The organism is Jiella avicenniae (assembly GCF_021390325.1).
Lineage (GTDB): Bacteria > Pseudomonadota > Alphaproteobacteria > Rhizobiales > Rhizobiaceae > Jiella > Jiella avicenniae.
The window spans coordinates 224,262-271,282 of record NZ_JAJUWU010000008.1 but is presented as its reverse complement, the minus strand read 5'-3'; the positions used below and the strand labels follow the sequence as shown (position 1 = coordinate 271,282).

Annotated in this window: 52 protein-coding genes, 1 tRNA gene and 1 pseudogene (1 of these 54 only partly in view); 29 read left to right on the top strand and 25 right to left on the bottom strand. The window is 67.2% G+C overall.

Annotated elements, in window-relative coordinates:
* The first annotated feature begins 190 nt into the window (after positions 1-190).
* The 7 genes from LZD57_RS10285 to LZD57_RS10255 all read left to right on the top strand — a co-directional run bounded on the left by LZD57_RS10285 (position 191) and on the right by LZD57_RS10255 (position 8,041).
* Positions 191-1,237 (top strand): NAD-dependent epimerase/dehydratase family protein, encoded by a 1,047-nt coding sequence (locus LZD57_RS10285; RefSeq protein WP_233719515.1) that lies wholly within the window; start codon positions 191-193, stop codon positions 1,235-1,237.
* A gap of 231 nt (positions 1,238-1,468) precedes the next feature.
* Positions 1,469-1,621, top strand: coding sequence for a hypothetical protein (locus LZD57_RS10280; RefSeq protein WP_233719514.1), 153 nt, complete (start codon positions 1,469-1,471; stop codon positions 1,619-1,621).
* A gap of 109 nt (positions 1,622-1,730) precedes the next feature.
* Positions 1,731-3,305, top strand: coding sequence for a DegQ family serine endoprotease (locus tag LZD57_RS10275; protein ID WP_233719513.1), 1,575 nt, complete (start codon positions 1,731-1,733; stop codon positions 3,303-3,305).
* 1 nt (position 3,306) lies between these two features.
* A complete protein-coding gene (locus tag LZD57_RS10270) occupies positions 3,307-4,692 on the top strand; it encodes a replication-associated recombination protein A (protein WP_233719512.1) in 1,386 nt (461 codons plus the stop codon).
* 271 nt (positions 4,693-4,963) lie between these two features.
* The gene (locus LZD57_RS10265) at positions 4,964-6,580 is read left to right on the top strand and encodes a BCCT family transporter (protein WP_233719511.1); all 1,617 of its coding nucleotides are present in this window, start codon (positions 4,964-4,966) and stop codon (positions 6,578-6,580) included.
* A gap of 86 nt (positions 6,581-6,666) precedes the next feature.
* Complete coding sequence (crcB, locus tag LZD57_RS10260; RefSeq protein WP_233719510.1) at positions 6,667-7,044, top strand: fluoride efflux transporter CrcB; 378 nt, start codon at positions 6,667-6,669, stop codon at positions 7,042-7,044.
* A 31-nt stretch (positions 7,045-7,075) separates the two neighbouring features.
* Positions 7,076-8,041 carry an NAD-dependent epimerase/dehydratase family protein gene (locus LZD57_RS10255; RefSeq protein ID WP_233719509.1) on the top strand — a complete coding sequence of 322 codons (966 nt, stop codon included), beginning with the start codon at positions 7,076-7,078 and terminating at the stop codon, positions 8,039-8,041.
* A gap of 83 nt (positions 8,042-8,124) precedes the next feature.
* Here the strand turns inward: LZD57_RS10255 and LZD57_RS10250 are convergent, their stop codons facing one another.
* Both LZD57_RS10250 and LZD57_RS10245 read right to left on the bottom strand, forming a co-directional pair.
* On the bottom strand, positions 8,125-8,391 hold the full coding sequence (locus tag LZD57_RS10250; protein WP_233719508.1) for a CopG family antitoxin: 267 nt from the start codon (positions 8,389-8,391) through the stop codon (positions 8,125-8,127).
* Complete coding sequence (locus LZD57_RS10245; protein ID WP_233719507.1) at positions 8,345-8,689, bottom strand: BrnT family toxin; 345 nt, start codon at positions 8,687-8,689, stop codon at positions 8,345-8,347. Before LZD57_RS10245 ends, LZD57_RS10250 begins: the two co-directional genes overlap by 47 nt.
* Positions 8,690-8,873: 184 nt before the next feature.
* Between LZD57_RS10245 and LZD57_RS10240 the strand changes: the two genes are divergently transcribed.
* The 4 genes from LZD57_RS10240 (at position 8,874) to LZD57_RS10225 (ending at position 12,152) form a co-directional block, all read left to right on the top strand.
* The gene (locus tag LZD57_RS10240) at positions 8,874-9,860 is read left to right on the top strand and encodes an RluA family pseudouridine synthase (protein ID WP_233719506.1); all 987 of its coding nucleotides are present in this window, start codon (positions 8,874-8,876) and stop codon (positions 9,858-9,860) included.
* A gap of 10 nt (positions 9,861-9,870) precedes the next feature.
* A complete protein-coding gene (locus LZD57_RS10235) occupies positions 9,871-10,536 on the top strand; it encodes an HAD-IA family hydrolase (protein WP_233719505.1) in 666 nt (221 codons plus the stop codon).
* A 73-nt stretch (positions 10,537-10,609) separates the two neighbouring features.
* On the top strand, positions 10,610-11,347 hold the full coding sequence (locus tag LZD57_RS10230; RefSeq protein WP_233719504.1) for an ATP12 family chaperone protein: 738 nt from the start codon (positions 10,610-10,612) through the stop codon (positions 11,345-11,347).
* A gap of 211 nt (positions 11,348-11,558) precedes the next feature.
* Positions 11,559-12,152 (top strand): hypothetical protein, encoded by a 594-nt coding sequence (locus LZD57_RS10225; RefSeq protein ID WP_233719503.1) that lies wholly within the window; start codon positions 11,559-11,561, stop codon positions 12,150-12,152.
* 16 nt (positions 12,153-12,168) lie between these two features.
* Here the strand turns inward: LZD57_RS10225 and LZD57_RS10220 are convergent, their stop codons facing one another.
* From LZD57_RS10220 to LZD57_RS10205, 4 genes are all read right to left on the bottom strand, one after another.
* Positions 12,169-13,140 carry a sensor domain-containing diguanylate cyclase gene (locus LZD57_RS10220; RefSeq protein ID WP_233719502.1) on the bottom strand — a complete coding sequence of 324 codons (972 nt, stop codon included), beginning with the start codon at positions 13,138-13,140 and terminating at the stop codon, positions 12,169-12,171.
* 121 nt (positions 13,141-13,261) lie between these two features.
* Positions 13,262-14,044: a molybdopterin-dependent oxidoreductase gene (locus tag LZD57_RS10215; RefSeq protein WP_233719501.1), complete on the bottom strand. Its 783-nt coding sequence runs from the start codon at positions 14,042-14,044 to the stop codon at positions 13,262-13,264.
* Positions 14,041-14,889, bottom strand: coding sequence for a cytochrome b/b6 domain-containing protein (locus LZD57_RS10210; protein ID WP_233719500.1), 849 nt, complete (start codon positions 14,887-14,889; stop codon positions 14,041-14,043). The genes LZD57_RS10215 and LZD57_RS10210 overlap by 4 nt, the downstream gene beginning before the upstream one ends.
* 104 nt (positions 14,890-14,993) lie before the next feature.
* Positions 14,994-15,455: a YaiI/YqxD family protein gene (locus LZD57_RS10205; protein ID WP_233719499.1), complete on the bottom strand. Its 462-nt coding sequence runs from the start codon at positions 15,453-15,455 to the stop codon at positions 14,994-14,996.
* A 168-nt stretch (positions 15,456-15,623) separates the two neighbouring features.
* Here LZD57_RS10205 and LZD57_RS10200 point away from each other — a divergent pair, with 168 nt between their 5' ends.
* On the top strand, positions 15,624-15,902 hold the full coding sequence (locus LZD57_RS10200; RefSeq protein WP_233719498.1) for an acylphosphatase: 279 nt from the start codon (positions 15,624-15,626) through the stop codon (positions 15,900-15,902).
* 248 nt (positions 15,903-16,150) lie between these two features.
* Here the strand turns inward: LZD57_RS10200 and LZD57_RS10195 are convergent, their stop codons facing one another.
* Both LZD57_RS10195 and lipB read right to left on the bottom strand, forming a co-directional pair.
* Entirely contained in the window at positions 16,151-16,489 is a 339-nt protein-coding gene (locus LZD57_RS10195; RefSeq protein WP_233719497.1) for a hypothetical protein, read from the bottom strand.
* 15 nt (positions 16,490-16,504) lie between these two features.
* A complete protein-coding gene (gene lipB / locus LZD57_RS10190; RefSeq protein ID WP_233719496.1) occupies positions 16,505-17,287 on the bottom strand; it encodes a lipoyl(octanoyl) transferase LipB in 783 nt (260 codons plus the stop codon).
* A gap of 323 nt (positions 17,288-17,610) precedes the next feature.
* On the opposite strand from lipB, the gene LZD57_RS10185 reads away from it, so the two are divergent.
* Positions 17,611-17,695, top strand: a tRNA-Leu gene (locus LZD57_RS10185).
* Between the two features lie 240 nt (positions 17,696-17,935).
* Here the strand turns inward: LZD57_RS10185 and LZD57_RS10180 are convergent.
* Positions 17,936-18,196, bottom strand: coding sequence for a DUF2312 domain-containing protein (locus LZD57_RS10180; RefSeq protein ID WP_233719495.1), 261 nt, complete (start codon positions 18,194-18,196; stop codon positions 17,936-17,938).
* Positions 18,197-18,377: 181 nt separating this feature from the next.
* Positions 18,378-18,686 (bottom strand): DUF1244 domain-containing protein, encoded by a 309-nt coding sequence (locus LZD57_RS10175; protein WP_233719494.1) that lies wholly within the window; start codon positions 18,684-18,686, stop codon positions 18,378-18,380.
* Between the two features lie 205 nt (positions 18,687-18,891).
* Between LZD57_RS10175 and LZD57_RS10170 the strand changes: the two genes are divergently transcribed.
* The 3 genes from LZD57_RS10170 (at position 18,892) to pyk (ending at position 21,888) form a co-directional block, all read left to right on the top strand.
* A complete protein-coding gene (locus LZD57_RS10170; protein WP_233719493.1) occupies positions 18,892-19,920 on the top strand; it encodes a DMT family transporter in 1,029 nt (342 codons plus the stop codon).
* Positions 19,921-19,981: 61 nt separating this feature from the next.
* Positions 19,982-20,455 carry a DUF1036 domain-containing protein gene (locus tag LZD57_RS10165; RefSeq protein ID WP_420844785.1) on the top strand — a complete coding sequence of 158 codons (474 nt, stop codon included), beginning with the start codon at positions 19,982-19,984 and terminating at the stop codon, positions 20,453-20,455.
* Positions 20,452-21,888, top strand: a complete 1,437-nt coding sequence (gene pyk, locus LZD57_RS10160) for a pyruvate kinase (protein ID WP_233719492.1) — start codon at positions 20,452-20,454, stop codon at positions 21,886-21,888. The genes LZD57_RS10165 and pyk overlap by 4 nt, the downstream gene beginning before the upstream one ends.
* Before the next feature lie 375 nt (positions 21,889-22,263).
* Here the strand turns inward: pyk and proX are convergent, their stop codons facing one another.
* The 9 genes from proX to LZD57_RS10115 form a co-directional block, all read right to left on the bottom strand.
* Positions 22,264-23,307: a glycine betaine/L-proline ABC transporter substrate-binding protein ProX gene (gene proX, locus LZD57_RS10155; RefSeq protein WP_233719491.1), complete on the bottom strand. Its 1,044-nt coding sequence runs from the start codon at positions 23,305-23,307 to the stop codon at positions 22,264-22,266.
* Positions 23,308-23,413: 106 nt separating this feature from the next.
* Positions 23,414-24,709 (bottom strand): glycine betaine/L-proline ABC transporter permease ProW, encoded by a 1,296-nt coding sequence (gene proW / locus LZD57_RS10150; RefSeq protein ID WP_255699887.1) that lies wholly within the window; start codon positions 24,707-24,709, stop codon positions 23,414-23,416.
* Positions 24,702-25,907, bottom strand: a complete 1,206-nt coding sequence (gene proV / locus LZD57_RS10145; RefSeq protein ID WP_233719490.1) for a glycine betaine/L-proline ABC transporter ATP-binding protein ProV — start codon at positions 25,905-25,907, stop codon at positions 24,702-24,704. Before proV ends, proW begins: the two co-directional genes overlap by 8 nt.
* 241 nt (positions 25,908-26,148) lie before the next feature.
* Positions 26,149-26,613 carry a hypothetical protein gene (locus LZD57_RS10140; protein ID WP_233719489.1) on the bottom strand — a complete coding sequence of 155 codons (465 nt, stop codon included), beginning with the start codon at positions 26,611-26,613 and terminating at the stop codon, positions 26,149-26,151.
* A gap of 325 nt (positions 26,614-26,938) precedes the next feature.
* Positions 26,939-27,739, bottom strand: coding sequence for a tetratricopeptide repeat protein (locus tag LZD57_RS10135; protein ID WP_233719488.1), 801 nt, complete (start codon positions 27,737-27,739; stop codon positions 26,939-26,941).
* 128 nt (positions 27,740-27,867) lie between these two features.
* On the bottom strand, positions 27,868-27,993 hold the full coding sequence (gene ykgO / locus LZD57_RS10130; protein ID WP_084411784.1) for a type B 50S ribosomal protein L36: 126 nt from the start codon (positions 27,991-27,993) through the stop codon (positions 27,868-27,870).
* A 146-nt stretch (positions 27,994-28,139) separates the two neighbouring features.
* Positions 28,140-29,219, bottom strand: a complete 1,080-nt coding sequence (locus LZD57_RS10125; protein ID WP_233719533.1) for a 5-(carboxyamino)imidazole ribonucleotide synthase — start codon at positions 29,217-29,219, stop codon at positions 28,140-28,142.
* A 5-nt stretch (positions 29,220-29,224) separates the two neighbouring features.
* On the bottom strand, positions 29,225-29,719 hold the full coding sequence (gene purE / locus LZD57_RS10120; RefSeq protein ID WP_233719487.1) for a 5-(carboxyamino)imidazole ribonucleotide mutase: 495 nt from the start codon (positions 29,717-29,719) through the stop codon (positions 29,225-29,227).
* Between the two features lie 2 nt (positions 29,720-29,721).
* Positions 29,722-29,925 (bottom strand): YdcH family protein, encoded by a 204-nt coding sequence (locus tag LZD57_RS10115; protein WP_233719486.1) that lies wholly within the window; start codon positions 29,923-29,925, stop codon positions 29,722-29,724.
* A 214-nt stretch (positions 29,926-30,139) separates the two neighbouring features.
* On the opposite strand from LZD57_RS10115, the gene LZD57_RS10110 reads away from it, so the two are divergent.
* Positions 30,140-30,316, top strand: coding sequence for a DUF465 domain-containing protein (locus tag LZD57_RS10110; RefSeq protein WP_233719485.1), 177 nt, complete (start codon positions 30,140-30,142; stop codon positions 30,314-30,316).
* A gap of 130 nt (positions 30,317-30,446) precedes the next feature.
* Here LZD57_RS10110 and LZD57_RS10105 read toward each other — a convergent pair whose 3' ends face one another.
* Positions 30,447-32,081, bottom strand: coding sequence for an acyl-CoA synthetase (locus LZD57_RS10105; protein ID WP_233719484.1), 1,635 nt, complete (start codon positions 32,079-32,081; stop codon positions 30,447-30,449).
* Between the two features lie 59 nt (positions 32,082-32,140).
* The gene (locus tag LZD57_RS10100; RefSeq protein ID WP_233719483.1) at positions 32,141-32,896 is read right to left on the bottom strand and encodes a sulfite exporter TauE/SafE family protein; all 756 of its coding nucleotides are present in this window, start codon (positions 32,894-32,896) and stop codon (positions 32,141-32,143) included.
* A 303-nt stretch (positions 32,897-33,199) separates the two neighbouring features.
* Between LZD57_RS10100 and LZD57_RS10095 the strand changes: the two genes are divergently transcribed.
* The 10 genes and pseudogenes from LZD57_RS10095 to LZD57_RS10050 all read left to right on the top strand — a co-directional run bounded on the left by LZD57_RS10095 (position 33,200) and on the right by LZD57_RS10050 (position 41,651).
* Positions 33,200-33,853 carry a thiamine phosphate synthase gene (locus LZD57_RS10095; protein ID WP_233719482.1) on the top strand — a complete coding sequence of 218 codons (654 nt, stop codon included), beginning with the start codon at positions 33,200-33,202 and terminating at the stop codon, positions 33,851-33,853.
* On the top strand, positions 33,853-34,977 hold the full coding sequence (locus LZD57_RS10090; protein WP_233719481.1) for a tetratricopeptide repeat protein: 1,125 nt from the start codon (positions 33,853-33,855) through the stop codon (positions 34,975-34,977). The genes LZD57_RS10095 and LZD57_RS10090 overlap by 1 nt, the downstream gene beginning before the upstream one ends.
* A 207-nt stretch (positions 34,978-35,184) precedes the next feature.
* Positions 35,185-35,748, top strand: coding sequence for an elongation factor P (gene efp / locus LZD57_RS10085; RefSeq protein WP_233719480.1), 564 nt, complete (start codon positions 35,185-35,187; stop codon positions 35,746-35,748).
* A 70-nt stretch (positions 35,749-35,818) separates the two neighbouring features.
* Positions 35,819-36,661: an inositol monophosphatase family protein gene (locus tag LZD57_RS10080; protein ID WP_233719479.1), complete on the top strand. Its 843-nt coding sequence runs from the start codon at positions 35,819-35,821 to the stop codon at positions 36,659-36,661.
* Positions 36,662-36,900: 239 nt separating this feature from the next.
* Complete coding sequence (locus LZD57_RS10075; protein WP_233719532.1) at positions 36,901-37,992, top strand: MotA/TolQ/ExbB proton channel family protein; 1,092 nt, start codon at positions 36,901-36,903, stop codon at positions 37,990-37,992.
* Between the two features lie 4 nt (positions 37,993-37,996).
* Entirely contained in the window at positions 37,997-39,025 is a 1,029-nt protein-coding gene (locus tag LZD57_RS10070; RefSeq protein ID WP_233719478.1) for a peptidoglycan -binding protein, read from the top strand.
* Between the two features lie 22 nt (positions 39,026-39,047).
* Positions 39,048-39,269, top strand: a pseudogene (locus LZD57_RS23990) (c-type cytochrome); the annotation flags it as partial.
* Between the two features lie 73 nt (positions 39,270-39,342).
* Positions 39,343-40,008, top strand: coding sequence for a helix-turn-helix transcriptional regulator (locus LZD57_RS10060; protein WP_255699885.1), 666 nt, complete (start codon positions 39,343-39,345; stop codon positions 40,006-40,008).
* A gap of 87 nt (positions 40,009-40,095) precedes the next feature.
* The gene (locus LZD57_RS10055) at positions 40,096-40,485 is read left to right on the top strand and encodes a VOC family protein (protein ID WP_233719476.1); all 390 of its coding nucleotides are present in this window, start codon (positions 40,096-40,098) and stop codon (positions 40,483-40,485) included.
* A gap of 176 nt (positions 40,486-40,661) precedes the next feature.
* Positions 40,662-41,651 carry an MBL fold metallo-hydrolase gene (locus tag LZD57_RS10050; protein ID WP_233719475.1) on the top strand — a complete coding sequence of 330 codons (990 nt, stop codon included), beginning with the start codon at positions 40,662-40,664 and terminating at the stop codon, positions 41,649-41,651.
* 105 nt (positions 41,652-41,756) lie between these two features.
* Here LZD57_RS10050 and LZD57_RS10045 read toward each other — a convergent pair whose 3' ends face one another.
* The 3 genes from LZD57_RS10045 to LZD57_RS10035 all read right to left on the bottom strand — a co-directional run bounded on the left by LZD57_RS10045 (position 41,757) and on the right by LZD57_RS10035 (position 45,199).
* Positions 41,757-42,167: a DUF7282 domain-containing protein gene (locus LZD57_RS10045; RefSeq protein ID WP_233719474.1), complete on the bottom strand. Its 411-nt coding sequence runs from the start codon at positions 42,165-42,167 to the stop codon at positions 41,757-41,759.
* A gap of 296 nt (positions 42,168-42,463) precedes the next feature.
* A complete protein-coding gene (locus LZD57_RS10040; protein WP_233719473.1) occupies positions 42,464-43,354 on the bottom strand; it encodes a serine hydrolase domain-containing protein in 891 nt (296 codons plus the stop codon).
* Positions 43,355-43,393: 39 nt separating this feature from the next.
* Complete coding sequence (locus LZD57_RS10035; RefSeq protein WP_233719472.1) at positions 43,394-45,199, bottom strand: ABC transporter transmembrane domain-containing protein; 1,806 nt, start codon at positions 45,197-45,199, stop codon at positions 43,394-43,396.
* 211 nt (positions 45,200-45,410) lie between these two features.
* On the opposite strand from LZD57_RS10035, the gene rpmE reads away from it, so the two are divergent.
* Positions 45,411-45,632, top strand: a complete 222-nt coding sequence (gene rpmE / locus LZD57_RS10030) for a 50S ribosomal protein L31 (protein WP_233719471.1) — start codon at positions 45,411-45,413, stop codon at positions 45,630-45,632.
* 113 nt (positions 45,633-45,745) lie between these two features.
* Here the strand turns inward: rpmE and LZD57_RS10025 are convergent, their stop codons facing one another.
* The gene (locus LZD57_RS10025) at positions 45,746-46,645 is read right to left on the bottom strand and encodes a DMT family transporter (RefSeq protein ID WP_233719470.1); all 900 of its coding nucleotides are present in this window, start codon (positions 46,643-46,645) and stop codon (positions 45,746-45,748) included.
* Between the two features lie 331 nt (positions 46,646-46,976).
* On the opposite strand from LZD57_RS10025, the gene LZD57_RS10020 reads away from it, so the two are divergent.
* Positions 46,977-47,021: the 5' portion of an adenylosuccinate synthase gene (locus tag LZD57_RS10020; protein ID WP_233719469.1), read on the top strand. 1,248 nt of this gene lie beyond the right edge of the window; the window shows 45 of its 1,293 coding nt (coding positions 1-45); the start codon lies at positions 46,977-46,979; its stop codon lies beyond the right edge, outside the window.

Here is a 47,021-nt window from a genome sequence, read left to right as displayed (position 1 = left end):
TCACGGCTGGGAGGAAAAACGCCCGACCAGACCTACTTCAACCAGCCGCTTCTCGCAGCAGCGTAAACCCGGCAGACGATCCACTTATCAAGCCGCCGAGGCTGTTCAGACAAACCAAGCCACTTCTGCCCCCGTCCTATTTTGAGATAGCACATCCATTGAAGCAGGTTGGGCAGGGAGCTGCGAGATCATGGCAGACGAGCGTATCCTCCTGACCGGCGCGTCGGGCTTCATCGCCAAGCATGTCGCGCTGCAGCTGCTCGAAGCTGGCTATCGCGTGCGCGGGACGGTGCGGACCGAGGAGAAGGGTGAAGCGCTTCGTCAAACGCTTGCCGCCAACGAGGCCGACGTCTCCCGACTCGAGATCGCCCTGGCCGATCTCATGGGCGAAGCGGGTTGGGACGCCGCGGCGGCCGGTTGCGACAGGGTCTGCCACATGGCCTCGCCCCTGCCGCTCCGACAGCCGCGCGACCGCCAGGCGCTGGTGCCGGCCGCCAAGGGAGGAGCGCTGCGGGTGGTCGCGGCGGCGGCCAAAGCGGGCGCCCGGCGGCTGGTCATGACCTCGTCGGTTGCGGCGATGTCCTATGGCCACGGCAAGAAGCATTCGGGGGTCATCGGCGAGGCGGACTGGTCCAACACCGAAGCGCCGGACATTTCCCCTTACGCGATCTCCAAGACCGAAGCCGAGGCCGCGGCCTGGACGGCGGCGAAGGCGGCCGGCCTCGACATGGTGTCGATCAACCCGGTCCTCGTCGTCGGGCCGCTCCTCGACGACGAGCCCGGCGCGTCGATGCAGCTGGTGCGGCTGATGATGCGCGGCCGGATGCCGGCCGTTCCCGCCATCTCCTCCGGCTTCGTCGACGTCAGGGACGTCGCGGCCGCCCATGTCGCCGCGCTCGGCGCCGACGGCGCGGTCGGCCGACGTTTCCTGCTCTCGGCCGGGACGCTCTCGCTGATGGAGGTGGGGCGGGCGATCGGTTCGGCCGTGCCCGAATATCGCCCGAAGCTGCCGCGGTTCGTCCTGCCGGATTTCGTCGTCCGGCTGGCGGCGCTCGTCGTTCCCGATGCCAGGTCCGTGGCCGCCGAGCTCGGCCGCGGCAAGACGCTGGTGTGCGACCCGGCAAAAGCCGTGCTCGGCTTTTCGCCGCGCACGCCTCAGGACGCCACCGCCGCTGCGGCGCTCAGCCTGCGCGAGAAGGGCGCGGTCGATGATCGAGGCTCACGGCGTATTGATTGACGCTAGGTAAAGCGCGGTGCTACAACACAGCCCACCGAAACGCGCACTGTGGCCGAAATGACATCGCCGCATCCAATCCCGTGTGCGATAGGCTCCGCACATTCGATTTTCGGTCGAAGCGAGGCAACCAAATCGCGCCTTAACCCTTTGACGTCGTGAATGGGGCAAGCGCCACAACATTGTGGCAACGTTTACGCGGTTGAAACAATCTTCATGAATGATGCGAGCACAATGAACACGACGGGCTGGAGCACCATGCGTCGAACCCTCCTGACTCTCCTCGGCGCGATCGCCGCCTTCGGCGTGCTGACGGCGAGCTACGCCACGGCGGATCTGCCGAGCGACGGCGTTTCGAGCGAAATCGTCGGCACGACCGGCAACTGAGCCGCGGCCATATGAGACGAGACGAAAGAGGGGCCTTCGGGGCCCCTTTTTCGTGGCATTCGTCTGGTCTATCCCGTCTTCGAGATTCGCGGCTTTGCTCGAGGATGACATGAGGCTGAAATTCCTGGCGCTCGCCGCCGTGCTTCTGATCGGCACGGCCTTCGCCGTTCCTTCGGTCCTGACCGAGGGCTCGTCGCTCCACCGGCTGCTGGCATCGTCCGCCGACCGCGAGCCGGTGCGGCTGGCGCGCAGCGACGACAGCCTGCGGCAGGAATTGCGACGCGACGAGGCGCCCCGATGGGACGAGAGCGACGCAGCCGAGCCGGAAAGCAAGCGGATTCAAATCGCCGAAGCCGAGAGCAGCGACCGGATCCCGAGTTCGGCGGCCGAAATCAAGCTGAGCTTCGCTCCGCTGGTGAAGACGACCGCCCCGGCGGTCGTCAACGTCTATGCAGCGCGCAAGGTCGCGGCGCGGCGCTCGCCCTTCGCAGACGATCCGTTCTTCGGGCAGTTCTTCGGCAACCGCTTCGACAACCCGCCGCGGATGGAACAATCCCTCGGCTCCGGAGTGATCGTCGACCCGTCCGGGCTGGTGGTCACCAACAACCACGTGGTCGAAGATGCGGACGAGGTGAAGGTCGCCTTCGCCGACGGGCGCGAGTTCGACACCAAGGTGGTGTCCAAGGACGCCACCGTCGATCTCGCCGTGCTCAAGATCGATGGCGACGGGCCTTTCGCGACGATCCCGATCGCCGATTCGGACGATCTTCAGACCGGCGACCTCGTGCTCGCCATCGGCAATCCGTTCGGCATCGGCCAGACGGTGACCAACGGCATCGTCTCGGCGCTCGCCCGCAACCACATCGGCGTCAACGACTTCGGCTTCTTCATCCAGACCGACGCGGCGATCAATCCCGGCAATTCCGGCGGGGCGCTGATCGACATGAGCGGGCGCCTCGTCGGCGTCAACACCGCGATCTTCTCGCGCTCGGGCGGCTCGAACGGCATCGGCTTCGCGATCCCCTCCAATATGGTCTCGACCTTCGTGCGCGCGGCCGAGAACGGCGGGCGCTACGAGCGGCCGTTCATCGGCGCCGACTTCGCACCGGTGACCGCCGACATCGCCGAGGCGCTGGGGCTTCCCCGGCCGACCGGCGCGCTGGTGCGATCGGTCTATCCCGACGGCCCCGCGGCGAAGGTCGGGCTCAAGGTCGGCGACGTCGTGATGAAGGCGGACGGCAAGGAGGTCGCCACCCCCGATGCGCTGAACTATCGCTTTGCGACACGCGGGATCGGCCAGAACGTCGAGCTCGCGGTGCTTTCGGCCGACGAGACCGAGGACCTGACGCTGCCGCTCGAACAGGCGCCGGAGACGCCGCCGCGCGACGAGCGGGCGATCGACGGGCGGAACCCCTTTGCCGGAGCGACGGTCTACAACCTGTCGCCGCGGGTCGCGGGCGAGTTCCAGTTGCCGCAGGATGCCACCGGCGTCGTCGTCGCCAAGGTCGCGCCGCGCTCGCTCGCCGCGCGCTTCGGCCTGCAGCCGGGCGACATCCTGCTCGAGGTGAACGGCGAGAGCGTCGAGACGACCGAGTCGCTGGTCGCGATCGCCGGCGAGGATTATCGCGGCTGGCAGTTCGACATCGAGCGCGGTGGCCGGCGTCTCACCCAGGTCGTGCGCTGAGATGAGCGACCTCTTCGGCGACGACCCGCCCCCGCCATCGCCGAAGCCGCGCCAGGGCGGCAGCGCCGCCGCTGGCGAGAGCGCCCCGGCGAGCCGTGCCGTCGGGCGGCCCGAGGCCGCCCGGCCGCTCGCCGACCGGCTGCGGCCGCAGAAGTTGTCCGAGGTGGTCGGCCAGGAGCATCTGACCGGGGAGGGCGGAGCGCTCACCCGCATGTTGGCAAACGGCAGCCTCGGCTCGCTGATCTTCTGGGGCCCGCCCGGCACCGGCAAGACCACCGTGGCGCGGCTTCTCGCCGGCGAGGTGGACTACGCCTTCGAGCAGATCTCGGCCATCTTTTCCGGCGTCGCCGATCTGAAGAAGGTGTTCGAATCGGCGAGGCTGCGGCGGCGGAACGGGCGGGTCACGCTGCTCTTCGTCGACGAGATCCACCGCTTCAACCGCGCCCAGCAGGATTCGTTTCTGCCGGTGATGGAGGACGGCACGGTCGTTCTCGTCGGCGCGACGACCGAAAATCCCTCCTTCGAACTCAACGCCGCGCTGTTGTCGCGGGCGCGGGTGCTGACCTTCCAGTCGCTCGGGCCGGAAAGCCTCGGGCGGCTCCTCGACCGCGCGGAGCAGGACACCGACCGGGCGCTGCCGCTCGATGCGCAGGCGCGCGAACTCCTCCTGCAGCTCGCCGACGGCGACGGGCGGGCGGTGCTGACGTTGGCGGAAGAAGTCTGGCGGGCGGCGGGCAAGAACGAGGTGCTGGACGCCGAGACGCTGCTGTCCGTCGTACAGCGCCGTGCGCCGATCTACGACAAGGGCCAGGATGGGCACTACAACCTGATCTCCGCGCTGCACAAGGCCGTGCGCGGCTCGGACGTCGATGCCGCGCTCTACTGGCTGTGCCGCATGCTCGATGCCGGCGAGAACCCGCTCTATCTCGGCCGCCGGCTGGTGCGGATGGCCTCCGAGGACGTCGGCCTCGCCGATCCGAACGCGCTCACCGTCGCGCTCGCCGCCAAGGACGCCTACGATTATCTCGGCTCGCCGGAGGGGGAACTGGCGCTGGCCGAGGCAACTGCCTATCTCGCCGCCGCGCCGAAATCGAACGCCGTTTATGTCGCCTACAAGGCGGCGATGCGGGCGGCGAAGGAGCATGGCTCGCTGCTGCCGCCCAAGCACATCCTCAACGCCCCGACGAAGCTGATGAAGGAAGAGGGCTACGGCACGGGCTATCTCTACGATCACGACCAGCCGGACGGGTTCTCCGGCCAGGACTATTTTCCACAAGAGATGGGCCGCCAGCGCTTCTACCAGCCGACCGACCGGGGCCGGGAGGCGAGAATCGGCGAGCACCTCGCACGTCTGGAGGCGCTGCGACGGGAACGCGGGGGCTCGTGATCCGGCGCGGCTGCGCGTTCGCCTTCGTCACGGGATGGCCGGACGAAGTGGCGTCATTCCCGAAAGAGAAGGCTGCAGACGCCCGCGATCGACCGAGCGAGTTGCAGGATTTTTGCCGAATTGGGGCGAAAGGCCGGCGGAAATCGGTCTCTCGGGCTTGATCACTGCGGCCTTAAGCCATTTTAAAGTTCTTATGGACTGAGGCCGATTGAGGGCTCATCATTCGCGCGCCCGGCAAGGGCGCATTTTTTCATTCAAAGACGAGGTCTCGATGTCATCACAACAGACCACCGAGATACCCGACGTATCGGTGACCGACTACGAAGTCGGACAGGACAACATCCAGCGGTTCGGGCTCGACATCCACAACCCGGTCTTCCCGATTTCGGCGAGCGTCATCATCGCCTTCGTCGCCTTCACCCTGCTCTTCCCCTCTTTCGCCGACGACTTTTTCGGCTGGCTGCGTCCGGCGATCACCTCGACCTTCGACTGGCTGTTCATCATTGCCGGCGACATCTTCGTCCTGTTCTGCCTGTTCCTCGTCGTCTCGCCGCTCGGCAAGATCAAACTCGGCGGCAAGGATGCGCAGCCCGAATTCGGCTATTTCGGCTGGTTCGCCATGCTGTTCGCCGCCGGCATGGGCATCGGCCTGATGTTCTACGGCGTTTCCGAGCCGATCACCCATTTCTCCGCTTCGATGGCGGGGGGCGCCGACGCGCCCTTGATGGGCGCCGCCGGCGACACCGAGGCGGCGCGCCGGCTCGGAATGGCGGCGACGATCTATCACTGGGCGCTGCATCCCTGGGCGATCTATGCCGTCGTGGCATTGGCGCTGGCCTTCTTCAGCTACAACTGGGGCCTGCCGCTGACCATGCGCTCGGTGTTCTATCCGATGCTCGGCGACAAGGCCTGGGGCTGGCCCGGCCACGTCATCGACATCCTCGCCGTCTTCGCCACGTTGTTCGGCCTCGCCACCTCGCTCGGCTTCGGCGCGGAGCAGGCGGTCGGCGGCCTGAACTACCTGTTCGGCATCCCGGACACGATGCTCTCCAACATCGTCCTGATCGTCCTCATCACCGGCGTCGCACTGACCTCGGTGGTCGCCGGCCTCGACGCGGGCGTGCGGCGGTTGTCGGAGGTCAACATGGTGCTGGCGCTGGTGCTTCTGCTGTTCATCTTCTTCGTCGGGCCGACGATGCAGCTGGTCCAGGGATTCGTCGGCAATACGGTGGCTTATCTCAGGGAGTTCATCCCGCTTTCGAACCCGTTCGGCCGCATGGACGACGGCTATCGGACCGGCTGGACGACCTTCTACTGGGCCTGGTGGATGAGCTGGTCTCCCTTCGTCGGCATGTTCATCGCGCGGGTCTCGCGCGGGCGGACGGTGCGGGAATTCATCACCTGCGTGCTGATCATCCCGACCATCGTCTCGATCATCTGGATGACCGTCTTCGGCGGCACGGCGCTGACCGAGACGATCGGCGGCTTCTCCGGCATCGTCGACGCCGAACTCGAGGTGAAGCTGTTCGAGATGCTCGGCCAGCTGCCGCTCACCCAGATCACGTCCTTCATCGGCATCGTTCTCGTCATCGTCTTCTTCGTCACCTCGTCGGACTCGGGCTCGCTGGTGATCGACACGATCACCGCCGGCGGCAAGATCGACGCACCGGTGCCGCAGCGGATCTTCTGGGCGACGTTCGAGGGGCTGGTGGCGATCACGCTGCTGCTCGGCGGCGGGCTCGCGGCGCTGCAGGGCGCGGCGATCGCGACGGGCTTCCCCTTCGCCATCCTGCTGCTGTTCCTGTGCTGGTCCACCTGGAAGGGACTGGTCGACGAGAAGAGGCAGCCGTTTCTCGAGAAGATGAAGGCCAAGGGCCACAAGGTCTGACCGGACCGGGCGGTCGTCACCATGTCGGCCGGCGCATCCCGCGCCGGCCGCTTTTCGTCCCAGGGAATCGTCCGGATATCTCCAGCATGGTCAACGTCCTCATCGTCGCGCTCGGCGGCGGCATCGGCGCGGCATTGCGACATTTGTCCGGGATGGCCGCGATGCGGCTCCTCGGCGCCGGGTTTCCCTACGGCACGATGTTCGTCAACGTCCTCGGCTCCTTCGTCATGGGCGTCTTCATCGAACTTCTGGCGCGGCGGTTCGGCGCCTCGCCGGATCTGCGCCTGTTCTTCGCCACCGGCGTTCTGGGCGGCTTCACCACCTTTTCGTCCTTCTCGCTCGACACCGCGTTTCTCTACGAGCGCGGCGATCTCCTGCTGGCGGCCGTCTATGTGATCGGTTCGGTGGTGGTCGGCATCGCCGCGCTGTTTGCCGGGCTCGCGCTGGTGCGCGCCCTCGCATGACCATTCGCCGCAACGACATGGGAACCGTCGGATGCGCATTCTTCTGACCGGGTCTTCCGGCTGGCTCGGCCGGTTTCTGGCGCCGAAACTGAAGGCGCGGGGCGACGTCGTCGTCGGCCTCGACGTCGCGGCGGGTGCTCACACCGACGTCGTCGGCACCGTCGCCGACCGGGCGGTGGTCGACCGGGTCTTTGCCGAAGAGGGCATCGAGGCGGTGATCCACGCCGGGGCGCTGCACAAGCCGGACATCGTGCGCTACGGCCGGCAGGCCTTCGTCGACGTCAACGTGACCGGGACGCTGAACCTCCTGGAGGCCGCGGCACGCGCCGGGCACCAGCGCTTCGTCTTCACCTCGACGACCTCGCTGATGATCTCGCAGCAGATCCGCGACGAGGCGGGCGAGGCGGCGGTCTGGCTCGACGAGACGACCGGCCCGCTGGCGCCGCGAAACGTCTATGGCGTGACGAAGCTCGCCGCCGAGGGGCTCTGCCGGCTGTTTCACGCCGAGCATGGGCTGAACGCGGTGGTCCTGCGCACGTCGCGGTTCTTCCCGGAAGAGGACGATACGCTCACCGACCTGCCGGGGGAAAACCTCAAGGCCAACGAGTTCCTCAATCGGCGGCTGACGGTCGAGGATGCGGCGGATGCCCATCTCGCCGCGCTCGACAAGGCGCCGGGGCTCGGCTTCGAGGTCTTCATCGCCTCGGCGCCGACCCTGTTCGAGCGGTCCGAGGCGGGCGAACTGAAGCGGGACGCGGCGACGGTGGTCGCCCGGCATTTTCCGCAGGCGCCGGAGCTATACGCGAAACGCGGCTGGCGGCTGCCGAGGTCGATCGGCCGCGTCTACGACGCCGGCCGGATGGAGCGCCTCCTCGGCTTTCGCTGCCGGACGGACTTCGCGGCCGTCCTCGAGGCGTTGGAGGAGGGCGGGAAACTGCCGTTCCACCACGATCCGGCCTATGTTTCGCCGAAGGAAAGGGGTCGGGCTTCGGCGTGACCGGTCGCCTTCCGGGTCATTCTCCGTATCGCGTTCCGGCAATGGCAGAATTGGCCGCCGGATCGCTTTTGAGGCAGCCTCTCTCAACGAAGCGATTGCATGCCGCGGTCGAGAAGCTCCCGCATGAATCTCTGATATTTCATTCCTCGCCGGGCAGCCTCGATCTTGATCGCCGCGAGTTGGCGCTCCGGCATACGCATGGTGACGCGGGCCGACTTATCGTCGAACTCGTGGTGGATCGGTTCGATCTGGCTCCAATCGTATTCCGTCAGGTCCGCCTCGGCGACGAACTGCTCCGCCGCCTCATCGCTCGGAAGACTTGGCCAAGGCTTTTTGTCGTTGCTGGTCATAAAGATCGACCTCTTCTCGATGCATGTACCGGGCGCTGATGGGCCGGATGAGCGTTCCTTCCCGCGTCTCCCGATAGGTGATGACGACGAAGACGTAGCGCCCCGATTCTGCCGGCGCGGCTATCCGCCAACGCTCCTCCGTCGGATGCGGGTTGACGACGCGAAAATCCGCAACGCGGACTGCATGCTCGATCTCGTGGCGATCGACGCCATGCTTGCCGCACTTGGGCCAGTTTCCGGCGTCCCAATCGAACCCGACGATTTGCATCTTCCTAGAGATGCACATTTGTATGTACATCTCAAGTCGGCATGCATCGCCGTGCCGATACGACGAGGCCTGCCGGCGCGCGACGTCCTGCCCAGACGTCGGCCGCGGGACCGGGCGTCACGTCGGGCAAATTCTCCGCCTTCATTGCCCATCGCTCCACCATTCTTTAGGAAACGGGCAACGATCAAAAGCAAATTGGAGCGCAAGGCGCGAAATGGCGACTGTCGAGCAGAAACGGGTGGAGGAGGACGAGGCGGGGCTGCGGCTCGACCGCTGGTTCAAGCTTCATTATCCGGGGCTCGGCTTCGGCCATCTGCAGAAGCTTTTGCGCTCCGGCCAGATCCGCGTCGACGGCGGGCGGGCGAAGTCCGACACCCGCATCCAGCCGGGTCAGACGATCCGCGTGCCGCCGGTCGGCAGCGACGCCAAGACCCTCGACACCAAGCCGCTGACCGCCAACACCATGAAGCACCGGGAGGACGGCGACGTCCTGTCGAAGATGCTGATCTACGAGGACGACAAGGTGTTCGTCTTCAACAAGCCGGCGGGTCTCGCCGTCCAGGGCGGCTCCGGCGTCGTGCGTCACGTCGACATGATGCTCGAGGCCTGGCGCAACAGGAAGGGCGAAAAGCCGCGCCTCGTCCACCGCATCGACCGCGACACGACGGGCATCCTCGTGGTGGCGCGGACGCGGGGCGCGGCGATGCAACTGACCAAGGCGTTCCGCGAGCGCGACACCCGGAAGCACTACTGGGCGATCGTCAAGGGCGTGCCGGCGCCGCACGAGGGGCGGATCTCGACCCATCTCGTCCGGGAGCAGACGCCGGACGGCGACCGGATGCGAATCGCCAGACATGGCGAGGAGGGCGCAGACCACGCCCTGTCCCACTACCGGGTGATCGACCAGGTGGCGCAGAATTTCGCTTGGCTGGAAATGCAGCCCCATACCGGCCGCACCCATCAGCTGCGCGTCCACGCCGCCCATATCGGCCATCCGATTCTCGGCGATCCGAAATATTTCGAGCACGACACCAACTGGGAGTTTCCCGGCGGCGTCCAGAAGCGGCTGCATCTGCATGCGCGGCGGATCGTCATCCCGCATCCCGACGGCGGCGTGATCGATCAGATCGCGCCGCTGCCGCCGCACATGGTGCAGACCTTCAACCTGTTCGGCTTCGACGAAGCCGCTCTCGACGATTGAGCAGACCTCGATGAAGGCCGTTCTCTTCGACTGCGACGGCACGATCGCCGATTCGGCCGGGCTGATCTGCCGGATCATAGAGCGCGCCTTCCGGCGCTTCGATCTGGAGCCGCCGGCGCCGGAGGCGACCCGGGCGATCATCGGCCTGTCGCTGGAGACCGCCGTCGCGGCGCTGCGCCCGGGGCTCGGCGAGGCGCGGACGCGCGACGTCGCCGAGGGCTACCGCATCGAATATCGCGCCGAGCGGGCGCGGCCGGATTTTTCCGAGGCGCTGTTTCCCGGCATGGCGGAGCTGGTGCGCGATCTGGCGACGCGGGATGCCGTCCTCGTCGGCATGGTCACCGGCAAGTCCCGCCGCGGCGTCGCCGCGCTGACGGCCCATCACGGCATCGCCGAGTGTTTTCAAGCGGTGCGGACCGCCGACGACTGTCCGTCGAAACCGCATCCGGCGATGGTGCTCGAATGCTGCGCCGAGTTCGGCATCGGCGCGGAACGGGCGGTGGTCGTCGGCGATACGAGTTTCGACATGGAAATGGCCAAGGCGGCCGGGGCGCGCGCCCTCGGTGTCCGATGGGGCAGCCATTCGGCGGAACTGATGCGCGCCGCCGGTGCGGACGAGATCGTCGCGGACGTCGGCGCACTGACGCGCTCGATCGAACATTTTCTCGCAGGCTGACGGGCACGTCGCCAGGGCAGCTTCATCCGAAACGACCGCCGACCTCGGTCGCTCGTCATCGAAAGGGCCGACAATGTCGAACAACCCGCTCCTCGCCCGGCCGGATCTGCCGAAGCGCTTCTACGCGGCCGTCGGCGTGGTCGAGACGCCGGACGGCTTCGTCGTCGAGCTCGACGGACGGCCGATGAAGACGCCGGCGCGCAAGCCGCTTGCGGTTCCGAGCCGCGACGTGGCGGAGGCCATCCGCGCGGAATGGGACGCGCAGGCGGAACGCATCGATCCCGGCACGATGCCGATGACCCGGCTGGTCAACACGACGATCGACGGCATCCTCGCCGATCCCGGGCCGGTCGGCACGGACGTCGCCCGCTTCGCCGAGACGGACATGCTCTTCTACCGCGCCGGCGCGCCGGAGGGGCTCGCCTTGCGCCAGCGCCAGCGCTGGGACCCCGTGCTCGACTGGGCGAAGGAACGGCTGGGGGTCCGGTTCGTCCTGACAGAGGGTGTGATGCACGTCGCCCAGCCCGAGGAGTCGCTCGCGGCCGTTCGCCGGCACGTCGCGGCCTTCGATGACGGCTTTGCGATCGCCGCGCTGCATCAGGTCACCACGCTCACCGGCTCGGCACTTTTGGCGCTCGCACTCGCCGACGGCAGGGTGACGGCAGAGGAGGCCTGGGCACTCGCCCATCTCGACGAGGACTGGAACGTCGAGCAGTGGGGCGCCGACGAGGAAGCGATGGCGCGCCGCGCGATGCGCTGGCAGGAGATGCTGGCGGCGGCGATCATCCTGAACTCGCGGCGAGAAGGCTGATCGATCCGCAGGGATTGGCGATCGCCAGCCCGGTGCTTGATGCCGCCACCGGCTGCAACCAGAGACCGTGACATCTTTGCCGCATCGTCGCCAAGAACGCTTGCGACGAGGCCCGGCGCTGAAAAAGACGATCGATGTAAGCTTATCAGGCGTTGTGCGGAAGGTGAGAACCGCCTAGCGATCCTCGAAGGAAATCACTTGGGGAATCGCCGTGCATTCGTTGAATTTCATGAAGTATTGCTTTCCTGCGGCGATGATGTTGCTGGCCGGATGCGTCAGTCCCGTCGTCGACGAGACGGGACCGCTGAACGTTACCAGCGTGAGCGTCGTAACGGCGCCGACGGTCCAGTCCGAAACGGTGATCGGGCCGAAACTCCAGGCCGCGGTGAGCGAGACGATCGTCGGCAAAGACCCGGCGGGCAAACCTTCCACGGTCGCCATCAAGATCGAAAGCGTCTTCTACAAAAACGCCCTTCTCTCGGCGCTGGCCGGCAGCAGCAACTTCATCACCACCGAGGTGACGATCGCCGATCTGGCGGGCAATCCCCTGAAGGTTCTGCCGCTCAGCTATTCGCGGGATGCGGCGATCAACGGCGTGATCGGAGCGGCGATCTCGCTGCTGCAGGAAAAGGCGCTGGTGGACCAGCGGTTGGTCGAAGGCTACAGCCAGGAGATCCAAAAGCGGATCTACGGCCCGCCGGGTCACGTCCCGGCCGTGAAGGCGCAGCCTGCGAAGACCCCGGCCGCAGCGCCGCAGCCGGCCCCGGCGCCGACAGCAGCGCCGGCCGGCGTGCCGACCTCCTGAGGGTCCGGCGGCGGCGTCATGCCGCCAGCTTCGAGCCGGGCGTGCGCACGCAGGCGCGCCCGGACTGCTTGGCGGCGTAAAGCGCCGCATCCGCCGATCCGAGCAGCTCGTCGAGCGTCGCGAGGCGGTTCTCGGCGTCATAGGCGGAGGCGCCGATGCTCATCGTCAGCCTGCAGTCCGGCCCCATGCCGGGATTGCGGATGCGCGCGAGATCGACGGCCCGGACGATCCGCCTGGCGACGGCCACGGCTCCGGACAGATCGGTGTGCGGCAAGATGACCGCGAACTCCTCCCCGCCATACCGGGCGCAGACGTCGCACTCCCGGCGGGTCTGGGCACTGATCAGTTCGGCGATGCGCTTCAGGCAGTGATCGCCGGCGAGATGGCCGAGCGTGTCGTTATAGGCTTTGAAGTGATCGATATCGATCATCAGGAGCGCGAGGGGGCGATCCGTCGCGGTGGCGATCCGCCACTCGCCCTCGAGATACTCGTCGAACAGGCGGCGATTGGGAATACCCGTCAGCGAGTCCTGCCGGGCCAGGACCTCCAGCTTGTCCTGGGCTTCCTTCTGGATGGTGATGTCGCGCAGGGTTTCGACGACGGCGATGAGATTGCCGTCCTCGTCGTGGATCGGCCCGGCGTCGATGGCGAGATAGCGCAGCCCGCCGGCGATCGGCAGATGACACCAGTTCTCCGCCGAAAACACCTCGCGGTCGGGGTCGGGGGAACAGTCGACCGAGTAGAGCGAGGGGATCTGCGAAGCCCCGTGAGCGATGACGAGATCCGCCAGGCAGGGGCGCTTCTCGGTATAGAAGCCCGTCCAGTGACGCTTCGTCCCGATGACGTCCGACGCCGGAATGCCCGTCAGCCGTTCGCAGGACTTGTTCCAGATGATGACGCGGCCGGTTCGATCGAGGACGAAGGTCGGAACGACCAGATGCTCCATCAAGCGCACAGCGAAGTCGCTGTGGTGTTTCTTCGCCTTCATGAGAAAAAGGTCTCCCACCGCCTCGTTCTCAGGAAAGCAGACCTTCCATAACATTTATTTAATTGAAGGTTGTGAAGACGACGGGTGACGCACGGAAAACAAGCAATCGTGAAGTCAAGAGTCAGATCCCGGCAAACCATTCGTAGCCGCGATCCTCCCAATATCCACCATTTCCGCCGCCGTGACCGCTCAGATCGTCGATGACGACAATGGAACGGATATATTTTGCCATCTTGTAACCTAGTTGGCGCTCGACTCGGACCCTCAGAGGCGCGCCGTTCGCAACGGGGAGCGTCTCGCCATTCAGGCCGTAGGCGAGAATCGTCTGCGGATGAAGGGCATCGCGCAGATCGATCGACTCGTAATACTTCACCGGGCCGGTGAAGCCGTTCTCCATCGTGTCGAAGCATTCGAACAGCACGAATCGCGCGGTCGGCCCGACCCGGGCCTGTCGGAGCAGTGCGGCGAGGGGCACGCCCGTCCACTTGGCGATGCAGCTCCAGCCTTCGACGCAGTCGTGCCGGGTGATCTGCGTACGGCTCGGCATCGCCCGGAGCTCGTCGAGCGAGAGTTCGAGCGGCGTCTCCACCAGCCCCGAGATCTTCAGCCGATAATCGGCGAAATTCCGGCTCGCGAGGTCGCGGTAGTCGGCGTCCCGCGGATTGGTGGAACCGTTCGGTCGCTGCGGCTGGCGGATCTCGCTCTCGGCATATTCCCGGGCGAGGTCGTCGCTGCCGAGCAGCAGGCGCTGGGCGCGGTAGGTCAAAGAATTGGCCGTTTCGAGAACGTTGCGGACGCTCGAATCGCGATCGCCGAGCGGATCGAAACAGCCCGCGAGACTCGCGGTCGAGGCGAGAGTGGCGCCCGTAAGGAAGTGGCGGCGGGTGAGGGCGAGACGGGTCATGGACGCTTCTCCGCAGAGGTCCGGTACCAGCCGGTCACGATCGAGCGCAGCTCGTTGATCGGCCCGGCGAGCACGACCATCAGGATGTGGACGACGAAGAACAGAAGGAGGGCCAGCATGACGGCGAAGTGGATCGTCCGCGCGGTCTGCCGTCCGCCGAAGACGTCGAGGAGGATGGGAAACTTGGCGACGACGCCCGGCGACATGGTGAGGCCGGTGAGAATCATCAGCGGCAGGGCGACGAAGAGCACCCCGGCATAGGAGAGCTTCTGCAGGACGTTGTAGCGGCCGTCATGGACGAAGCGCAGGCGCAGATGGTCGGCGACGTCGCGCGGCAGGCGTTTCAGGTCCCGCCCGCTCGGCCACAATTCGCGCAGGTGGCCGTTGAACGCGCTGGCGAGGAGCCAGACGAACAGCGTCGCTACGAGGAGCCAGGCGAAGAAGAAGTGGACGATCCGGCCGGTCGCCAGATCGCGATATCCGGGGATCGTCAGCCAGCCCGGGAAAGCCTTGCGCGCCAAGCCGTCGCCCTGCGGGACGAGGCCCAGCCAGCCGGTGGTGTCGAAGCTCGCCCCGAAGAGGCTCGTCACGCCCCGCATCTCGCCGCCGACCTGCCGGGCGCCGATCGACAGGACGGTGTTGTCGAACCCGAAACCCGACTGCTGGCCGATGTAGAGATCGGGCCTCGCCATGAAGATCTGCAGCCCGGACAAGAGCATGAAGAACAGGCTGATCGCCCAGAGCCAATGGGTCAGCCGGGTGGCGAGGCGCTGGCGGTAGACGAGTGTTCCGCCGCCCTTCGGCACGTTTTCTCCCGATTCCTCGGCCTCGGTGAGCGTCACCATGATGGGTCTCCTGCGCAGCGTCGCGCCGGCTCGGCAAAGGCGTTCGGCCGGCATCGTTCCGAAGGATTCGCCGGCTCGGGCCGGAAGGTTTCATCCCGCTCTCTTCATCGTGAAGGCGGCTGGCCCGTCAGCCGCGTCAGGATCCGATGCAGAGCCTCGAGAAAACGGGCCCGGTCGGCGGCGGTGAAAGCCGCGTTGTAGCCTTTCGATTCGCCCGTCTCGCGCAGATGCTGGTTGAAGGCGCGCATCGACAGGGCGGAGCCGATGGTCGCTTCGGTGAACTCCCGCCCCGCCGGTCCGAGAGCCACCGCGCCCTTCTCCAGCGCCCGCGCGGCGAGGGGAATGTCGGCGGTGACGACCACGTCGCCGGCCTGGCAGTTCTCGACGATCCAGTCGTCGGCGACGTCCGGCCCGTCGGGGACGACCACGATGCGGGCCTGCGGATAGCGAGAAGGCCGGATGCCGCCATTCGAAACGATGACGACGGCGAGGTTCCGGCGGCTGGCGACGTCTACCGCCTCGTCCTTCACGGGACAGGCGTCGGCGTCCACGTAGAGGATGGTCATCGGCGAAATCCGTCGTGGTCCGGGTCGAGGCAGCTTTGCGGCAATTCTGGCTCCCGGTCAAAGATCCTTCCGCGCCACTCGCCTTGCGTGGAGGGATCGAGCCAAAAATTCGCGGCTATGCTGCGGATGCGAATTGCAGGATACTGCGCTTCGAAGGGGACCGAACCGATGACGAAAAGCCTGCACGTCGAAATTACCGGCCGGGTCCAGGGCGTGGGTTACCGCGCCTGGGCCGAAGAGGAGGCGGGCCGGCTCGGCCTGTCGGGCTGGGTGCGCAACCGCCGCTCGGGTGCTGTCGAAGCGATCCTCAGCGGTGACGAGACCGCCGTCGACGCGATGATCGAACGGTTGCGGGAGGGGCCGGCCTGCAGCAGCGTCAACGACGTGCGCGTGATCGACGAGGTGGAGGCCTATGACGGGCCCTTCGAGGTCCGTCCAACGGAGTGATGCGGGCGGGCGCGCTCGTGCCACTCCCGTCTTCGAGAAATGAAAAAGAGGACGAGGGTCACGGCGATCGCAATGGGCGGAAAGAGTGTCGGACCATAGTTCGCAACGGCGACCCATGTCGCACTTTGGATGACCGGCTGATCGAACAACCGGTCGAATACGCCGAGCCCGAACAACATTGGAAGGCCGACGGAAGCCACTGCGACGACGTTGGACAGAGTTCTAATCGACGATCCCTTCCGCATATCTCAAATCCCCGGTTCACTACCGCTCACAGATGGGACTTTTCCAAACGTCGACAAAATTCCCGTTGTACCGAGACCCGTCACGATGGCTTGCTGGATCGTCTTCGGATCAGTGAGAAGATAAACGACCAAGCCTCCCAGTGCACAGGACACCAAAATATCGAGAGTGAGGACGATCGGGTGGCGGGTGACGATATTGATCGCCCGGAAAACGGAAAACGGTTCGCGACCCTTGTTGCGATCGAGGACGAATAGCATGACGGCGCCCAGCAACACGTAGCTGTACATATGCTCAAGCATCAGCGTCAGCAACTTTCCTATCACCCGATCATCCTGCTCCACCTCGTCTTCCTCAGATTAACGCGAGGTTGCGTCGCCCGCAAATGCGCGCGTCTCTCCGAACACCGCCTCGAATTTCCGGCGCAGCAGGGCGTCGACCTCCGGCATCGAGACCAGGATGCCGAGATCGGCGAGGCTGGTCACCCCATGGCCGCGGATGCCGCAGGGAACGATGCCGGAAAAATGCGACAGGTCGGGATCGACGTTGAGCGAGATGCCGTGGAACGTCACCCAGCGGCGCACCCGGATGCCGATCGCCGCGATCTTGTCCTCGGCCGTGGTGCCGTCGAGGGCGATGGGGCGTTCGGGGCGCCGCACCCAGACGCCGACCCGGTCCTCCCGCCGCTCCCCGGCGACGTGGAACTCGGCGAGCGTCGCGATGATCCAGGCTTCCAGCGCGGCGACGAAGGCGCGGACGTCCTGGCGACGGCGCTTCAGGTCGAGCAGCACGTAGGCCACCCGCTGGCCGGGGCCGTGATAGGTGTACTGGCCGCCGCGGCCGGCGGAAAAGACGGGGAACCGCCGATCGAGGAGATCGCCGTCCTGCGCGCCGGTTCCCGCGGTGTAGAGCGGGGGATGCTCCAGAAGAATGACCGCCTCGTCGGCGCGACCGTCGGCGATGGCGCCGACCCGCGCCTCCATGGCCGCGAGCGCGTCCGGATAGGGCGTCAGACCGTCGAGCACGTGCCATTCGACCGGCGGGCTGCCCGGCTCCGCGAAAAACTCGTCGGTCGCCGCGCCGAGGCGCGGTGCGGGCGAGGGGGCGGCTTTCTGCGAATGAGAAGAATGAAAAGACGTCATCGGCTTCATATAGCGAATTGGCGGCCGGGCGAAACCGGCGTGGCAGGCGCAAAGCGGAAGGGACTCTGGCGCGCCGGCGCAAGAGGCGTGATTCCCGCTGGCAGGGCGGATGGAGACGAGATCCGCGGCCCAGGCCGTCGACCGCTCCCTGGGGTTTCCGGCTCCGCGGCAGGCCCGATCCCGGCATTTCGCTCGCTCCGCGGCAACCCTCGAGGCGTCGGCGAACGAATTCCACCCCTCCCGCCAAGTTAGCCCTTGTGCCGCCTGAAAAGTCTTGTTACACGCCCGCCACCGATGGCCGACGGCCTTCGGCAACACGGCGTGCGGTCGTGGCGGAATTGGTAGACGCGCAGCGTTGAGGTCGCTGTGGGGCAACCCGTGGAAGTTCGAGTCTTCTCGACCGCACCAGCTTTTTCCCAGCACTATTTCTCGACCAGACCGATGGGCGCGTGGCGCCGTGACCGGCGTTGTGCCGGTCGCCGGCCGGGCAATGGCAGCGCTCTTGGTTCGCGTTCGGCGGAAGATCGGGGCGGCGATGCCGGCCGTCGATTTGCCGACTCGTCCGCTCTCTCCTGGAACTCGTGACGCGAGACGAAAGGGCCGGCGCATGGCCAGCCCTTGCTTGACGGCAGTCGTCTGCGTCGGCGGTCAGCCTTCCGCGGCCGGCGCCATGCCGAGCGCCTGGAGATAGAGGTCGAGGATCGCTTCCTGTTCGTTGCGCTCGTCGGCGTCCTGCTTGCGCAGCGAGATGACCCGGCGCAGCACCTTGGTGTCGAAGCCGTTGCCCTTCGCCTCGGCATAGACGTCCTTGATGTCGTCCGAGATCGTCTTCTTTTCCTCTTCGAGACGCTCGATCCGCTCGACGAAGGAGCGGAGCTGATCCTGCGCGACTCCGTTGACGTCAGACATGTGGCACTCCGTGTTCATGGACCTTGTTCGGTCGCCAGCCTTTAAAGGGCTTTCCTAAGGCTTTCGTTACCATGGCGTCGACGCCGGAACGAACCGGCGCGCCCGACGGTGGATGTGGAAAGCGAGGACGAAGGCCGTTGCCGTGGCCGCGCCGGCCACTGCCGGAGCGCGGCGCTCGGCGTCAGTGGTCCTTCGGCGCATTCGCCGCGAAGGCCCGGCTCGCTTCGGCCGAGGCCTCGCGCTGGTGCTTTTGCCGCCACTCGTCATAGGGCATGCCGTAGACGATCTCGCGCGATTCCTCCTTGCTGATCGCGATCCCGTCGTCTTCGGCCGCCTCGCGGTACCAGTTCGACAGGCAGTTGCGGCAGAAGCCGGCGAGATTCATCAGGTCGATGTTCTGCACGTCGGTGCGCTCGCGCAGATGGTCGCGGAGCCGGCGAAAGGCGGCGGCTTCGAGGGCGATACGCTGGTCTTCGGACAGTTCCTGCATGTCCCGTCTCCATTTCTCACGAGTTAGGCCTGATATCGGCCTTCGGGCGGCCCGCATCAACACTCTGCTGCAAGGCCGAGCAGGGCGGTCGCCGGCGCGGCGCGAGAGCCGGAGTCCGGCCGGCTTTGCCGCGGCATCGCAAGCGGCGTATGTGGGGTGCGGCTGCAAAACCCGCTTCACCGAATCGCCGGAACCGTTCGCGTCGATGAGACCTCACCAAACCCCATCGCCCGGCGCAAGGCTGGCCATCGCCCCGGACGAGACGGCGGCGGTCGCCGTCGTCGACGCGGCCATGGCCCGGCCGGTGATGACGGCAGGCGTGGCGCTGGGGCTCCTGATGCTCGGCGCGGCGGCGATGGGAATTTCGCCGGTCTTCGTCAGGCAGGCCGAGGTCGGGCCCTTCGCCAGCGCCTTCTGGCGGGTCTTCGGCTCCCTGCCGCTGCTCGCCTTGTGGGCGTTGGCCGAAGGGCGCATGCAGCGGCGGCGTCCGGCAGCGGGGCGAATGCGGGTCGATCTCAGGGTGCTCGGACTCGCCGGGCTGTTCTTCGCCGGCGACCTCGCCTTCTGGCATCTCGCCATCCTCCACACGACGATCGCCAACGCGACCTTCTTCGCCTGTCTCGCACCGCTCTGGGTGGCGTTGCTCTCCCGGGTGACGATCGGCGAGGCGGTCGGCCGCAAGACCTGGGCCGGGCTGGCGATCTGCATTCCGGGCGCCGGACTCTTGATCCTGCAATCCAGCACCGGGGCCGGCTCGCTCCTCGGCGATGGATTCGGCCTCGCCACCTCGCTGTTCTTCGGGCTGTATTTCCTTGCCGTCCGGAAGGCCCGCGGTGGGCTGGGGGCCGGCATGACGACGCTCGTCTCCAGCCTCGTCACCGCGGTGATCCTCCTGCCGATCGTGCTGTTCGCCGGGGAGGGGCTGTTGCCGGACACCTCCGCCGGCGCACTCAACCTCGCCGCACTCGGCCTCGTCAGCCATGCCGGAGGCCAGGGGCTTCTGTCGATCGCGCTCGGCGTGCTATCGGCTTCCTTCTCGTCGCTGGTCATCTTCGTCGAAGCCGTGGCGGCAGCGCTGTTCGCCTGGATCTTCGCGGGCGAGACGCCGCAACCGGCGCAGATCGCCGGGGGATGCATCATCTTGACCGGTATTTTCCTGGCGCGGCCGGGGCGCGCCGCGCCGGCGTCGTCACGGCGTGATAGAGATGACGACACAGGCGCTTCCGGCCGTTGACAGAGCCTGACGCAACGCAAAAACTGCGGATTGAGAGTTGATCGATTTCAGGACATTCCACATGAAGCTTGCTGGCGTCATCGCAGCGCTGCCGAAGCCCCTTCGCCTGGCCTTTCTGGCCGCCGCCGGTTTCATGCTGAGCGCACCCCTGACGGCTGTCGGGGCGCGGGCGGACTTTCGGGTGTGCAACGGCACCCAGTCGCTCGTCGGCGTTTCGATCGGCTACCGGGTCGAGGCCGGCTGGACCACCGAAGGCTGGTGGCGGATTCCGGCGACGACGTGCAAGTCGATCATCGAAGGGCCGCTCTCCTCGCGCTACTACTACGTCTATGCCGAGGACGCCGACGGCCGCAGCCGCTGGGCCGGGCCGATCGATCTCTGCATCGCCGAGAACGAATTCAAGATCACCGGACGCAAGGATTGCCTCAAGCGCGGCTATCAGCGCATGGGGTTCCGGGAATACGACACCGGGGAGCAGGCGAGCTGGATGGTACAGCTCACCGAGGCCCCGCGAAGCGAATCGGGGAATCAATGAGACGCAACCGTAGGGTCAAGATCCTCGCGACCTTGGGGCCGGCCTCCTCGTCCGAGGAGATGATCCGCAAGCTGCACGAGGCGGGGGCCGACGTCTTCCGCATCAATATGAGCCATGCCGACCACGATCTGATGCGGGAGCTCGTCCAGCGCATCCGAAACGTCGAGACCGAAGTCGGCCGGCCGATCGGCATTCTCGCCGACCTGCAGGGGCCGAAGCTGAGGGTCGGCAAGTTCGCCGAGGGCAAGGTGGCGCTGACGGTCGGCCAGACCTTCACCCTCGACGACAATCCGGAACCCGGCGACGCGACGCGCGTGCAGCTGCCGCATCCGGAGATCCTGGAGGCGGTCGAGGTCGGTCACCGGCTGCTCATCGACGACGGGCGGCTGCAGCTCGAATGCGTCGCCACGGACAAGCGTCACATCGAATGCAAGGTGTTGGCCGGCGACAAGATTTCCGACCGCAAGGGCGTCTCCCTGCCGGACACGACGCTCGCCACCGGCGCCCTGACCGACAAGGACCGGAAAGACCTCGACGCGGTTCTCGCCGCCGACGTCGACTGGGTGGCGCTGTCCTTCATCCAGCGGCCGGACGATCTCGCCGAGGCGCGCAAGATCGCTCGCGGCCGGGCGTTCCTGTTGTCGAAGATCGAGAAGCCCCAGGCGGTCGAACGGCTCGACGAGATCATCGAACTGTCCGACGCCATCATGGTGGCGCGCGGCGATCTCGGCGTCGAACTGCCGCTGGAAGCCGTGCCGGGCATCCAGAAGCGCATCACCAGAGCCTGCCGCAAGGCCGGCAAGCCGGTGGTCGTCGCGACGCAGATGCTGGAATCGATGATCGCCGCGCCGGTGCCGACGCGGGCCGAGGTCTCGGACGTTTCCATCGCCGTCTTCGAGGGCGCGGACGCGATCATGCTTTCGGCCGAATCGGCGGCGGGCGACTATCCGGTCGATGCGGTCGCGACGATGGATCGCATCGCTCAATGGGTGGAGAAGGACCCGCTCTATCCGGGGATCATCTTCGCCCAGCGCCCCGAGCCGGAGGCGACCGGAGCCGACGCCGTTTCGCTCGCCGCGCGGCAGATGGCCGAAACGCTCGGCGTCGCGGCGATCGTCACCTACACCGCCACCGGCACCACGGGCCTTCGCACGGCGCGCGAGCGGCCGCAGATCCCGATCGTCGCGCTGTCGCCGGTGCTCGGCACCGCACGGCGCCTGTCGCTGGTCTGGGGGCTGCACTGCGTCGTCACCGAGGACGCCCAGGACCTCGACGACATGGTCAACCGCGCTTGCCGGATCGCCGTCGAGCAGAAATATGCCAAGTCCGGCGACCGCGTCATCATCACCGCCGGCGTGCCGCTGCGGACGCCGGGTGCGACGAACCTGTTGCGGATGGCCTATATCGGCTCGGACGGGCTTTCGGCGGTGTAGGCTCGGGTTGATCGCGTTCGGTGTCAGCTCGACAAAGCATCTGTGACGTCTGATTTTACAGTCGCTCACCTCACCGCGTCGTCATCCTCGGGCTTGTCCCGAGGATCTACTGCGGGTCGATGTCGGGCGCTTCGCGGTTGAAGCAGACATTCTGCGAACATTCTGTCGTTGAACCGGCAGTAGATCCTCGGAACAAGCCCGAGGATGACGCAATTTCAGCGGTTTCCGAAACTTTTTTGACGAGGCGGGGCTTCGAGTCGCATCAGTGGCTCTCGGAGCGGGTTTCCTTGCAACGCGAGAAACGAGGCCTCTCCCAAAACGAAAACGGGCGGCCCGAAGGCCGCCCGCTCGATGTGTGGGACGTGAGGTCCGCGTTCAGTTCGAGGACGTGGTGTCGCTCTCGGCGGCCGCGCGGGCTTCTTCGAGCCAGCCGTTCCAGGTGTCCTGATGACCCTTGATCCACGCCTCGGTGTGGCGCTCGATGTCGGATTCGGAATCCTCGCCGTTCTGGATGAGAAGATTCTCGGCGCTGATGTCGTTGGCCGGGAGCTTCATGATCGAGAAGAGCTTCGCCGCCGCCGGGTTGGCGTCGGTGAATTCCTTGTTGGCGGCGATCTTCTGGACATTGACCTCGAAACCGTAGTTCGAGCCGTCCGGCAGCGCGGTATCGACGCCGCTGCGCGAGCCGGGGAGGGCGGATTTCGGCACGTTGAGCCAGGTGACGTCCTTGCCCGGAACCAGCACGCCGGAAACCCAGTAGGGCGTCCAGGTGTAGTACAGGATCGGCTGGCCGTCCTTGTAGCGCGAGATGGTGTCGGCGATGATCGCCGAGTAGGAGCCCTGGTTGTGGGTCACCGTGTCGCGCAGCTCGAAGGCATCGAGCTGATGCTCGATCACCTTCTCGCAGCCCCAGCCGGGCGTGCAGCCGGTGAGATCCGCCTTGCCGTCGCCATCCGTGTCGAACAGCTTGGCGATCTCGGGATCCTTGAGCTGGCCGAGGTTGGTGATGTCGTGCTCTTCGGCCGTCTTCTTGTCGATCAGGTAGCCCTGGAGCGCGTTGTCGGAATAGACGCCTTCCCGGAAGAGCTTGTCCTCGCCGCCGGCTTCCGCGAAGAAGTCCGCATGCAGCGGATCCCAGCTGTCGGCGAGGAAGGTCCCGTCCCCGTTGGCGACGGCGACATAGGCCGTGGCGTATTCCAGCTCCTTGATGTCGTTGACCTCGTAGCCGAGTTCCTCGAGCGCCTTCATCACCAGCATGGTCTGGAAGGTTTCGCCGGCGAGCGAGGACTTCAGCGGGGTCACGGTGACGCCCTTGCCCGGCATCTCCTGCGCGGTGGCGGCGCCGGCGGCAAGAATCGCTGCGATGCCGGCCGAAGCTGCGAGCGCCCGAAGTGCGCTTTTCCGGATCGGTTTGGTCATGCTCGATCTCCTGTCTGTTGGTTGGGTTCACTGGGAATGGCGCCGGACGGATTCCGTGCGCCGGAAGATGCGGACAGGCGCGGGGCGCCCGTCCGCCATGCGGGGGTCAGGCCTCTTCGGCCCTCGTCGCGGCAGCCCTGCTCGTCCGGCCGTTGCGACCGAGAAACCGGGTCGCGAAGCCGATCGGTCCGGTGGCATACCAGGCGACGTTGCCGCGATCGCGGCGTGACACGCCGAGCGACTGGGTCATCCGGTCGATGATGATCGCCAGGATGACGATGCCGAGGCCGCCGACCGTGGCGAGGCCCATGTCGAGCCGGCCGATCCCGCGCAGCACCATCTGGCCGAGGCCGCCGACGGCGATCATCGACGCGATGACGACCATGGACAGCGCCAGCATCAGCGTCTGGTTGAGGCCCGCCATGATGGTCGGCATCGCGATGGGCAGCTGCACCTTGTAGAGCAGCTGGCTCTTCGAAGCGCCGAAGGCGCGCGCCGCCTCGATCAGGTCCGCCGGCACCTGGCGGATGCCGAGATTGGTCAGACGGACGAGCGGCGGCAGGGCGAAGATGATGGTGACGACGACACCGGGCACGTTGCCGATGCCGAACAGCATGACGATCGGCACGAGATAGACGAAGGCCGGGGTCGTCTGCATGGCGTCGAGAATGGGCCGCACGACGCCCGCGACCCGGTCGTTGCGGGCGATCCAGATGCCGAGAGGCAGGCCGACGACGGCGCAGAAGAAGACGGCCGTGATGACCAGCGACAGCGTCACCATCGCCTGGCTCCAGGCGCCGATGAGACCGACGAAGGTCATCGCCACGACGGCGCCGACGGCAAGCCGGGGACCGGCGAGCTGCCAGGCGAGCAGGCCGATGAAGGCCAGCATGAGGAGTTGCGGCGTCCCGAGCAGGAGCGCGTCGACCCAGGAGAGGACGCCGTCGATCGGCCAGCGGATCGCCTGGAAGACCGGCCGGAACTGCGACACGACCCAATCGAGGAAATGTTCGACCCAGACCTGCAGCGGGATCACCGAATGGTCGAAGGGATGCAGCGGATCGAAATGCTGCACCGGCGCGGGCGCGGCATTGCTCAGCCAGTCCGGCGTCGCCGCGGCATCGGCGCCGTCGGCGGCGGGAGCTTCTGCGGTGCCCGCCGCGTCAGCGCCGGAACCGCCGCCGCCCCATGGATTGGGCGCCGCGGCGCCGCTGCCGGCCGCAGCGTCGGGGGCAGGGGCGGCCGCGCCTGCGCCGGCCGCTCCGTCCGCATTGCCGGCGTCCGAGGAGGAGCCGCCGCCCGTGGCCCATGGATTGGAAGCTTGGGCGAGCAGCATCGGCTCGCCGTGATCGGCCGTTTCGATCGCCGTCCTGGTCATTGCATCCGTCAGAAGATCAGTCATGGGCGGCCTCCCCGCGGTCGAGCGCCTGCAGCAGCCGGCTGCGCGATACGACGCCGAGATAGCGGCCGTCGGCGTCGACGACCGGCAGCCCGCAGGGCGCCTGGGCGACCGGTCCGATGATCTCGCCGACCGTGGCGTCGGCCTTCAGCGGCTCGACACCGGGCAGAAAGGCCGTCTGCATGCTGGCATTCTCGCGCCGCAGCGCCGCCTCCAGCGAGGCGATCGAGACGACGCCGTGAAACTGCTGGCGGGCGTCGAGGACATAGGCGAATTCGCGATCCGCTTCGTTGATGCGCTTCAGCGCGCCCCGCAGATTGTCGTCGCGTTCGTAGACGGTGACCTGTTTCCTGGCGGCGATGTCGCCGGCGGTGATGATGTTGGAGACGTCGACGCCGCGGAAGAAGGAGCGGACGTAGTCGTCGGCGGGATTGTTCAGGATCTCGTCGGGCGTTCCGACCTGGACGACGCGGCCACCCTCCATGATGGCGATGCGGTCGCCGATGCGCATGGCCTCGTCGAGATCGTGGGAGATGAAGACGATGGTCCGCCGCTGCTCGGCCTGGAGTTCGAGGAGCTCGTCCTGCATTTCCGAGCGGATCAGCGGATCGAGGGCACTGAAGGCCTCGTCCATCAACAGGATGGACGGATCGTTGGCGAGCGCCCGGGCGAGGCCGACGCGCTGCTGCATGCCGCCGGACAGCTCGTTCGGATAGGAACTGCCATAGGGGCCGAGGCCGACCTGATCGAGCGCCGCCCTGGCCCGCTTCTCGCGGGTCGGCACGTCGACGCCGGAAAGCTCGAGGCCGAAGGCGGCGTTCTGGAGCACCGTCAGATGCGGCAGCAGCGCGAAGGACTGGAACACCATCGCCACGTGCTTGCGCCGGAACTCCATCAGTTCCTTATCGGACATCTTGGCGATGTCCGCGTCCTTGACGATGATTTCACCGGCCGACGGCGCGATCAGCCGGTTGAGCATGCGCACGAGGGTGGACTTGCCGGAGCCCGAAAGGCCCATGACGACGAAGATTTCGCCTTCCCTGACGTCGAAACTGGCGTCGGAAACGCCAAGCATCATGCCGGTTTCGGCGAATATCTGGTTCTTGTCCTTACCGGAGCGATAGAGTTCGATCGCGTCCTGTGGGCGATCGCCAAAAACTTTGAAGAGGTTGCGAACAGTGAGCGCGTTCGTTTCACTCAAATCGACGGCCTCGATCTCGACGATGGGATGCGGCGGAAATCTCTACGGAACGGGATGATCATGGTCGTTGTCTATGAAATTATGGCGGTGCTGTCGAGTCTCGCGCCCCGCGGCAGATTACCTTCGTGGAGGGTGGTGTCGGCGCGCGAGCGCGGGGCCTCCGCGCAGAAAGGCCCGGCGCGAGGGCGCCGAGCCTTGGTTCGTCCGGCTCCGAAAAAGACCGGAGCGGATAGGGGCATGCTCAGTTCGACGAGGCGTTGCTGCCGTCGTTCGTGGTCGAGCCGGTATTCGTGGTGTCGTCGCTGTTTGACGACATGCCGGTCGAACCCGACTGGCCGCTCTGGGACGTCTGACGCTGGGAGCCCATGACGCGACCGCTGGTATCGATCATCATCACGACCCTTTCGCCGTCCGGCGTGGTCGCCCCCACGAGATAGGCGGCGTCCATGATCGCGGCGTCCTCATAACCGGCGGACTTCAGCGCGCTCAGGACCTTCTTCTGGGATGCCACCATGTCCTCGGCCGACATGTTGCTCGCGCCGGACGTCGCATTCGCACCCGAAGTGGTGGTGCCGGCGTTCCCGGACTTGTTCATCGTCTTGGTCTGCTGGCTCGTCCCAGCGTTCGAGCCGGAATTGCTCGACTGTGCGAGCGCCGGCGCGGCGGTGAATGCAAGAATCGTCGTGGCGAGAATCGTCTTTTTCATAATATTTCCTCCAATCGTTGCTGCGACACGTCTGTGCGCGTCACTCGAGAAGGACAATCCGCACTTTCGGCAATCGTTCCGATCGGGACGTTACGAAAACATTACCATCCCTTAGCCACCGAAGCGCCGCTCCCGGCACCATGACCGTGCTGCCGATGATGGCTGCCTCGCGGCTCGTGAGGGGCGCTGAGGGCGTTTGCGCGCTGGCGCCGAGCCGCGCTGCGCGCCCCGCGGAGAGACGCCTCGCGTCACGAAGCCGAGGCGGTGCGGCCCTAGTCCGGGGAAAGGGCGCGAGGGCAGCGGCCGGCCCATCGCAGGGAGGGTCTCAGATGACCGGGCCGGTGATCTCGTCGGCCAGACGGCCCGCGGCGTCCTGTGCGGACTTCAGCGCCGGATAGACGGCGAGCACCCGCATGTAGGTGTCGAACGCCTTTTCCTTCTCGTCGAGGCGCTCCAGGATCATCGCCAGACCCATGAGCGCACCCCAGTGACGCGGCTCGCGCGCCAGGGTCTGCTCGATGTCGGCGAGCGATTTGCCCCAGCGGTCCATCGCGAAGTTCAGCGTCGCGCGGCGGTTCCAGGCCTCGGCATAAGCGGGATCGAGCACCAGCGTCTGGTCGAGGACGTCCATCGCGGCGGCGTTGTCCTTCTTGCCCATCGCCGTGGCCGCGCGCTGCATCAGGAGGTCGATGGTGGCGCTGCCCGACCGGCGCCATTCCCGCTCGATCCGCCCGGCGATCCGGCCGGCCTTGGCGCCGTCGGGCTGCTTGCGCAGTTCCGAGAACAGCCGGTCGATCTTCTCCTCGCGGCTCTCGTCGGGCCTGACCGCATCCTCGGCCTGATCGACCGGGGCCGCATCGGGCTCGTCCTCGGCGCTCGGCGCGCTGCCGAAAGCGTCCGGCGTCTCGTCGGGCGATTCGTCCGGCGGCGGGACGATCATCGGGGAATTCTCGTCACCCGGCGGGGGAAGGACGTTGGGCGCCCCATCGTCTCCCGGTCCTTCCCCCGGGGGCGTCAGCATCGGCGGGGCGCTCTCCTGCGCCGTGGCCGGCACGGCCGGTGCGAGGACGAGGGTCAGGGCGACGGCGAAAGACGAGGTGATCCGCATCTGGCGAGGTTCGTTCATCGTCTTGCCGCTGTCAATTCGACGATGTCGTGAGGTCTAAAATACGAAAACCCGCCCGGGACGGATCCGCGGGCGGGTCTGAGATCTGGCAAGTCTCGCGCGCCCGGCGACGAGCCGGGGCTGCGGCTTCAGCCCTGGCGGGCCTTGAAGCGCGGCGCTTCCTTGTTGATGATGTAGATGCGCCCCTTGCGGCGAACCATGCGGTTGGCGCGATGGCGGGACTTGAGGGCCTTCAGGGAATTCTTGATCTTCATGACTTCACCGGATCGATCGTCGCGACGATCGGGTCCTTCCGCTCCGCCGCATGATGAAAGGCGCACCGTTCGGGGTGCGCCAGGATGGATGCGAGATAGCCAGAAGACGGCGGGTTGTCAATCTCGACCGACCGCATTTCGCGCCGTCACGCCCGGTCGGCGCGGGGCGTGACGCGGGTGACGTGGCCCATCTTGCGGCCGCGGCGTGCCTCCGCCTTGCCGTAGAGGTGGAGCAGGCTGCGCGGTTCGGCGACGAGGCCGGCGAAGCGGCCGACGTCGTCGCCGATGAGGTTTTCCATCACGCAGTCGAAGTGGCGCTCGGGGCTTGCCAGCGGCAGGCCGGCGACGGCGCGCACATGCTGCTCGAACTGCGAGGCGAGGCAGGCGGCCTCGGTCCAGTGCCCGGAATTGTGGACCCGGGGCGCGATCTCGTTGACGAGCAGCGCGCCGTCCCGGGAGACGAAGAACTCGACGCCGATGACGCCGACATAGTCGAGCTTCGCCAGGATCGTCGCGGCGATCTCGCCGGCGGCCTCGGCGAGCGCCGGCGTGACCTTCCCCGGCACCGTCGACGTCTTCAGGATGCCGAGGCTGTGGACGTTCTCGGCCGGATCGAAGGCGGCGATCTCGCCGCTGCGGCCGCGGGCGGCGACGACCGACATCTCGAAGCTGAAGGGCACCTTCTTTTCGAGGATGGCTGGAACGCTGCCGATCGCTTCGAAGGCGTCCGTGAAGGTGGTCTCTGCGCTGATCCGGGCCTGGCCCTTGCCGTCGTAGCCGAAGCGCCGGGTCTTCAGGATGCAGTCTCCGCCGAGGTCGAGGAGGGCGTGACCGAGCTCGTCGGCCCTGTCGATCGCCCGCCACTCGGCGGTGGCGACGCCGATGCCGTTGAGAAACGCCTTCTCGACCACCCGGTCCTGGGAGACTTCGAGCGCCTCGGCGGAAGGGAAGAGCGGCGTCTGCCCGAGGGCCTGCCGCAGCGGCTCGACGGCGACGTTCTCGAATTCGTAGGTGACGACGTCCGACAGCGAGGCGAGGCGTTTCAGGCAGGCCTCGTCGTCATAGGGGCCGACGACGGTGGTGTTCGCGACCTGACTCGCCGGGCAGGCCGAATCGGGATCGAGTACGGCGATCTTGTAGCCGAACCGTGCGGCGGCCATCGCCAGCATGCGGCCGAGCTGGCCTCCGCCGACGATGCCGATGGTGGAGCCCGGCTTCAGCGGCAATGGGCTCACGGCTCGTCCCTCGGCGTCTCTTCGACCGCAGCGGTCTGGGCGGCGCGATAGGCATCGAGTCTTTCGGCCAGCGCTTCGTCCGACAGCGCCAGGACCGAGGCCGCGAGCAGCGCCGCGTTGACCGCGCCGGCCCGGCCGATGGCCAGCGTTCCGACCGGGATGCCGGCCGGCATCTGGACGATCGAGAGGAGGCTGTCCTTGCCGGAGAGAGCCCGGCTTTCCACCGGCACGCCGAACACCGGCAGCGGCGTCATCGCCGCGGTCATGCCGGGCAGGTGAGCCGCGCCGCCGGCCCCGGCGATGATCACCCTGAAGCCTTCCGCGCGCGCGCCCGCGGCGAAGCGATAGAGCCGCTCGGGCGTCCGGTGGGCCGAGACGATGCGGGCCTGATGGCCGATGCCGAGCCGTTCCAGCGTCTCGGCGGCATTCTTCATCACCGGCCAGTCCGACTGGCTGCCCATGATGATCGCGACGGGGGTGGTGGAAGCCATGCTCACGCGATGATGTCCGGAATGATCTGATCCTCGAGGTCCTGCAGCCGGTCCTTGATGGCGAGCTTCTTCTTCTTCATGCGCTGCACGCGCAGGCGGTCGCAACCCATCGCTTCCATCGCGTTGACCGCCGCATCGAAATCCGCATGTTCCTGGCGCAGCCTCGCCACTTCGAGCCTGAGGCCCGCCTGCTCCTGTTCCCCCATCTGTTTCCTTTCGAGACACTTCGTCGCGGGGCCGAACGGCTCCCGCGAGGAAGCTCTTGCCACACCGTCACGATTTGTAAACCGACCAAGTGCGTGACCCGGCGGAATCTTGCTTCCTCGTTCGACAGTACCAAAGTTCTATGACACGCTCGCCGGGTTTCAGTCACGGCTGAAGTTTGGCGTGCCGGACCCCAACCCTCGAAGGGAGATGCCCATGTCCTTGAACACCCACATCACGACGCTGGAGCAGCGCCATTCTGCCCTCGATCAGGAGATTACGGCAGCGATGGTCTCGAAGCCAGCCATGAGCGATGCGGAACTCGGGGAGATGAAGCGCAAGAAGCTGAAGCTCAAGGAGGAGATCGAGCGGCTGAGGCGCGAAGAGCACTAGTCGGGAAAAACGGTCGAGGGGACGCGCGAACGGCGGCCCGGCGACCGTACTGCCGAACGTGGCGCCAGCCACGTTCGGATCGCGGGGGTCCTTCGGGGCCCATTTTTTTTGCCCCCGGCTCGCGGCCGGATCACTCGCCGGTCATCTTCCGCAAGACATATTTCTGGATCTTGCCGGTCGAGGTCTTCGGCACCTCGGCAAAGCGGATCTCCTTCGGGCATTTGAAGCGGGCGAGCTTTTCCCGGCAGTGGGCGATCAGCTCTTCCTCGGTGGCCTTGCGGCCGGGCTTCAGTTCGACGAAGGCGAGGGGAACTTCGCCCCATTTCTCGTCGTGCCTGGCCACCACCGCCGCCGTCTGCACCGCCGGATGCTGGTAGAGGGCGTTCTCCACCTCGATCGAGGAGATGTTCTCACCGCCGGAGATGATGATGTCCTTCGCCCGGTCCTTCAGCTCGATGTAGCCGTCCTCGTGGCAGACGCCGAGATCGCCGGAATGGAACCAGCCGCCGCGAAACGCCTCGGCCGAGGCCTCGGGGTTCTTCAGATAGCCGCGCATGACGATATTGCCGCGGAACATCACCTCGCCGATGGTCTCGCCGTCGGCCGGCACCCTCTGCATCGTCTCGGCGTCCATCACCGCGAGATCCTCGAGCGCCGGATAGCGCACCCCCTGGCGGGCCTTCCTCGCCGCCTGGGCCGGCCCGTCGAGTTCGTCCCATTCCGCCTTCCAGGCGTTGACCACTGCCGGGCCGTAGGTCTCGGTCAGGCCGTAGAGATGATTGACCGCGAAACCGGCCTCGCGCATCCCGGCCAGCACCGACTGGGGCGGCGGAGCCGCGGCCGTGTTGAAGGTGACGATGTGGCTGAAGTCGCGCTTGTCGCTCTCCTCGGCGTTCACCAGCGTCGCCATGACGATCGGCGCGCCGCACAGATGCGTCACGCCATGGTCGGCGATGGCGTCGTACATCGCCTTCGGCCGAACCCATCTGAGGCACACATGGGTGCCGGCCTGCAGAGCCAGCGTCCAGGGAAAGCACCAGCCGTTGCAGTGGAACATCGGCAGGGTCCAGAGATAGACCGGATGGCCGGTCATGCCCGCCGCGACGATGTTGGCATAGCCCATCAGCGCGGCGCCGCGATGGTGGTAGACGACGCCCTTCGGATTGCCGGTGGTGCCGGAGGTGTAGTTCAGCGAGATCGCGTCCCACTCCTCGCCCGGCATCTGCCAGTCGAACTCCGGATCGCCCTCGGCCAGCAGAGCCTCCCACTCCAGGCTGCCGATCGCGTCGCCCTTCTTCGCCGGCGCGTCTTCGGGAAAGTCCGGATCGTCGTAGTCGACGACGAGGGGCGAAACGCGCGCCTTCTCCAGCGCCGCGGCCATGACGGCGGAGAACTCGCGATCGACGACGACGACCTTCGCTTCGGAATGGTCGAGCTGGAAGGCGATGATCTCGGCGTCGAGGCGGGTGTTGATCGACAGGAGGACGGCGCCGGCCATCGGCACGCCGTGATGGGCCTCGAGCATCGCCGGCGTGTTGGAGAGCATCACCGCGACCGTGTCGCCGCGGCCGATTCCCCGCCGCGACAGCGCCGAGGCGAGCCGGCGGGAGCGGGCGTAGAACTCCCGATAGCTGCGGCGCAGCGAGCCGTGGACGATGGCGATGCGCTCGGGATGGATCTGCGCGGCCCGGGACAGATGGCTGAGAGGCGTCAGCGGTTGGTAGTTCGCAGCGTTGCGATCGAGATGTTCGTCATAGATGCCCATCAGGTCCTCCCGTCGTCCCGTCCGTCGGTCTCTGCCGACTTCGCTCCCATGGCGCACCCTCAGAGCAGCGCCGTCACACCGTCATAGACGAGTTTCAGCCCGATCGGCAGCAGCAGCCAGTAGATGATGCGATAAAACAGGCCGGTGTCCGTTCTCCTGACCAGCCAGACGCCGGCCAGCGTCGCGACGGGGGCGATCGGCAGCAGCGCGGCGGAGGTGGCGAGGTTTTCGTGGGAGAACTGGCCGAGCAGGAAATAGGGTATCAGCTTCATGGCGTTGACGGCGGCGAAGAAGATCACCGACGTGCCGGCGAAGACCTGCGGCGCGATCCGCAAGGGGACAACGTACACCTGGAAGGGCGGTCCGCCGGCATGGCTGACGAAGCTGGCGAAGCCGGCGGCCGCTCCCCAGAAGGCGCCCTTCAGCGGCTGCTGGGGCCGAGCGGCGCGGGCCTGCCGCTGGCCGAGGAGCCAGTTGGCGAGGAACCACAGTGCCAGAAGGCCGATCATCGCCCGGATGGCGTCCTCGGAAACCGAACTGGCGGTGAGATAGCCGGCGAGGACGCCGAGCGCCGCCGCCGGCAGCATGGTCAGGACGACGCCGCGATCGAAGCGGCCGCGCCAGGCGTAGAGGCCGATCACGTCCATCACCACGAGGATCGGCAGGAGCACGCCGGCGGCCGTGACCGGATCGACGGCGATCGCCATCAGAGGGACGCCGACCAGCGCCCCGGTGCCGCCGAAGCCGCCCTTCGACAGGCCGATCAGGACCACCGCCGGAATGGCGACGACATAGAACAACGGGTCGGTGATCACGGAAACGCGAGGTCCTTCTCCTGCGACCGCCTTAGGCTCGCGGCCATTTCTGCGCAAGAGCGGTCCGCAACCCGGATGCGAAGCCTGCCTTTCCCGCGGCGCGTCGGCCACGCATGTCGAAGCCAATAAAAGCAAACGTTATCGGTTCACTGCCGTTGTTATTTCATTCTTTGCATGAACTTTATTCGGCGGCGCGGCCGGCGGTCGAACGTCGAGAGTGCGCCGCGGCGTCCGCTCGCGGCGGGCAAGGCCGTCGCGGGCGGCCTTCACACTCCCGTCCGACTGGAGTATCGACGAGACACCATGATTTCCGATCCCATCCGCCCCCGGCTCGTGCTCGTCACGACACCGCTCACCGACGCCGACGCCGAAACGAAGACGCGCGCCGCGCTCGCTGGCGGCGACGTCGCCTCCGTGCTGATCGATCCGGCCGGCCGCGACGCTGCCGCGTTCCAGGCCTTCGCCGAAAGGCTCGTGCCGCTGATCCAGGCGGCCGGCGCCGCGGCGATCGTCGTCGACGACACGCGCGCTGCCGGGCGGGCGAAGGCCGACGGCCTGCACCTTTCGGACGGCGACCTCGAGGCCCTCGGCGAAGCCGTCTCGCGGCACCAGCCGCGCCTGATCGTCGGCGCGTCGGGCTTCGAGACCCGGCACGAGGCGCTGGAGGCCGGCGAGCGCATGCCCGACTACCTGATGTTCGGCCGCTTCGGCGGCGATGCGGAGGCAGCCCCCCATCCGAAGAGCCTGGCGCTGGCCGAATGGTGGGCGGAGATCGTCGAGATCCCGTGCATCCTCCTCGGCGGCAGCGACCTCGCGACGCTCGATGCGGCGGCGGAAACGGGGGCCGAGTTCGTCGCCCTGTCGCGCGCCGTGTTCGGCGCCGAGGCCGATCCCGAGGCTGCCGTCCGGACCGCCAACGCGACGTTCGACGCCTTCTTCGAACGGATCTCGCAATGATGAGCGCGGCGAGGACAAGCCCGGCAGGCCGCGAGGAGGGACCGAAGCGTCGCTCTGTCGGGCTCGCCGCGGCCGGCCTTCTCGCGGTGGTCCTTGCCGGCGGCGGGGCAGGGCTGCCGGTGGCCCATGCGGCCGGTGATGCCGTTGCGACGCCCTTAGAACGGCCCGAGCGGGGAGAGGCCGAGGGCAGTGGCAGGCGCACCGCACAGACCGGCGAGGCGAGCGATGCCGCGGGAGGTTCGAAGGATCCCGTCGAGGCTCCGGCCGGCGACGCGGCGAAGGCCGCACCGGGGCCGACGAAGACCGATCTCGCCTACGGTGCCTTCCAGCGCGGCTACTACCTGACCGCCGTCGAGCTCGCCGAGCCGCTCGCCAATCTCGGCGACCCGGCGGCGCAGACCCTGCTCGGCGAGATCTATTCGCGCGGGCTCGGCGTCAAGCGCAACCCCAAGGAGGCGGCGCGCTGGTACAAGGCGGCGGCGAGCGCCGGCAATTCCGAGGCGCAGTTCCGCTATGCGATGATGCTGATCGAGGGCTCGGCGGTCAAACAGGACGAGGCGCAGGCGCGCGACCTGATGAAGGCGGCGGCCGAGGCGGGGCTGCCGCTCGCCGAATACAACTTCGCCCAGATGCTGATCGAGACCTCGCCGGCCGGCGGCTTCGCCGAGGCGGCCCGCTATTTCCAAAAGGCCGCCAGCGCCGGCGTGGCCGAGGCGCAATATGCAATGTCGCAGCTCTATGCGAACGGCCGGGGCGTCACCGCCGACCCCGCCAGGGCGCGGGCCTTCCTGCACGCCGCGGCGCTGAACGGCTTCACGATCGCCCAGATCGAATACGGGATCTGGCTGATCAACGGCAAGGGCGGGCCGGCCAAGCCCGAGGAAGGCTTCCGCTTCCTCAGGTACGCCGCCGACCTCGGCAACGCGATCGCCATCAACCGCGTCGCCCATCTCTACAAGGACGGGATCGGCACCGAACCGGACCTTGCGGCGGCGGCGAAATGGGCGGTTCTCGCCAAGCGGATGAAGAACAGCGACGCCGTCCTCGACGATTTCTTCCGCGGCCTCGACGCCGACGCGCAGAAGGCGGCGCTGGAGGCGGCCAACCGCTTTCGGACCGGTTGAAAGGCCGCGCCTGCCACCACGGCTTGAACGGGACCGGGATTTATGGTCTTGAGCGCCGACCGGAGGCGGGAGCAGCGAGCGGCGAACGCCGGCACCAGCGACGGTGCATGGCGACGAAGCGCCACCGCGCCCCAGAAGCCTTGTGAAGATTTGCGGCCGGCGACGACGTCGCGGCCGAACGCGAACCAGACGAATTCGAGAGATCCCATGAAGATCAACGGCAACGAAATCCGGCCCGGCAACGTCATCGAGCACAATGGCGGCCTCTGGGTGGCGGTCAAGACGGCGCATGTGAAGCCCGGCAAGGGCGGCGCCTTCGCCCAGGTCGAACTGAAGAACCTGATCGACGGCACCAAGCTGAACGAGCGCTTCCGCGCCGCCGAGACCGTCGAGCGGATCCGGCTCGAGCAGAAGGACTATCAGTTCCTCTATGCCGAGGGCGAGATGCTGGTTTTCATGGATTCGGAGACCTTCGAGCAACTCGAACTGCAGCAGGACTTCGTCGGCGAGCGCTCGGCCTTCCTGCAGGACGGCATGACGGTGACGGTGGAAAGCCACGAGGAGCGGCCGATCGGCATCAAGCTGCCAGATCAGGTGGTTCTCACCATCGTCGAGGCCGACCCGGTGGTGAAGGGCCAGACGGCGACCTCCTCCTACAAGCCGGCGGTGATGGAAAACGGCGTGCGCGTCATGGTGCCGCCCTTCATCGAGGCGGGCGAGAAGATCCTCGTCGACACCAACGAAATCACCTATCTGCGCCGCGCCGACTGAGGGCCGGCCCCGAGGGGGCCGGCGGGCCCTATGCCCCCGGCCGCATTGGCACATATCCTGAAAGGTCAAGATGGCCCGTTCCGCGCTGCTCAACGTCATGACGCAGGCCGCCATGATGGCCGGCCGCTCGCTGATCCGCGACTTCGGCGAGGTGCAGAACCTGCAGGTCTCGGTGAAGGGACCCGCCGATTTCGTCTCGAACGCCGACCACCGGGCCGAAGAGGTGGTCTTCCGTGAACTGTCGCGCGCCCGGCCCGACTGGGGCTTCCTGATGGAGGAGCGCGGCACGGTCGAGGGCAAGGACCCGCAGCACCGCTGGATCGTCGATCCTCTGGACGGCACCACCAACTTCCTCCACGGCATCCCGAACTTCGCCGTCTCGATCGCCCTCGAGCGCGACGGGCAGATCGTCGCCGGCGTGGTGTTCAACCCGGCGCAGGACGAGCTCTTCGTCGCCGAAAAGGGCGGCGGCGCCTTCGTCAACGATCGCCGCATCCGCGTCTCGGCTCGAAGCCGGCTGCCGGAGGCGCTGTTCGGCGCCGGAGCACCCTTCCTCGGCCGCGGCGACCATGCCGGCTATCTCTACGAGCTGCGCCAGGTCATGGCGGAGTCGGCGGGCATTCGCCGGATGGGTGCTGCCTCGCTCGACCTCGCCTATGTCGCGGCCGGCCGGTTCGACGGTTTCTGGGAACGCGCCCTGAAGCCGTGGGACGTCGCTGCCGGCGCGATCCTGGTTCGCGAGGCCGGCGGCTTCGTCACCGACGTCGACGGCGGCAAGTTCGATCACGTCACCGGCGACGTCGCCTGCGGCAACGAGCAGATCCACAAGGCGCTCGTCGGGCTGCTCGGCGAGGCGACCAGGAAGCGGGCCGCCGCACGGGCCGGCGACACGGCAGCCGCCGGCGAAAAATGAGCGGGGCGGGAACCGGCCGCTGACCGGCGCGGCAAGGGTCGCCCCATGGCGCTGCTTCACGGATCATTTCGGCCGCTGACGTTTCCATTCCGGACGATCTTCACTATGGTTTTCCGTGCTGGATCCGTGATCGCCCGTCAGAATCGGTTCCAGTCGTGGCGCGGCCGCGCCCGATCGGGGCGCAGCCGGCGTGACGATGGATTTCCTTTGGCGGGCCAAAGAGTTGAGTGAAAGATCCGATGCAGGTCTTCGACGCGCCGACTGAAAAGACGGGAAGACCGGTCGACTTCGATCCGAACCGGCTGTCGAGCCCGCTCGTCTTTCTCTGGTCGATGCTCGTCTTCCTGGCGCTGGCCGGCTTCGTCGCGGCGATCCTCGGTCGGCAGATCTCCTCCGCCTTCGTCACCAATCCCGGCCTCAACGGCCTGATCCTCGGCGTGCTCGGCGTCGGCATCCTGCTGGCGCTCGTCCAGGTGATCCGGCTGTCGCGGGAAGTCCGATGGGTCAACGCCTATCGCGACGGCTCGGCGGATTTCGAAAAGCTGCGCGATCCGGTGCTGCTCGCGCCGATGCGGGCGCTGATCGGACGGCGGCGTTCGGTCTCGCTGTCGACCATGTCGATGCGCTCGATCCTCGATTCGATCGCGACGCGGCTCGACGAGACGCGCGACATCGCCCGCTATCTCATCGGGCTGCTGGTCTTCCTCGGCCTTCTCGGCACGTTCTGGGGCCTGTTGCGCACCATCGGTTCGATCGGCACGACGATCCAGGGGCTCGATCCGGGCGGCGGCGACACCAACGCGGTCCTGAATTCGCTGAAGGCCGGCCTTTCGGCGCCGCTCTCCGGCATGGGCACGGCGTTCTCCTCCTCGCTGTTCGGCCTGTCGGGCTCGCTCGTCCTCGGCTTTCTCGACCTGCAGATCGGCCGGGCGCAGAACCGCTTCTACACCGAACTCGAGAACTGGCTCTCCTCGATCACCGACGTCGGCTCCGACATGCTTCTGCCGGCTTCGCCGGTGAAGGATGGCGGCGATGGAACCGAAGAACTGCGGATGCTGTCCGACCGGCTGAACAAGATGATCAGCGACCAGAGCGCCAGCCCCCGCACCAGCGCGGCGATGGCCAATCTCGCCGAGAGCATCCAGGGCCTCGTCCAGCACATGCGCTCCGAGCAGCAGCTCTTGCGCGACTTCGTCGAGGGGCAGGCGGAAGAGCAGCGGGAGCTGCGGATCGTGCTCGACAGGCTCGCCGGCCACATCGGCCACGACCGGCCGTCGCTGAGCGGAGGGGCCGGGGCGGACAGAAAGCCGCGGTCCGACCAGGAGAGCTGACGCCATGGCCCTGTCGAGGAACCGCCGCAGCGAGCGCAGCATCGATTACTGGCCGGGCTTCGTCGACGCCTTGTCGACGCTGCTCCTCGCCATCATGTTCCTCCTCTCGGTCTTCGTTCTCGCGCAGTTCCTGCTCAGCCGCGAGATCAGCGGCAAGGACGCGGTGCTCGACCGGCTGAACAGCCAGATCAACGAGCTGACGCAGCTTCTCTCGCTGGAGCGCTCGACGAGCCAGGACTACCAGGACCAGATCGCGACGCTGCAGGCTTCGCTCTCCTCCGCCGAGGAGGCGCGGTCCAGGCTGCAGCAGGCGCTGGACTCCGGCAGCGGCTCGGCGGCCACCGCCAACGCTCAGGTCGCCGAACTCGAAGGCGCGCTGGAAGACGAGCAGGCGGTCTCCCAGCGGGCGCGCTCGCAGATCGAACTCCTCAACCAGCAGCTCACGGCACTGCGCCAGCAGATCGCGGCACTGGAGGATGCGCTGGAGGCCTCCGAGACCCGCGACAAGCAGAGCCAGACCCGGATCGCCGATCTCGGCCGGCGTCTGAACGTCGCGCTCGCCCAGCGGGTGCAGGAGCTGTCGCGCTATCGCTCGGACTTCTTCGGCCGGCTGCGGGAAATCCTCTCCGACCGCGACAACATCCGCGTCGTCGGCGACCGCTTCGTCTTCCAGTCGGAGGTGCTGTTTCCCTCCGGCTCGGACGTGCTGCAGCCGGCGGGGACCGAGGAGATGGCCAAGCTCGCCGACGCGATCAAGGAACTGGTCCGGGAAATCCCCTCCGACATCAACTGGATCATCCGCGTCGACGGCCATACCGACAGCGTGCCCGTCTCCAGCAACCGCTTCGAGGACAACTGGGAGCTTGCGAGCGCCCGCGCCGACGCCGTGGTGCGTTTCCTGATCGAGCAGGGCGTGCCGCCGACGCGGCTCGCCGCCACCGGCTTCGGCGAGTTCCAGCCGCTGGAGGAGGGCGACAGCCCCGAGGCGCGGGCCCGCAACCGCCGCATCGAGTTCAAGCTGACGGAGCGGTGAAAAGGCCGGCGAGTGTACGCCCTGTCACGGCCCGAACGGGCTCGCCGTCGCGCCGGATGCGCCGAACCTCGCCGGCGACAGCGCCTATTACCTGACGGCCCAGCTGAAGGCCTTTCGCTCCGGCGAGCGCAAGCACGAGCAGATGTCGATCATCGCCAAGGGCCTGTCGGACGAAGACATCGCCGACCTGGTGGCGTGGTTCTCGGCGATCGAGTTGAAGGCGACCTTGCCGACGGTGAAGTGACGGGCGAGGATCGGCAAAGGATTCGGCCGCGCCTGCCTCCGAACGCGGCGCTTTCGACGGCAGTCTACCGCCCATGTCCCGTTCCGCGCGTCTCCTCAGGTTGATCGAGTGTCTGCGTGCCCACCGGAGGCCGGTGGCGGGCGCGACCCTGGCGCGCGAACTCGGCATCAGCCTGCGCAGCCTCTACCGGGACATCGCGACGCTGCAGGGCGAGGGCGTGCCGATCTCCGGCGAGGCCGGCGTCGGCTACGTGCTCGGGCCGGGCCTCACCCTGCCGCCGCTCAATTTCGACGCCGTGGTGCTCGGGTTGCGATTCGTGGAAAAGCGCCTGCCGGAGGGGCTCGGCGACGACGCGCGCCGAGCGCTCGCCAAGATCGAGGCCGTGCTGCCGAAGGGACGCTCGGCTGCCGACGTCCATCTCCTCGTCGGCGCCCCGGCGGCGGGGTCGGCCGCCGTGCTCGACCAGATCCGCGAGGCGATCCGCAAGGAGGACGCGCTCAAGATCGCCTATCGCGACAAGAAGGGCGATGCGAGCGAGCGAACCGTCTGGCCGATCGTCGGCGGCTTCTTCGACGCCGCGGAGATGGTCGCGGCCTGGTGCGAGATGCGCGGCGACTTTCGCCATTTTCGCCTCGATCGGATCGAACGGATCGCGCTCGCCGGTCGCCCCATGGAGCGGCGTCACCGCGTGCTGCTGGCGGACTGGCGGCTCTTTCGGGACAGTCGCGACGCCGGCTGAGACCCGCGACGAGAAGGCTGCTGTCGGAAACTGACAGTCGCGAGGGTTAGGTCTGTCGCCGTTTCGAACACCGAAGGAAACGGACCCATGACCCAAGCACTCACCGGCGCGCCCTACACGCTGCTCTACACCGACGACGTCAGCCGCAATGCGGCGAAGCTCGAGCGCTTCTTCGGCTTTGCGCCCGTCGAATACACGCCGGGCTTCGCCCTGTTCTTCTTCGGCGAAGGCAGGCTGGGGCTCTGGAAGCTCGACGCGGTCGAGCCGCGGGTGAAGGTGCGGCCGGGGGCGTGCGAATTCGCGCTTTCCCTGGACGGCGGGCCGGCGGCGGTCGACGCGGCGGCGGCGCGCGCCTTCGACGCGCAGATGACGATCCTGCAGGAGCCGACGGAGATGGATTTCGGCTACACCTTCGTTGCGGCCCTCGACGACGGGAACCGCATCCGGATGTTCGCCCGGTCGCAAGCCTCCGCATGACGGACCGAGGAGGGGACCGGCCGACGGTCGCGCTCCCGCCTTTCGCGAACGTGATCGTCCGTGATCGCCGCAAGCGGGAGGTTTGCGGCGATCCGGCTTGCCTGATCGCCCGGGACGCTAGTTGCCGCTTCGGTATGCCACCCAAGGGTTGGCGACGACGTTCAAGGGAGCCTTTCATGCAGAAGACAATCGCCGCCATGCTCATGGTCGCCGCCACCGGCCCGGCGCTCGCACAGGACGCAAAGCCGACGACCGGCGGAGAAGCCGGCCAGGGCGTGAAGGTTACGCCGCTCGGAAGCCATGACGGCGAGTTCTGTTCGCGGGATCGGGCGATGGTGTTCGAGGACCCGGACGGGACGCGCATCCTCTACGACGCGGGACGCACGGTCGCCGGTGCGGACGACCCGCGGCTCGGCGACATCGACGCCGTGCTCGTCAGCCACGTCCATGGCGACCACCTCGGCGACCAGCGCATCGAACGGGTCAACGCCGGCACCTGCGCCTCGCCCGAGACGGGCGTCTCGACGGTGCCGAATTCCAACAGCGCCGAGATCGCCGCCGGCAAGAACGCCAAGATCGTCGTCGGCAGCGAGATGGCGAGCTTCCTCGGCACCAAGCTCGCGGCCCTCGGCTCGAGCGCCGACGACGCCCAGCTCGTGCGTTTCGGCGCCTCGCGCAAGATCGGCGGCGTTTCCATCACCACCGTGCCGGCGGTCCATTCCAACGGCCTGTCGGGGGACTTCATCGACGGGCCGCTCGGCGAGAATCTGAAGACCGCCGGCCTCAACGCCTATGTCGGCCCGCCGACCGGCTACGTGCTGACCTTCTCCAACGGCCTCGTCGCTTATCTCTCGGGCGACACCGGCGTCACCGCCGAGCAGGAGACCGTCGTCACCAAGCAATACGGCGCCAAGCTCGTCGTGATGAACATCGGCGACGTCTATACCACCGGCCCGAGCGAAGCCGCCTTCGTCGTCGACGAGATCATCAGGCCCGCCTCGGTGATCCCCTCCCATGCCAACGAGCAGGCGACCGAGGGCGGCAAGGTCGTCGCCGGCTCGAAGACCGAGGCTTTCATGCAGGCGGTGAAGGCGGACGCCTATCTGCCGCTCAGCGGCAGGACCATGACCTTCGACGAAAGCGGCGCCTGCACCGAGGGGTGCTGATCGCCCGCCCCGGCGAAAGGGAGACAACTTCGACGCAAACGAAAAGGAGCCGGCTCGTCGCGCCGGCTCCTTTCGCTTTGGCCGATGAAGCGGACGGCCGCCGGCTCAGTCGGCCGTGATCGTCGCGGTGACGAGTTCGCCGCCGACGCGGATCGGGCCGTCTTCCTTGGCACCGAGCGTGTATTCGAAGACGCCCATCTCGTTGCCGCCGGCCTCGGAGTGGACCATCAGCATCAGCATGTCGCCGCTGGCGACGTCCTCGGTGAGTTCGGCGGAAACGTTCTCGTTCATGCCTTCGTTCAGCGGCGCGTGGCCGACCACCGGGCCGGGCTTCATCTCCGCATCGGTGCGGTGGACGACGAGCCAGCCCTTTTCGGGCGCGGTGACGGATTCGGCCATGACCGAACCGCCGGACACGTCCTGATCGGAGGCGGTGACGCCCGGCGTCATGGCCTGTGCGACGGCGGCGCCGGCCATGCCGGCGGTGGCGAGGAGGGCGATGACGATGCGTTTCATGGAGAAACCCTTTCTTCGGTGACGAACGTTGCGTCCGTCAAAAGATACGATTCGCATCTTGTATGGATCGCATCGTCACGACGCTGTCAGATGCTTCACGTGCTCGATGACAATGGTGTCAGACCGGCGTTCTTATCTCGTCGATACGTTGACAATACCATTTTTTCGACTTGGCTCAGGGGACTCTCGGGCGCGCTGCCGGTGCAGCGGTTCGCCCGGGCGATCCAACGCCATTCGAGTCACCAGACCGGACGAGGGTCCGAAGGCGACGACGGGGCCGCTGGAACGGATGTCGCTCAAGCCGTCGCGAGCGCCGTGGCGGCCCACTCCGCGGCACCCTCGTCCGTCCCGCCGGTAAAGGCTGCGACGGTCACCGACGCGTCGAGATCCGGAAAATGATAGACGGCGTTGACGCCGAACGGTCCGCCGCCCGAGTGGCCGATCGCCCGGCCGGCGCCCTTCACGGTGCCGATCATCAGGCCGAGACCGTAGCCGTGGGTCGTCCACGGCCGACCGGGGATGGCGCCGCCGACGGCGTGGCGGTCGCGCATCGCCGCCAGCGTGCCCGGTGCCAGCAGCCGGCCGGGCGTCATCAGCGCCGAAAGGATCGCGGCGGCGTCGCCGGGGGTGCCGACGACGAGGCCGTGATAGACCCAGCGCGGATCGTAGCCGCGCAATGCCGGCCAGAAGACGCCGGCAAGGTCGGCGGGCTGCATGGCGACCCGGGCGCTTTCGAGACGGAGCGGCGCGAAGACGAGTTCGCGGAGCGCCGTGTCGAGATCCGACGCCGTCGCCGCCTCGATGGCCTCGCGGACGAAGAGATAACCGACATTGCTGTAGGCCCAGCCGGTGCCGGGCGCAAAGTCCGGCGTATCGACATCTACCGCGGCTAGGAGCCGTTCGCGCGGCCAAGCCGGATCACCGCGTGCCACGGCGGCATGATACGCGGCGAGCTTGCCGTAGTCGGGCACGCCCGCCCGATGCTGAAGGAGTTGGCGCAGCGTGTAGGGACGGCCCCGATACGGCGCGTCCAGGTCGAGGGCGCCCCGTTCGCTCAGCTGCAGAGCGGCGATGGCGAGGATCGTCTTGGTGAAGCTCCACCAGGGAAATGTCGCGTCGGTCCGGCCGGAATGGACGGCCTTGCCGTCGGCCGTGAGCCTGACTGCATGTCCGTCCGGCTGAGCCATCCGCGCCTCCTGTGTGGCCTCGGCCGGACCGCCAGGGAGCTATTCCGCCGCGTCGTCCAGCCGCCCGGCCTCGAACTGCAGCCTGGCGAGGCGGGCATAGATCCCGCCTTTGGCGATGAGGCTCTGGTGATTGCCCTCTTCGGCGAGGCGGCCGTGATCGAGGACGAGGATGCGGTCGGCCTTGAGCACCGTCGAGAGGCGATGGGCGATGACCAGCGTCGTGCGCCCGACCATCAGCTCGTCGAGCGCCTTCTGGACCAGCACCTCGCTTTCGGCGTCGAGGGCCGAGGTCGCCTCGTCGAGGAGGAGGATCGGCGCGTCGCGCAGGAGCGCCCGGGCGATGGCGATGCGCTGGCGCTGGCCGCCCGACAGCGTCACGCCGCGCTCGCCGAGAAGGGTGTCGTAGCCGCCGGGAAGGGCGGTGACGAAGCCGTCCGCGAGCGCCTGTCGCGCGGCCCGCTCGACCTGCCCGGGGCTGGCGCCCGGATCGCCAAAGGCGATGTTGTCCCGCGCCGAGGCGGCGAAGATCGTCGTGTCCTGCGGCACGAGGGCGATGCGCGAGCGAAGGTCGATCGGGTCGGCTTGGGTGAGATCGACGCCGTCGACGAGGATGCGGCCGGATGCGGGATCGTAATAGCGCTCGATCAACGCGAAGACCGTCGACTTGCCGGCGCCGGACGGGCCGACGATCGCGACGGTCTCGCCCGGCTCGACCGAAAAGGACAGGCCGTTCAGCGTCGGAAGATCGGGCCGGCTCGGATAGGCGAAGGACACGTCTTCGAAGGTGACGCGCCCGGTGGCGGGGGTCGGGAGGGCGGCTGGGCGCGCAGGCGCGACGATCGCCGGCTTTTCCGCGAGCAGCTCCGCCAGCCGCTCGGCCGCGCCGGCGGCGAGGGAAAGTTCGCCCCAGACTTCCGAGAGCTGGCCGAGCGCCCCGGCGGCGAAGACCGCGTAGAGCAGGAACTGGCTGAGCGTGCCGGGCGACAGCGTGCCGGCGGTGACCCGGGAAGCACCGATCCACAGGACCGCAACGACCGAGGCGAAGATCAGGAAGATCGCGATCGCGGTGAGCAGCGCCCGCGCCTTGATCGAGGCCCTCGCGGCGCCGAAGGCCTCGTCGACGGCGGCGCCGAAACGGCCGGCGACGGCGCGCTCGGAGGTGAAGGCCTGGACCGTGCGCATCGCGCCGATCGCTTCCGAGGCATAGGCCGTCGCGGCGGCCAGCGTGTCCTGGGCGTGCCGGGAACGCCGCCGGACGCCGCGGCCGAAGGCGACCAGCGGCAGGACGATGAAGGGAATCGCCGCGATGACGATGAGCGACAGCGCCGGGCTCGTCCCCACCATCATCGCCAGGGCGCCGAGAAACAGGATGGCGTTGCGCAGGAACAGGGAGGCGGTCGACCCGACGGCGGATTTCACCTGCGTCGTATCTGCGGCGAGACGCGAGACGATCTCGCCCGATTCGGCGGTGTCGTAGAAGGTCGGCGAGAGCCGGGTGAGATGGGCAAAGACCGCCTTGCGAAGGTCGGCCACCACCCGCTCGCCGAGGGTGATGACGAAGAAGTAGCGCCCGGCGCTGGCCAGCGCCAGCACGGCCGCCAGCACCATCAGCATGCCGAAATAGGCGTTGAGCAGCCCGGTGTCGGATTCGATGAAGCCGTGATCGATCACCCGGCGCACGGCGAGCGGCAGGGACAGTGTGGTCAAGGCGGCCAGCGCCAGGAAGAAGCAGGCGCCGGCCACCATGGCCTTGTATCGCATCAGATAGGGAACGAGGCTGCCGAGCGGCTTCAGGTTCCGGCGCGGTTTCCCTCGGCCTTTCGTGGCCGCATCTTCGTCGCGCAAAACAAACTCCGTCGTCCATTCTCGGGGACCCGAGCGTCTGGCCGCCCGGACCTTGTGCCGACCCCGGCTCTGATGTATAGGCTCGAACCCGATTTTGGAAGCGATCAAAGCTCGACGATCCCCTCGACATCCGGCAGGCTCTCCGGCGACGGACCGGGCCTTCGGCTGCGCCGGGGATGTTTTTGCGAACAGAGTTCAAGGACCACGTGCGATGAAGAAAGACATCCATCCGAAGTACCACGCCATCACCGTGGTCATGACCAACGGCACCGAGTACCAGACCCGCTCGACCTGGGGCTCCGAAGGCGACAAGCTGAACCTCGACATCGACCCGACGAGCCACCCGGCCTGGACCGGCGGCAACCAGCAGCTGATGGATCGCGGCGGCCGCGTCTCGCGCTTCAAGAAGCGCTACGAGGGTCTCGGTATCTGATTTCGCTTCGCCGACACGGCGAAGGACATTTCGAGAGGGGCCGGATGCGGGCGACGCATCCGGCCCTTTTTCGTGGCGGAACGGATCGCCGGCGACTCGACGGCTGCTGGTTCTCAGCCGCGACGGCGCTGGGCGCCGCGCTCGGCGAGGGTGATGCCGCCGAGGACGCAGGCGAGTGCGACCACGTGGTAGAGATGCAGCGCCTCGCCGATGATCGCCACCGCCAGCAGCGCACCGAACACCGGCACCAGATTGATGAACAGATTTGCCCGATTGGGTCCGATCATCTCGACGCCGCGGATATAGAGCGTCTGGGCGATCAGCGACGGGAAGACGACCGTATAGAGCGCCACCGCCGTTCCCTGGAAATCCGGCAGCCGGGTCATGCCGAGGGCGAACTCGATGCCCGCATAGACGACCGAAATCGCCAGCGAGGCGCAGGACAGGACGAAGATCGTCGACAGCCAGTGGATGGGCGGCTTGAATCGGAGCGCCACCGTGTAGCCGCCGTAGAACAGAACGGCGAGAATCATCAAGGCGTCGCCGCGATTGAGGTCGAGGGAGAGGAGCGTCGACAGATCGCCGTTCGCGGTCGTCACCGCGACGCCGACCAGCGTCAGGGCGAAGCCGACGACCTGCAGCCAGGCGACGCGCATCCGGAACAGGACGAAATTGGCCAGAAAGACCACCAGCGGCATCGCCGACTGCTCGATGGTGATGTTGATCGCGGTGGTGAAATTGGCGGCGAGGTAGAAGATCGCATTGAACGAGGCGAATCCGACCATGCCGAGGATCGACAGATAGACGAGGTGCCGGCGGATCACCGGCCAGTCGGCGCGCACGTGCGGCAGCGCGAAGGGCGCGACCAGAAGCGTCGCGAAGAACCAGCGCGTCAGCGTCAGCAGCATCGGCGAGATGTGGCCGGCGGCGAGCTTGCCGGCGACCGCGTTGCCGGCCCACAGCAGGGCGACGGTGGTGAGGACGAGATAGGGGTGGACGAGGCTCTTCGGCATTTCTCTTCCCAATCGCCGACGCCGGTCCTCTCGTGCGGCCGGAGGCGGTAGCGGCAGGGCCCCGTCTAGTCGGGATTGCCGGAACTGGCCAGAGCCCCTTATGTTTTTCGCAAATCCGGAGCGGCCGACGCATTATCGGCAAGTTCTGTGAGTTTACGCAGTCGCGTGTCCGTGTTCATGGACAGGCGGGGCTCCGACGCGTTACAGGCCAACGGGAATTCTCGCCGTCCAGCTTGACGAAGGTCTCGCATCGCAACTTCGGCGGCATGTCGTCGCCGTCGCTCGGCCGGCGCGCCACGGGCGCGACCGGTCGGTTTTCGTGAGGAAGTACATGGCAAACGTCGTCGTCATCGGGTCGCAATGGGGTGACGAAGGA

Bases quoted from the DNA above. Each gene is read 5' to 3' on its own strand.
- LZD57_RS10285 (WP_233719515.1), top strand. From the start codon at position 191: ATGGCAGACGAGCGTATCCTCCTGACCGGCGCGTCGGGCTTCATCGCC.
- LZD57_RS10280 (WP_233719514.1), top strand. From the start codon at position 1,469: ATGAACACGACGGGCTGGAGCACCATGCGTCGAACCCTCCTGACTCTC.
- LZD57_RS10275 (WP_233719513.1), top strand. From the start codon at position 1,731: ATGAGGCTGAAATTCCTGGCGCTCGCCGCCGTGCTTCTGATCGGCACG.
- LZD57_RS10270 (WP_233719512.1), top strand. From the start codon at position 3,307: ATGAGCGACCTCTTCGGCGACGACCCGCCCCCGCCATCGCCGAAGCCG.
- LZD57_RS10265 (WP_233719511.1), top strand. From the start codon at position 4,964: ATGTCATCACAACAGACCACCGAGATACCCGACGTATCGGTGACCGAC.
- crcB (WP_233719510.1), top strand. From the start codon at position 6,667: ATGGTCAACGTCCTCATCGTCGCGCTCGGCGGCGGCATCGGCGCGGCA.
- LZD57_RS10255 (WP_233719509.1), top strand. From the start codon at position 7,076: ATGCGCATTCTTCTGACCGGGTCTTCCGGCTGGCTCGGCCGGTTTCTG.
- LZD57_RS10250 (WP_233719508.1), bottom strand. From the start codon at position 8,391: ATGACCAGCAACGACAAAAAGCCTTGGCCAAGTCTTCCGAGCGATGAG.
- LZD57_RS10245 (WP_233719507.1), bottom strand. From the start codon at position 8,689: ATGTACATACAAATGTGCATCTCTAGGAAGATGCAAATCGTCGGGTTC.
- LZD57_RS10240 (WP_233719506.1), top strand. From the start codon at position 8,874: ATGGCGACTGTCGAGCAGAAACGGGTGGAGGAGGACGAGGCGGGGCTG.
- LZD57_RS10235 (WP_233719505.1), top strand. From the start codon at position 9,871: ATGAAGGCCGTTCTCTTCGACTGCGACGGCACGATCGCCGATTCGGCC.
- LZD57_RS10230 (WP_233719504.1), top strand. From the start codon at position 10,610: ATGTCGAACAACCCGCTCCTCGCCCGGCCGGATCTGCCGAAGCGCTTC.
- LZD57_RS10220 (WP_233719502.1), bottom strand. From the start codon at position 13,140: ATGAAGGCGAAGAAACACCACAGCGACTTCGCTGTGCGCTTGATGGAG.
- LZD57_RS10215 (WP_233719501.1), bottom strand. From the start codon at position 14,044: ATGACCCGTCTCGCCCTCACCCGCCGCCACTTCCTTACGGGCGCCACT.
- LZD57_RS10210 (WP_233719500.1), bottom strand. From the start codon at position 14,889: ATGGTGACGCTCACCGAGGCCGAGGAATCGGGAGAAAACGTGCCGAAG.
- LZD57_RS10205 (WP_233719499.1), bottom strand. From the start codon at position 15,455: ATGACCATCCTCTACGTGGACGCCGACGCCTGTCCCGTGAAGGACGAG.
- LZD57_RS10200 (WP_233719498.1), top strand. From the start codon at position 15,624: ATGACGAAAAGCCTGCACGTCGAAATTACCGGCCGGGTCCAGGGCGTG.
- lipB (WP_233719496.1), bottom strand. From the start codon at position 17,287: ATGACGTCTTTTCATTCTTCTCATTCGCAGAAAGCCGCCCCCTCGCCC.
- LZD57_RS10180 (WP_233719495.1), bottom strand. From the start codon at position 18,196: ATGTCTGACGTCAACGGAGTCGCGCAGGATCAGCTCCGCTCCTTCGTC.
- LZD57_RS10175 (WP_233719494.1), bottom strand. From the start codon at position 18,686: ATGCAGGAACTGTCCGAAGACCAGCGTATCGCCCTCGAAGCCGCCGCC.
- LZD57_RS10170 (WP_233719493.1), top strand. From the start codon at position 18,892: ATGAGACCTCACCAAACCCCATCGCCCGGCGCAAGGCTGGCCATCGCC.
- LZD57_RS10165 (WP_420844785.1), top strand. From the start codon at position 19,982: ATGAAGCTTGCTGGCGTCATCGCAGCGCTGCCGAAGCCCCTTCGCCTG.
- pyk (WP_233719492.1), top strand. From the start codon at position 20,452: ATGAGACGCAACCGTAGGGTCAAGATCCTCGCGACCTTGGGGCCGGCC.
- proX (WP_233719491.1), bottom strand. From the start codon at position 23,307: ATGACCAAACCGATCCGGAAAAGCGCACTTCGGGCGCTCGCAGCTTCG.
- proW (WP_255699887.1), bottom strand. From the start codon at position 24,709: ATGACTGATCTTCTGACGGATGCAATGACCAGGACGGCGATCGAAACG.
- LZD57_RS10140 (WP_233719489.1), bottom strand. From the start codon at position 26,613: ATGAAAAAGACGATTCTCGCCACGACGATTCTTGCATTCACCGCCGCG.
- LZD57_RS10135 (WP_233719488.1), bottom strand. From the start codon at position 27,739: ATGAACGAACCTCGCCAGATGCGGATCACCTCGTCTTTCGCCGTCGCC.
- ykgO (WP_084411784.1), bottom strand. From the start codon at position 27,993: ATGAAGATCAAGAATTCCCTGAAGGCCCTCAAGTCCCGCCATCGCGCC.
- purE (WP_233719487.1), bottom strand. From the start codon at position 29,719: ATGGCTTCCACCACCCCCGTCGCGATCATCATGGGCAGCCAGTCGGAC.
- LZD57_RS10115 (WP_233719486.1), bottom strand. From the start codon at position 29,925: ATGGGGGAACAGGAGCAGGCGGGCCTCAGGCTCGAAGTGGCGAGGCTG.
- LZD57_RS10110 (WP_233719485.1), top strand. From the start codon at position 30,140: ATGTCCTTGAACACCCACATCACGACGCTGGAGCAGCGCCATTCTGCC.
- LZD57_RS10105 (WP_233719484.1), bottom strand. From the start codon at position 32,081: ATGGGCATCTATGACGAACATCTCGATCGCAACGCTGCGAACTACCAA.
- LZD57_RS10095 (WP_233719482.1), top strand. From the start codon at position 33,200: ATGATTTCCGATCCCATCCGCCCCCGGCTCGTGCTCGTCACGACACCG.
- LZD57_RS10090 (WP_233719481.1), top strand. From the start codon at position 33,853: ATGAGCGCGGCGAGGACAAGCCCGGCAGGCCGCGAGGAGGGACCGAAG.
- efp (WP_233719480.1), top strand. From the start codon at position 35,185: ATGAAGATCAACGGCAACGAAATCCGGCCCGGCAACGTCATCGAGCAC.
- LZD57_RS10080 (WP_233719479.1), top strand. From the start codon at position 35,819: ATGGCCCGTTCCGCGCTGCTCAACGTCATGACGCAGGCCGCCATGATG.
- LZD57_RS10075 (WP_233719532.1), top strand. From the start codon at position 36,901: ATGCAGGTCTTCGACGCGCCGACTGAAAAGACGGGAAGACCGGTCGAC.
- LZD57_RS10070 (WP_233719478.1), top strand. From the start codon at position 37,997: ATGGCCCTGTCGAGGAACCGCCGCAGCGAGCGCAGCATCGATTACTGG.
- LZD57_RS10060 (WP_255699885.1), top strand. From the start codon at position 39,343: ATGTCCCGTTCCGCGCGTCTCCTCAGGTTGATCGAGTGTCTGCGTGCC.
- LZD57_RS10055 (WP_233719476.1), top strand. From the start codon at position 40,096: ATGACCCAAGCACTCACCGGCGCGCCCTACACGCTGCTCTACACCGAC.
- LZD57_RS10050 (WP_233719475.1), top strand. From the start codon at position 40,662: ATGCAGAAGACAATCGCCGCCATGCTCATGGTCGCCGCCACCGGCCCG.
- LZD57_RS10045 (WP_233719474.1), bottom strand. From the start codon at position 42,167: ATGAAACGCATCGTCATCGCCCTCCTCGCCACCGCCGGCATGGCCGGC.
- LZD57_RS10040 (WP_233719473.1), bottom strand. From the start codon at position 43,354: ATGGCTCAGCCGGACGGACATGCAGTCAGGCTCACGGCCGACGGCAAG.
- rpmE (WP_233719471.1), top strand. From the start codon at position 45,411: ATGAAGAAAGACATCCATCCGAAGTACCACGCCATCACCGTGGTCATG.
- LZD57_RS10025 (WP_233719470.1), bottom strand. From the start codon at position 46,645: ATGCCGAAGAGCCTCGTCCACCCCTATCTCGTCCTCACCACCGTCGCC.